Below are 57,671 nucleotides of genomic sequence, written 5' to 3'. Positions count from 1 at the left end.
CCGGCGCCTCGCTGATCAACATGGAATTCCTGCAGTTCCATCCGACCGGCATGGTCTGGCCGCCGAGTGTGAAGGGCATTCTGGTCACCGAGGGTGTGCGCGGTGACGGGGGCGTGCTCAAGAACACCGAGGGCAAGCGCTTCATGTTCGAGTACATCCCGGCGGTGTTCAAGGGGCAGTACGCCGAGACCGAGGACGAGGCCGATCAATGGTTGCGCGACAACGATTCCGCGCGCCGCACCCCGGACCTGCTGCCCCGGGACGAGGTGGCTCGCGCGATCAACGAAGAGGTCAAGGCCGGGCGCGGCACCCAGCACGGCGGGGTGTACCTCGACATCGCCTCCCGGCTGCCGGCCGCGGAGATCATGCGGCGGCTGCCGTCGATGCATCACCAGTTCAAGGAGCTGGCCGATGTCGACATCACGAAGGAGCCGATGGAGGTCGGGCCGACCTGCCACTACGTGATGGGCGGAATCGAGGTCGAACCCGATACCGGCGCGGCCACCGTGCCCGGATTGTTCGCCGCCGGTGAATGTTCGGGCGGTATGCACGGATCCAACCGCCTCGGCGGCAACTCGCTGTCGGACCTGCTGGTCTTCGGTCGACGCGCCGGCTTGGGCGCGGCCACCTACGTCGAACAGCTGGCACAGCGGCCGGCGGTCGCCGACGCCGATGTCGACGCGGCCGCGAAATCCGCACTGGCGCCCTTCGATCCGCCGGCCACGGGGACCGGAGAGAATCCGTACACCCTGCACACCGATCTGCAGCAGACGATGAACGACCTGGTCGGCATCATCCGCAAGGAGCACGAGCTGGAACAGGCCATCGTGCGCCTGGGTGAATTGCGTGAGCGCTACGACAGCGTGACCGTCGAGGGCCACCGGCAGTTCAATCCCGGCTGGCATCTCGCACTCGACCTGCGAAACATGTTGCTGGTCAGCGAATGTGTCGCGCAGGCCGCGCTGCTGCGCACCGAGAGCCGGGGTGGTCACACCCGCGACGACCATCCGCAGATGGATCCGCAGTGGCGCAATCGGCTGCTGGTGTGCCGGACCGATCCGGACGGTGTCGGCCAGACCGTGCCGCCGGTGGTGGTCACCTCGGAGGATCAGAAGCCGATGCGACCGGACCTGCTCGCCCTGTTCGAGTTGAGCGAGCTGGAGAAGTATTACACCCCGGCGGAGACCGCCGCTCATCCCGCGGCCGCCGAATCATCCGCGAAAGGGGATGAGTAGCAATGGGTTACGATGCCCACTTCCGCGTATGGCGCGGTGACGACGACAAGGGCGAACTGCAGGACTACACCGTCGAGGTGAACGAGGGCGAGGTCGTCCTCGACATCATCCATCGGTTGCAGGCCACCCAGGCCCCGGATCTGGCGGTGCGCTGGAACTGCAAGGCCGGCAAGTGTGGTTCCTGTTCGGCGGAGGTGAACGGCCGCCCGCGCTTGATGTGTATGACCCGAATGTCGACCTTCGCCGCCGACGAGGTGGTGACGGTGACCCCGATGCGCACCTTCCCGGTGATCCGCGACCTCGTCACCGACGTGTCGTTCAACTATCAGAAGGCCAGGGAGATCCCGTCTTTCACGCCGCCGGCCGATCTGAAGCCGGGCGACTACCGGATGCAGCAACGCGATGTGGAACGCTCGCAGGAGTTCCGCAAGTGCATCGAATGTTTCCTGTGCCAGAACACCTGTCACGTCGTGCGTGACCACGAGGACAACAAGAACGCCTTCGCCGGGCCGCGCTATCTGATGCGGGTGGCCGAGTTGGAGATGCATCCGCTGGATGTGGCGGACCGGCGCGAGATGGCGCAGGAGGAGTTCGGACTCGGCTACTGCAACATCACCAAGTGCTGCACGGAGGTGTGCCCGGAACACATCAAGATCACCGACAACGCCCTCATCCCGATGAAGGAAAGGGTTGTGGATCGCAAATACGATCCGATCGTCTGGCTGGGTAACAAATTGTTCCGGCGATAAATCTACGGCGGAATCGGAGAAGAATTTCTTCACCGATTCCGCCGTTTTCTCACTTTGTTCGAATAACGGTAACCACGTAGCCGGTCGGTTCGCCGACCGGCTAAAGCATTGTCACCACACCGATCGCGACTACCGCGACCAGCGCTCCTACCAGCAGTGACGAGAGCATGGCACCGGTCAGTACGTACACCCCGACAGCCGATACCACGAACAACATTCCGACGATAAGGTGTTCTACCCAGTCACCCGGAAGCAGTTTGCGGTACCGAGGTGAGGTATTTCTCAGCCCGCGATCCATGTAGTTCTGATTACCCGAACGGGCCCGGGGTAAACATAGATTCGTTGCGAAACGGGTGTGGTTTCGTGATCTGCCGGCAAATATTCGGGGCGCGCATCCCGGGCGGCGGCGCCGCGGCATGCCCGGAGTGTTCGCAGGTGGCGACGCTCGGACGGATGCGAAAAGTCCTTTTCTCCCAAGCTGATTCGGTGCTGGCGGTTCGCTGGGAATCGGACGGGATCGGCGATTCTGCCCCGCGCAGCGACGATCTGATGGATGCTGAGAGTGTGCTCGCAGCGGGGCCCCGGAGTCGGCTCGCCGGGCACAGTCGGGTATCGCATGCAGGAACGAGGAGTCATGGCTGTTCATGTCATCGGGTCGTCGTTGATGACCAGCGAACTTTCGTCCGCTTCGACCGGCCGCGCCGCGACCGGACCACAGGATCCACCAGCTCCACCGCGCCGCCGGTTCGCGGCGGGGGTGTCCGAATGCAACTGACGAATCTCCACATGCCGGTCGCCGGACTGCTGCGCTGCGGCGCCGATCCGGGCATCATGACCGTCGAACAAGCCCACGCCGCAATGCAACTGCACCTCGACTGCACCGTCGATACGTGCGTGGTCAGGCGGCGGGCGCGGGCGGTGCTGGTCGAACAGGGCCGCTGCGTCCTCGACGATCGGGCCATCCCGTGACCGCGTTCGCCGGGGGAGGCGCCCGGCATGCCGCCCACCGGCACGCACGGCACCGGGTCGACGGCGGCCACCGCGCGGCGGTCTATCTCCCGGACACCCGGCCGCTACCCGTGGGCGGTGGCGCCCACCGCCCACGCCATGCCCGCCGCAGCGGACCGGATCTGTACGACCGCATCGTTCTCGCGATTGCCGGTTGGCTGCTGGCGATCCGGATCGCATTCGTCGGGGAACACGTGATCGACGAGGTCTAGTGGCGCGCGCCGGACGCTCGGGGATGACGTCCGGCGGCTGCCCCGCGCACCGGGCGCCCGCCCTGAACAGACGGGGGTTGCGGGTCGCGCCGATCCACCTATTCTTCTTCGGTAACGGGCGGGGTCCGCGTGTCCAGGTTCCTGCACGACCGAGAGGAACCACATGGCCCGCAACCAGTACGCGGAGGAACGCTGGCCCGAGGTCCCCGAGGAGGAGTACTGGGCCGACGAGCCCGTCGCCGCGGACGATCGCTGGGAACCGCCGCCGCCGCGCCGGGCCGCCAATCCCCGGGTCGCCGAACCGCCCGACGAACGGTGGGAAACCACGCCGAACCGTCGGCGGCCGGCGCCCGACGCCGAGGAGGACCGCTGGGACGGCGCACCCAATCGCCGCCGCACCGGACGGCTGCGGGTGGAGGTGCCGCCGATCGTCAATCCGTACGCGATCGTCGCGCTGGTGGCCGCGCTGCTCGGTTTGTTCCCGGTGGCAATCGTATTCGGCCTGATCGCCTTCAGCCATCCACGCGGACGGGTGATGGCGATGTCGGCCCTGCTCCTGGGACTGGCCGAGGTGCTGATTCTCGCTGCGGCGCTGGTGCTTTCGGGTGTCACCCTGCCGCACACCACGCTGGGCGCGGTTCCGGCCGCCCTCAGCACCGAGACCGTCACCTCGAACACCGCCGCGACCCGGACCGCGGTACCGACGACGGTGGTGACACCGCCGCCGACCGCGCCGGCCACGACCACGACCGCTCCCGCCGGGCCCGTCTCGGCGGCCAAGGGCGAGGTGTGCACGCAGGCGCAGGCCGGATTGATCGGGTCCGCGTCCGACGGCGGCACGCTGCTGTGCCTGCACGGCACCAGCGGCTACCGCTGGACCGGGCCGTATTCGGTGTCGACGGCCGTGTACGAGGGCGGGGCGAAATGCGATCCCAATCTGGACAAGACGGCCCGCACCCCGGACGGGCACGCGCTGGTCTGCGAAGGACAGGGGCGCAGCAGCATCTGGTCGCTGTGGGTGGAATAGCGGCTGCCGCCGCGGTGGGCGGAATAGCGGCGCGTACCGTTCCTTCACAGCGAATGTTCCGAGAGGTACAGGAGGACCGCCAATGGCTGAACGCGTTGCCGTCGTCACCGGCGCGGCACGAGGCATCGGTGCCGCGATCGCGACCCGGCTGGCTCAGGACGGACTGCAGGTAGGCGTACTCGACCTGGACGCGGCGCACTGCGCCGACACCGTCCGGGCGATCACCGACGCCGGCGGCCGGGCCGTCGCGCTGGGCGCCGACGTCTCGAACGAGGATTCCGTCGCCGCCGCGGTGACAAAGCTGGCCGACGAGCTCGGACCGCCGACCGTCCTGGTCAACAACGCCGGCATCCTGCGCGACAACCTGCTGTTCAAGATGAGCGTCGACGACTGGGACGCGGTGATGAACGTGCACCTGCGCGGCGCGTTCCTCATGAGCCGCGCGGTGCAGAAGTACATGGTCGACGCCAAATGGGGTCGCATCGTGAACATGTCGAGCAGTTCGGCACAGGGCAACCGCGGCCAGGTCAACTACTCCGCGGCCAAGGCCGGTCTGCAGGGCTTCACCAAGACCCTCGCGCTGGAACTCGGCAAATTCGGCGTCACTGCCAATGCCATCGCCCCGGGCTTCATCGTCACGGATATGACCGCCGCGACCGCCGAGCGGGTGGGCGTACCGTTCGAGGACTTCCAGAAGGCCGCCGCCGCGCAGATCCCGGTGCAGCGTGTGGGCCGGCCGGAGGATATCGCGCATACCGCGTCCTTCCTGGTCAGCGAGGGCGCCGGCTTCGTCTCCGGCCAGGTCGTCTACGTCGCCGGCGGTCCGCTGGACTGAGCGAGCCCGTCGCCGCGGCGCTGCGGCGAAGCCGCTACCGGGTGACCGGTAGCGTCATCTGCTGTGAACCGACGAGCGGTTCGTCGTGCCGTGACGAGTTGGATGCTGCTGGCGCCGAGCCTGTTCGGGATCGGGGTCTTCCTGATCCTGCCGATCGTGCTGGTGGGCTGGCTCAGCCTGCACAGCTGGAATCTGCTCGGGCCCATGGAATTCGTGGGCCTGCGCAATTGGCGCTCGGTGCTGTCCGATGACGCATTCGGCCATTCCCTCCTGGTGACGGCGGCGCTCACCGTGCTCGTAGTGCCGCTGCAGACCGTCCTCGGATTCGCGGTGGCCGCGCTGCTGGTGCGCCGCCGTGCCGGTGGCGCGTTCCGGGTGCTGTTCGCGCTGCCCTGGATGTGCGCGCCGGTGGCGGTGGGCGTGATCTGGCGCTGGCTGTTCGCACCCACCGACGGGGCGCTCAACGCACTGCTGGGCCGGCGGATCGAATGGCTGGCCGATCCGGCGCTGGCCCTGCCTTCGGTTGCGGCGGTGAGCATCTGGTCGAACTTCGGCTATGTGGCCCTGTTCTTCGTCGCGGGGCTGCGGGCGATACCTCCGGAGATCCACGAGGCGGGGGCGCTGGACGGGGCCACCGGCTGGCGGCGGATTCGGTGGCTGACACTGCCGCTGCTGCGGCCCACCCTGTTCTTCGTCCTGGTGACCGGGACCATCACCGCGTTCCAGACCTTCGACACCGTGTATGCCCTGACCAAGGGCGGTCCGGGCGATCGCACGAATGTGGTGGCGATGCAGATCTTTTCGGAAGCGTTCAACGCCGCGCGGCCCGGGCGGGCCGCGGCCATGACGATCGTGGTCTTCGGGATCATGCTGGCGATCACCGTGGTCCAGCATCGCTACTTCCGTACCAGGACCGGCTATGAATTCTGATGTCCGACGGCGCCGTTCGGCGGGTGCGCGATCGGTCCTCGCCTACCTGCTGCTGCTCGCGGGCGCGGTGTGCACGGTGGCGCCGCTGGTGCTGGGAGCGTTCACGGCCGTGAAGACGCCGGGGCAGTTCGCGACGGAATCTCCTCTCGCACTGCCGGATCCGATGACCTGGGACAACTTCCGCGCGGCGTTCGACCAGGGGTTCGGCCGCGCGGTGCTGGTGACGGCGTTGATGACCGCGTTGATCACCGTCGGGCAGCTGATCACCTCGATCGCCGCCGCATATGCGTTCGGCTGCACCGAGTTCCGCGGTCGCGACCTGCTGTTCTGGATCTACCTGGCGACCATGATGGTGCCGCCGATCGTCACCTTGATTCCGCTGTATTCGATGTTCGCGCATCTGGGTTGGCTGAACACGTTCTGGGCGCTGGTGCTGCCGTTCGTCTTCGGCTCGCCGTACGCGATCTTCCTGCTGCGCCAGTATTTCCGGGGCATTCCGCGCGAGTTGATCGGCGCGGCGCGGCTGGACGGCGCGAACACCCTCGACGTGATCGTGCACGTCGTGGTGCCGATGAGCCGTCCCATCCTGGCGACGTTAGCGGTGATCACCGTGGTGACGCAGTGGAACAGCTTCCTGTGGCCGCTGGTCGCCGGCTCGGGCCGCTGGCAGGTGCTCACGGTGGCCACCGCCGATCTGCAGACCCGCTACAACGAGCAGTGGACGCTGGTCATGGCGGCGACGACGCTGGCGATCGTGCCGCTGCTGGTGCTCTTCGTGATCTTCCAGCGTCAGGTGCTGCGGTCCATCGCGTGGACGGGCCTGAAATGAGATCCGTGAAGACCTCGACGCTGAGCGTGCTGGCCGTCGCACTCGCCGTGGTGCTGCTGATGACCGCGGCGCTGTGGCTGGGCCACGACAGTACGGGCGGGTCGGGTCGCACAGTGATCCGGCTGCGGATCTGGGATGCGAGCTTCGTACCCGCCTATCGCGCCGCACTCGACGAATTCCAGCGCGCCGAACCGGATGTCGAGGTTCGGATCACGGTGGTGCCGTGGGCGTCCTATCAGCAGAAGTTGCGTCTCGACGTGGCGGGCGCAACGGTCGACGACCTGTTCTGGACGAATCTGTACACCGATTACGCCGATGCCGGCCGACTCGCCGATATCGGCGCGATGCTCGGCCCCGAGGCGGTGCGGCAGTGGGATCCGGGTGCGGTGGAGCAGTACACACGTAACGGAAAGCTCTGGGCGGTACCGCAATTCGTGGACGGCGGTACGGCGGTCTACTACAACCGCGATCTGCTGAGCGCGGCCGGAGTCGACCCCGCGGAATTGGCACGCGCGACCTGGAATCCCCACGGGCCGGATACCTTCGAGCCGCTTGTGCGCCGGATCGCCGCGGCGGCGCCCTGGGCTTACAACGCCGCCAACGATTTCCAGTCGCTCTCGCTGCCGTATCTGGGATCGGCGGGCGGGCAGTTCCAGAACGGGGATCGGTACGTCTTCGACAGTCCACAGGGTGTGGACGCCTTCGGATATCTCGTGGGGCTGGTGCGGGCGGGGCTCACCACTCCGGCGGCGGATACCCGCAGCGGCAGTGACTTCGCGAAAAACGCCTTCCTGCAAGGCAAGCTGGCGTTGTTCCAATCGGGAAGTTTCAATCTGGCGCAGATCGCGCAGCAGGCTCGCTTCGGCTGGGGGATCGCGATGATTCCGGCCGGGCCCGCAGGCCGGGTGAGTACCGACAACGCGATCGGCATCGCCGCCGATGCCCGCACCGCCCACCCCGATGCGGTGCGGCGGGTGCTGGCCTGGCTCGGCAGCCCCGCCGGCAACCGGTATCTGGCCGCCGGTGGGCAGACCATTCCGGCCGTTGTGGCCGATCAGCGATTGTATCGGGACTATTGGGCGGACCGGGGCATCGACGTGTCGCCGTTCTTCGATGTGCTGCGCGGGCCGCGCATCGCCTCGGGTGGCGGACCGGGTTTCGCGGCCGCACTGCAGGCGATCGACCCGATCTTCGACGAGATGTTCCTCGGCCGCATTCCGGTACCCGAGGCGTTGCGTCGCGCCCAGACCGCCGCACAGGCCACGGCGCAGCGCTGATCCGCTCAGATTCGGCTGTGGTCGACCAGCGGAGTCCGCGGGCCGAACGCCGGCTTGCGCGCCTGCCCCGATATCTCGAGCAGCCGGATCGCCCGATAACGGTGCGGGCGTAGCGGTTCCAGGTAGTCGACCATGCCCTCGTCGTCGAGCGGGCGGCCCAGCAGCGTCCAGCCGACGATCGCGGCCAGATGGAAATCACCGACCGACAGCGCATCGGCGTCACCCAGGGCTCGCTGCGCGATCTCCGCGGCCGTCCACACTCCGATCCCCGGCACGGTGCACAGCCGCTCGGCGGCCTGCTGCGGCGTCATCGTCGCGGCGGCCTCCAGCTTCTCGGCCATCCGGGCGGCGGTGACGATCGTGCGCGAACGCTGCGGATCGACGTTGGCGCGGTGATAGACCCAGGAGGGGATGTAGCGCCAGGTCTGCGCCGACGGCGGCACCCGCATCGGCGCGGGCGTGGGTCCGGGCGCCGGTTCGCCGTACTGCCACACCAGCTTTCGATACGAGCCGCGAGCGGTGACGGTGTGCACCCGCTGCTCGAGCACGGCCGGCACCAAGGCCTCGAAGACGAGTCCGGTGCGGAGCATGTGCAGGCCGGGATGACGCCGGTGTGCCTCGGCGATGCGGGGATGTTCGGGGGCGAAGTCGTCGAGCTCCTCGTCGACGCACAGCATGCGGGGCAGGTGCTCGAGGAATTCCGCCGCACCCGGACCCCAGGCCCGTGCCGCCACGACATTCGATTCGGACTGGACGAGGCGATAGGTCACCGGGCCGCTGGCCATGCGCGACGCTCGCCAGTGGGCGCCGTCGGGAGTGACGCGGTGGCACGGGTCGCCCTGACCCCGGCGCAGCGGGGCGAGAGTATGCGCGAGGGCTATCGGCCGCGATGTGGTGACGGTGCGGGCCGCTCCCTCGCTCTCGGCGCGAGCGGGGTCGTGGGTCGTGCGGGAGGGACTGTGCCGGGCGGCGATCACCCCGGATCGGGGAGAGTCGATCATCGGCCTGCTTCGTCCTCGCACCGACTCATTGTGCGCCGTGCCCGAGGCCGACCGGGCGGGACCCGCGGGGCCGGGGCCGAACCGGCCGCCGGGCAGCCGCATCTCGAGGAACCTCCCAGGTATTCGTATGGCGCGGGTCACGGATTCGGGCAAGATGTAACGATACGATTACGCGCGCCGATTTCGCTCGAGAATGGTTCAACAGCAATCATTCGGCAATGCCACAACGGAGGTGTCCATGCTTACCAACATTCTGAATTGGCTGCTCAACGCGTGGGGCGGAGTATCCGCCGGTAGCTCGGGCTACCAGATCCCTCCGGGCACCCTGCCGTTCGGTAGCTGATCCCGGCACCGCCCTCGCCCGCCGCCACTCGGCGCGGCGGGCGTGCGCGGTGAATCACTGGCGCGACCTCCCGTCATCTGAATCATCGATCAGTCAGATATTGCGCGAGGTGACGGCCCCGGCGCCCGGCCAGGTGATCGGCCTGGGTGCGGCACGAGAATCCGTCCGCCAGGAAGGGTGTCTCCGGATCGGCCGCCTGTAATGCCGGGAGTAATCCGCCCTCCGCTACCGCGACGGAAATCTCGTAATGCCCGGATTGCATTCCGAAGTTCCCGGCAAGTCCACAGCATCCACTAATTTCGGTGATCTCGGCCCCCATTCGCCGCAATAGCCGCCGATCGGCGTCGAAGCCCGTCACGGCATGCTGATGACAATGCGGCTGCAGCACCACCGACTCGCCCGATCGGTCCGGTGGCTGCCAATCCGGTTGCTCCGTCAGGAATTCGGCGAGAGTGCGCACGGCCCGGGCGGTACTCGCCGCGCGCGGATCGTCGGGTAGCAACTGCGGGAGATCCGCTCGCAGCGCCGCCGTGCACGAGGGCTCCAGGCCGATCACCGGGCCGCCCTGTCGAACGTGGTCGTCGAGTGCGTCCAGGGCGGCTCGCAATCGCTGTCGCGCCCCGTCGAGCTGGCCGGTGCTGATCCAGGTGAGGCCACAGCACACCCGGCGCTCCGGGATGCGGACCCGATATCCGGCCGATTCCACGATTTCCACTGCGGCCCAGCCGATTTCCGGGGCGAAGGCATCGGTGAAGCTGTCGATCCACAGCATCGCCACCGGGCCGTCCGGATGCCGGTCGCTCCCGCGGTCCGCCCACCGGCTACGGAACGAGCGCGGCGCCAGTCGCGGCGCGGGACGCCGCGGATCCATTCCGGCCGCGCGCATACCCGCCCGCCGTAACCATCGAATGCCGGTGAGCGCGTTCACGGTTCGGGGCATCCTGGTGCCCACCGCCAGCCACTGCGGCAACCGGCCGAGCACATAGTGGTCGATCGGGCGCGGCCGTCCCCGGTACGCGCGATACAGCGTTTCGGATTTGTAGGTCGCCATATCGACACCGGCCGGGCAGTCGGAGGAGCAGGCCCGGCACGACAGGCACAGGTCCAGCGACTGCGCGACCGCCTCGTCGCGCCAGTCGAGCGCGCCTCGGACCACCTCCTGCAACACGCGCGCCCGGCCCCTGGTGCTGTCCTTCTCATCCGCGGTGGCGAGGTAGGACGGGCACATGAAACCACCGGTCGCGCGGGTGTCGGCGCGACATTTTCCGACCCCGACGCAGCGGTGCACCGCCGTGCCGATATCGCCGTCGGCGGTGAACGCGAAACCGCCCGCGGCCGGAACCGGGCGCAGCCCGGGCAGACGCAGATCGGTGTCGACCGGTGCGGGGCGAACCAGAACGCCGGGGTTCAGGATCGCATCCGGATCGAAAAGCCCTTTGAATTCGGCGAATACGCGCAAGGCGTCCGGTGAGTACATGCGCGACAGCAGTTCCGAACGGGCGCGGCCGTCCCCGTGTTCACCGGAGGCCGATCCGCCGTAGCGCACCACCAGATCGGTGGCGTCGAACAGGAAGTCGCGGAACCGTTGTGGCGCACGGGCGATCGGAAGATCCAGCCGGACGTGGATGCACCCGTCACCGATGTGGCCGTACAGCAGGCCGTCCACCCGGTGATCACGCATCAGCCGATCGAAATCGCGAAGGTAGTCACCGAGCCGTTCGGGCGGGACCGCGGCGTCCTCCCAGCCCGGCCAGGCCGGTTCGCCGGCGGGTGTGCGCCCGGCGAGGCCGGCGCCGTCGGCGCGAATCCGCCACAGCCGGGCCGCCGTTCGATCGTCGGTGACGATCCGGGTGTCGAGTGCTGCGCAGGCGGTGGTGACCGCGGCCGCACTCTCGTAGGCGGATTCTCCGGTGTCCCCGGCGAATTCGACGAACAGCCAGGCACCGCCGGCGGGTAGTTCGGGTACCGGGCGTCCGTGCGCACGCACGACATCCACCAGGCGGGCGTCCAAGCCCTCGACCGCGATCGGCCGGCCCGCCATGACCGCTTTCACGTCGTCGGCGGCGGCGGGCATATCGGGATATCCGAGGACCGCGACCGCGGTCGCGCTCGGCAACGGGACCAGATCCACGGTCGCGTCGAGCACGAGGCCGCAGGTGCCCTCGGACCCGACGAATGCCTTGGCGACCGACGCACCGCGTTCGGGGGTCAGATACTGCAGTCCGTATCCCGAGGCCTGCCGGTCGAACCGGCCCAGCTCGGTGCGCAGCGTCGCCAGATTGCGACGCGTGAACTCGGCCAGCCCCGCCACCACCGACAGATCGGTACCCAGGCCGAGCTCGGTGCCGGTGCCGTCGAGAATGCGCAGCTCACGCACGGTATCGGAGGTGCGCCCCCAGGCCACCGCGCGGGGGCCGCAGGCGTTGTTACCGATCATGCCGCCGAGCGTGCAGCGGTTCTGCGTCGACGGGTCGGGGCCCAGTCGCAGGCCGTGCCGGCCGGTGGCCTCTTGCAGGCCGGACAGCACGACCCCCGGCTGCACCCGGGCGCAGCGGCGGTCGGCGTCGATCGACAGTACGGCGTTCATGTACCGGCTGAAGTCGAGGATCAGTCCGGGCCCGATCGCATTGCCCGCCACGGAGGTTCCGCCACCGCGCGCGGTGATCGGCCTGCCTTCCTCGCGGGCGAACCGCACGGCCGTGGCCACATCCTCGTCCCCGCGCGGGTAGATCACCGCCGCCGGGAGGACGCGGTAGTTCGAGGCGTCCGAGGAATACTCCGCGCGGCGTCGAGCGTCGTCGTCGACCTCGCCGTCGATCCGGTCTCGCAAGGCCCGCACCCAGGAGTCGGTCATATCGCCAGCGTAGAACGCGAAGTTCTCCGGAGCGGCTACGGGAGCAGGACGATTTTGCCGAGTCCGTGGCCGGTTTCGCTGTCGCGCTGGGCGGCGGCGGCCTCGGACAGCAGGTACGTACGTGCGGCGCCGGGCAGGCGGAATTCCCCCGCGGCGACGAGCTGCGCGACGCGGGCCACGATGTCGAGGGCGGGGCCGCCGGTGCGAGCGAAGAAGGTGACGCCCTTGTCGGCTGCGGCGCCGTCGGCGATGGTGATGATCCGATCGGTTCCGCCCCGCAATTCGATTGCGGCGTCCAGGAATCCGTGACCGGCGCAGTCGTAGACCGCGTCGACTCCGTGCGGGGCCAGCTCGCGCACGCGGTCGGCGACGCCGGGACCGTAGGTGGTCGGCACCGCACCCAGCGTGCGCACGACCTCCTGATTGGCGGCCGAGGCGGTGCCGACGACCGTGGCCCCGCGCGCCCGGGCCAACTGCACCACGAACGCGCCGACCGCGCCCGAGGCGCCGTTCACCACCACCGTCTCGCCCGACTTCACGGCCAGTTCGTCCAGTCCGGTACCGGCCGTATTGGCGGCGACCGGGATCGCCGCGGCCTCGGGGAAGGACAACTCCGCCGGTTTGGCGACGAGCTGGGTGCCCAGCGCGTACTCCGCGTAGCCGCCACCCTGTGCCCAGCCCAGCACTTCGTCACCCGGCCGGAACCGGGCGTCGGGGCCGGCGGCGTCGACCACGCCCGCGATCTCGAATCCGGCGCGGCGCGGGAATCCGGGCGGACCGGGCATCAGGCCGGCGCGCATCTTCCAATCGGCCGGATTGACGCCGGCGGCCCGGATCGCCACCCGCACCTGCTCTCCGGCGGGGTCCGGAATCGGCACCTCCACCTGCGTCAGCACCTCGGGTCCACCCACTCGCTCGTACTGGATCGCTCGCATGCTGTGGTTCGACGACATGATGTCGACCTTAGGAGGCGGACGGACCGCGGCCGAGCGCAGCGCCCGTCGCCCGGCGCGTTTCGCCCGTGGCGAACCGGGACTACTTGCTCTCAACCTTTGTTGAGGTCTTAATGTCGGTGGCCCGGAGTTGAATGAACCCGGCAGCGGAAGGAGATGCGGATGAGCATCGAATCGGTCGCGTGGAGTCAGCTGTACCGGCAGGCGCACGCACCCCAGCAGCGGCGTGGTCTGCGCCGGGAGACGGCCGCGCGCATTATGCGATTCGCGCGCCCGCATCGAGCTCAGCTCATCGGCTTCCTGGTCTTCAGCATCGCGTCGGCATTGCTCACGGTGGCCAACCCGGTGCTGGCCGGGCGAGTGGTCAACGACATCGTGGGCCATGCCGCGCCGCACTCGGTCCTCACCCTCGCGGCGGTGATCGCACTGGTGGCCGTGCTGGACGCGGGCCTGGGCATCGTGATCAGGTGGCTGTCCGCGCGGATCGGGGAGGGGTTGATTCTCGATCTGCGCACCGCGGTGTTCGACCACGTGCAGAAGATGCCCGTCGCCTTCTTCACCCGCACTCGCACAGGGGCGCTGGTCAGCCGGCTCAACAACGACGTGATCGGCGCCCAGCGCGCGTTCAGCACGACCCTGTCCGGCGTGGTCACCAATATCGTGACGCTGCTGTTGACCGTGGCGGTGATGGTGCGGCTGTCCTGGCAGATCACCCTGCTGGCACTGATCCTGTTGCCGCTGTTCATGTTTCCCGCCCGCAAGATGGGCACCCGGATCGCGAGCATCCAGCGCGAGGCCGCCCAGCTCAACGCCTCGATGAGCACCCAGATGACCGAGCGGTTCTCGGCTCCCGGCGCGACACTGGTGAAACTGTTCGGACGCCCGGATCAGGAGTCCGCGGAATTCGCGGTGCGCGCCGGGCGGGTACGCGATATCGGCGTGCGGACGGCGATGCTGCAGACGGTGTTCGTCACCGCGTTGACGCTGGTATCCGCGCTCGCCGTGGCATTGGTCTACGGCCTCGGCGGCTGGTACGCCCTGCGCGGACAGCTCGATGCCGGTGCGGTGGTCGCGCTCTCGCTGCTGCTGACCCGGCTCTACACCCCGCTGACGGCGCTGGCCAGCGCTCGGGTGGACATCATGTCGGCGCTGGTGAGCTTCGAGCGGGTCTTCGAAATTCTCGATCTGAAGCCGCTGATCCAGGATGCGCCGAATGCGGTGGCGGTTCCGGCGGGACCGGTGTCGGTCGAATTCGACCGCGTGCGTTTCGGTTATCCGTCGGCCGACAAGGTCTCGCTGGCGTCGCTGGAGGATGTCTCGACGCTCGACCATCGCGGCGGCAGCGAGGTGCTGCACGATATATCGCTGCATGCCGAGCCGGGGCGGATGATCGCCCTGGTCGGATCCTCGGGCGCGGGCAAATCGACCATCGCGCAACTGGTTTCGCGGCTCTACGACGTGGACGACGGCGCGGTGAAGCTCAACGGTGTCGACGTGCGGGAGCTGAGCACGCGCTCGATCCAGGACACGGTCGGACTCGTCACGCAGGACGGCCACCTGTTCCACGACAGCATTCGCGCCAATCTGTTGCTCGCCCGGCCCGAGGCGAGCGAGGCGGAGTTGTGGGATGCACTGGAGCGGGCACGGTTGCGCACGGTGATCGACGCGCTGCCCGACGGTTTGGACACCGTGGTCGGCGAACGCGGATACCGGTTGTCCGGCGGCGAACGCCAACGGTTGACCATCGCCCGGCTGCTGCTCAAACAGCCGCAGGTCGTCATCCTCGACGAGGCCACCGCCTCCCTGGATTCCACCTCCGAGGCCGCGGTGCAGGAGGCCCTGACCGAGGCGCTGGAAGGGCGGACCGCCCTGGTCATCGCGCACAGGCTGTCGACCATCCGGAATGCGGACGAGATCCTGGTGGTCGAGGACGGGCGGATCGTCGAGCGGGGCAGTCATGCGCAGCTGCTCGCCGAAGAGGGAAGATACGCAGAGCTCTACCGCACCCAGTTCGCCGACGGTACGGAAGTTGCTGCGGCATAAGGGATCAGCGCGGAGGTATGACATCGCACCTCCGCGCCGGTCCGGACCCTACAGATCTGCCGGGACGGCCGCCGCACTGTCGTCGGCCGCCGCGGATCTCCGGGAGGCGCCGGCAGTGGGCGGTCCCGCGATTTCCGCCGTATCGGAGCGATCCGCCGTACTCGAACGCGTCCTGCCCGCGGTCCGGCTCAGCCCGACCAGGCCCAGCGCGAGCACGCCCAGCCCCGCGCCGATCCAGGCCACCGCCGAGTAGTCCGCGCCGGCGCCGATGGCGAGTCCGCCCAGCCAGGGGCCGAGTGTGATGCCGACGTTGAACGCCATCACATTGCCCGCCGCGCCGAGTGTTCCGGCGGCCGGCGCGAGGGTGAAGACCCGGCTGTTCAACACCGGATTGGTTCCGAAACCGAAGGCGCCCAGCAGGAACGACGCCACAGCGACCGCCGGCCAGTAGTGCGCGGTGAGCGCCAGCACCGCGGAGGCCAGTACCAGGCCCGAGATGCCGACGGTGAGGCTGCGGAGTGGATGGGCGTCCGCGGTGCGTCCGCCGATCGCGACGCCGGCGAAGGAGCCGAGCCCGTAGATCCCCAGCACCACCGGTACCCAGTTGTCGCCGATCCCGGTCGTCTCGGTGAGCAGCGCGCCGAGGTAGCCGAGGGTGACCAGCAGCGCGGCGGTGGCCGTCACGGTGGTGCCGTACAGCAGTGCCACCGGACGGGTTGTCAAGGCGCGCAATTCCTTTCGAACCGGCGGTACCTGCTCGGCGCGTTGTTCGGGCACCGCGATCGCCACCGCGACCATCACCAGCGCACACCCGGCCGCCACGGTCCAGAACGCCGCCCGCCAGCCCAGATGCTGACCGATGAAGGTGCCCGCGGGTAATCCGAGAATGGTCGCGATGGTGAGCCCGCCCGCGACGACGCTCATCGCACGCCCACGAGCCGTCGGCGGCACCATCCCGACCGCCGTTGCCGAGGCCACCGACCAGAAACCCGCGTAGACGAAGGCGCCGACGACGCGCGTGCCGACAAGGACGCCGTAGTCGGAGGTCAGCGCCGCGACGACGTGGGTGGCGACGAAGACGGCGAGAAACGCGAGTAGCGCGGTTCGCCGCGACCAGCGCGCCGTGACGACGGCCAGAATCGGCGCGCCCACCAGCATGCCGACGGCGAAGGCCGAGATCAGCAGTCCGGCCTGCGGAACGGTCACGCCGAGATCGGCGGCCATTCCCGTGAGCAGGCCGGACAGCATCATCTCCGACGTGCCCTGCGCGAAGATCGCCAGGCCCACTATGTATACCGCCGAGGGCATTTCGTTTCCTTCCGATTTTGGATCATTCAGTTCAAAACGAAGGTGTGCGTGAACGCGAGTGACGGCCGGGCCGGTGGGTCGATCAGAGACAGCGCAGGGCGACTTCGGCGATACCGGCCAACGTGTCCCGGGAGGCGCCGCCGCGCGCCGCGACTCGCATACCGCCGATGGTGGCGACGACGAATTGGGCCAGATCGGACGGATCGGCTCGCCCATCGATCTCACCCGACGCCTGTCCGGCACGAATCACGCCGACCAGGGCGGACATCCGACGGTCGAGGTCGGCACGCAGCATCGCGGCGACCTCCGGGTCACGGGGGCCCATCTCCACCGTCGTATTCACGACCAGACATCCCAGCGGATCGTCGTCGGGCGCATCCACCACCCGCCACAGCAGCGCCTCGATCTTGTCGCGCACCGAACCGGGACCGTCGAGCAAGGCGAACGTGTCCGCGTTCTTGGTCTCCATGTACCGCCGCAGCGCCCGCTCGAACAGATCGTGCTTACTGGTGAAGGTGTTGTAGATACTCGAGCGGCCCAAACCGGTGGCCGCGCAGAGGTCCTGGGTGGACGTGCCCTCGTAACCGGCGCTCCAGAAGGCTCGCATGGCCGCTTCCACCGCGCCCGGCTCGTCGAACTGCTTGGGTCGTGCCATCTGCTCACGCTAACACATTTTGGATAGATCAGTACAAAACTGAGGCAAGCGAGCCGCGGACGTCCGATCCGGACGCCCGCCCGCTCGGTCAGAATTCGCCGGCCACCGCGAGGACGGTGCGCCCTGAGTGGTGACCGCTGCGAATGGCGTGCAGTACCGCTTCCGCCTCGGTGATCGGCGCGAGATGCTCCAGCGTCGACAGATGCCGGGGCTTCAGGTCCTTGCCGAGCCGGGCCCACAGCGCGCGCCGCTGCGCGATCGGGAAGTTCACCGAATCGATGCCGAGGAGACTGACCCCGCGCAGGATGAACGGCATGACGGTGGTGGGAAGTTCGGTCCCACCGGTCAGCCCGCTGACCGCCACCGACCCGCCGTAGCGGACGGTGCTGAGGATGTGGGCCAGCGATTTTCCGCCGACGCTGTCGACCGCGCCGGCCCACTGCGCCTTACCCAGCGGACGAGGCTTGGCATCCGGATCCTCGGGCAGACGGCCGATCACCGCGGCCGCGCCGAGGGTGGACAGCAACTCGCCGGCATCGGTCTTCCCGGTGGAGGCGGTGACCTCGTAGCCGAGGCCGGACAGGATGTCCACCGCGACACTGCCGACGCCGCCGGTCGCGCCGGTCACCAGCACCGGCCCGTCACCGGGATTCAGGCCGCGATCGAGCAGTGCCTGCACACTCATGGCCGCGGTGAATCCCGCGGTGCCGAGAGCCGCTGCCTCGCGCGGGCTCAGCCCCTCCAGCTTGACCACCCATTCGGCGGGCACGCGCGCGTATTCGGCGAAGCCGCCGTTGTGCGCCACGCCGATCTCGTACCCGTGCGCGATCACGAGATCACCCACCGTGAAGGCGGCGTCCTCGGAGGCGACCACCTCGCCGGTCAGGTCGATACCGGGAATGATCGGGTAATTGCGCACCACACCGCCGCGCGGGGTGATGGCCAGCCCGTCCTTGAAGTTCGCACTCGAATAGTGCACCTTGATCGTCACCGTGCCCGGCCCGAGGAAATCCTCGCCCACCTCCTCGCGGGCCAGGACCACGCCGTCGTCGGTCTCGTGCGCAACCATCGCCTGGAACTGCATGCGTCCGAGCATAGGGGGACCGATGCTCCACGGCTATGGCTGTCAACGGCCGAATGCCGCCACGCCCACCGGTCCCACCCCGATACACACGTCCAAACCCGGTGTGCGCGAGCCGATTCGCACGATCTCACCGCCGCCGACGAGATGGACGAAGACGGTGTGCACGCCTGCTTGCACCGGCGCCACCACGACGTCGCCGTGCTCGAGCGCCACGGTGATCCGGCCGTCACGGTTGGCGAAATAGTTGATCTGCGCGGTCCAGCCGTGGTCCAGCATCGGCCCGTCGAGCCACAGCGCCACCGGCTCGGCGCTGTCGACGCGATATCCGCAGCCGGGTTCGGGGCCCGCCAGAATCCGGCGGTTCCACCACACCGACGCGTCAACCAGCGTCCCGTCGTCGGTGAGCATCCGCAGCTGCGGCGTGGCGACACCGAACGCCCCGGGGCCGGCGATCGGCCCGAGCACCTGCGCGATGAGATTCTGCGGGTAGGTCATCGGCGTCAGCACCCCCCACGGCACCTCCTGCTCCAGCAGTGGGGCGCCGTGGCGATCCGCCAGTGCGGCACGGGCATTCGTGAGGTAGGTGCGCGTCGGCGAGATCTCCCACGACCGGGCGAACGATACGGTCGTGCACACGCTGCTGACCACGAACGCCGCGGTCAGCCCGATCGCCGCGACCCGCGATCCGACCACACGACTCTCCGAACGGGGGCGGCGGGGACGGCGGGGACGGGCGGCAAGCAGCAGCGCGATCGCCGCCGCCAACACCACGGCGACATCGGCCAGATAGCGCAGCGACTGCATGAGTTCGGCGGCGGTGTTCGGTCCGCCGCGGATCAGCACGATCGGAAGCTGAACGACCAGAACGTATCCCGCGACCAGGACCCACACCGCTAGCACGCGGCGGCGCAGTCGCAGCGTCACCAGAACCACCGCGGCGAGGATCAGCCAGGCGAGCACGACGGTCCACCCCGGGGGCGTAGCCCACGGTGTCGACGGCAGCCAGCGCGCCCACACCCACGGCCCGCCGAGCAGGGTCGGGACGATCCCCAGGGAGATGGCGCTGTGGAGCAGTCGCCGCGCCCCGGCCAGGCTGGTGTCCACCGCGATGTGATCGGCGACGGTGAGAAAGGCCGCGACCCAGCCCGCGAGGATCAGCGCCGAACCGGCCCACAGCGCCGCTCCGGCGCGCGTCACGTCGCGAACCGCCGCCCAGGCACTCGGGTCGGCATGATCACCCGTCGGCTCGGCCTCATCGGTATGCGCGGTACCGACGGTGCGGGCGCCGACGATATAGCGCTCCAGCACCGCGACGGCGAAGGCGACGAACGGCACCACCACTGCCTTCTCGAAGAACAACAGTCCCACGATCAGCACCAGCAGACCGGAGATCGCATAGCGCCCGCGTCCCGTGCGCACCAGCAGCACCGCATCCGCGATCACCCAGGCCAGCGCGAACTGCAGCGGCAGCGCGTTGAGCGAGGCTGCCCACCAGGCGAATGCCGGAAGGGTCAGCGGACAGAACAGATAGCCGATCAACGGAATCAGCACCGCCCAGCGCAGGGCACCGGCTCGCCGTGGAACGAGCACCAGCAGCATGCGCAGCACCGCGACCGAGGCCGCGAGCTGCAGCAGCACCATGGTCACCACCGGCCCGGCCCACTGCAGCGGCGCGATCCGGGTCACCACCCACGCGGTCGCGAAGGCCAGCGGCACGAAATGGCCGTCGTGGTCGTAGAGCAGCAGATCGGCGGACCAGAGCGGATAGCGATCGGCGCGGCCCACCAGAATGAGGTCATCCCAGTAGAAATAGCCGTGCCCGGCCACCCAGCCGCGCAACCCGAGCTGCGCGAGGACCAGCAGCACCGCCACCAGCAGAACGGGACGACGGATCACCGCGCGCAGACCGGTGGAAACGACGCGCGGCGCGGGCGCCGATCCAGCGTGGTCCGCGGCGGGCGAGCCGGCGGGGGCAAGCTCCCTCGGCCGGTATCGGGTGCCGGACGAGGCGACCTGCGCAACGGCGCCGAGAGGAGCACTCCCGCGATCGTTGCGGTCCGGGGGTCCGTCGCCGCGGTCTTCGTGCCCGTCGCCCGGCCGACGAGGCGACCGCGCCGGGACCCACCCGCGTGCGAAGCCGGGCGCGGAGAACATGGCACCCCACCCTAGTGGCCCACGACCGGGCTCGCTCGCGGCGACGGTCAGGCCCTCACTCGAAGACGGGGGCGCGCTTGCCGAGGAATGCCGCGATGCCCTCGGTGCCGTCGGGCGAATCGGCACAGGCCGAGATGAACGCCGCCTCGCGTGCGGTCTGCTCCTCGAGCGTGTGCGAGGAGCTCACCAGCAGGAGCTTCTTGACGCTGGCATTCGAATGCCGGGGCCCCGCCGCGAATTCGGCGACCACTTCGTCCACGGCGGAAGCGAGTTCGGCATCCGGCACCACGCGATGCACGAGATTCCAGTCCAGCGCCTCGGCCGCGGTCAGGGTGCGGTTGGTGAACATGAGCTCCTGCGTGCGGCGCAGGCCGATCAGGCGGGGCAGATAGTAGGAGGCACCGCCGTCCGGACTCAGTCCGGCCCGGGTGTAGGCCATGGTGAATGCCGCCGATTCGCCCGCGAGGACCAGATCACCGGCCATCGCCAGGCTGAAGCCGGCGCCCGCGGCCACACCGTTGACCGCCACGACGAGCAGGGCATCCATCCGGGCGAACGACGAGAGGGCCTCGTGCAGGTCGTCGGCCAGGCCCTTGACGTAGTGGCCGGCGCCGCCGCCCTGGGCAGCCATCGCCTTGAGGTCGCCACCGGCGGAGAAGAACCTGCCCGCACCGGTCAGCACGACGACCTTCAGCGCCGGATCGTCCACGCACTGTCCCGCGATATCGGCCAGTTCCCGGCCGAGGACGTGGTCGATACCGTTGGCGGCCTTCGGCCGGTTCAGGGTGATCCGGGCGACGGGGCCGGTCCGCTCGAAGGTGATCGTCTCGTACTCGCTCATGGCTGCCTTTCGGTCGAGTCTGCGGGCCCAGCATGACAAACGGCCGCACTGCGCGCGACGCCGCCACCACCGAGGCATATCCGACATCCCGGCACGGAAACGCGGGGCTCGGCTATTGCGGGACGAGTTCGAGTCGCACCCCGAGCAGCCGGACCGGCCGATCGAGTTCGAAACGGTCGATGATCTCGAGTGCGACCGTGGTGATCGCCTCCGCGTCGATCGTCGGTTCGGGCAACTTCTTCTGCTTGGTGCGCGTATAGAAGGTGTTGGTACGCACGGTGACTCCCACCCGCGTGCCGATCCGGCCGGCCGCGGCCATCTCCTCGGCGACCTCGCGGGCCAGCCTCGCCACCTGCGCACGAATCTCCTCGCGATCGGTCAGATCGTGCGGGAAGGTTTCGGATCTACTGCGGCCCACCGGGATTCGCGGCTCGGTCACCACATCGGTGTCACCGGCGCCGTGGCCGAGAACCCAGAGGTAGGGACCGGTGGTGGGGCCGAACTCGGCGGCCAGGACATTCCGGTCGGCGGCCGCGAGCTGGGCGACGGTGTCGATACCGAGGGCCGACATTCGCTGCGCGATGCGATTGCCGATACCCCACAGCGCGCTGGTCGGCCGGTGCGCCATGAGCTCGTTCCAGTTCTCGGCGGTGAGCCGGAAGATGCCCGCACCGAGGTCGGCGGTCGGAGGTTCCCCCGCTGCCTCGCTGTGCGAGCGCTCCTGTCCCACAGCTTCTTCCGCAGCTGGGATCACACCCTTCGAGGCCGTGCTGTTCGCGCCCGTGGCGTCCGTGCCTTTGCCGACGCTCTTCGCGAATCCGGTCGCCAGTTTCGCGCGCAATTTGTTGTCGCCGACACCTATCGAACAGGTGAGGTTCAATGTCGCTATCGCACTGCGGATTTCACGAGCGAGCTGTTCGGGATCGTCGGTGTCGGCGGCGAGGAAGGCCTCGTCCCAGCCCAGCACTTCGACCCGCACCGGAAAGCTCCGCAGCACCTCCATGACCTCGTCGGACGCCTCCTCGTAGGTGGTCATGTCCAAGGGCAGGAACACTCCGTCCGGGCATTTGCGGACGGCGGTACGCAGCGGCATGCCGGCCCGCACGCCGAAGGCCCGCGCCGGATACGACGCACACGTGACCACCTTGCGCGGTTCGTTCGGGTCGCCGTTGCCGCCGACGATCACCGGCTGCCCGCGCAGCTCGGGATGGCGGCGGAACTCCACCGCCGCCTGGAATTGGTCGAGGTCGACGTGCAACAGCCACCTGGCCACGAGTCCGTTCTTACCGCACGGCACCGACAGCCGGGGGAACTTCGCAGGTCGCGCCTTGCGCTCGCTGGAGAACAGAACTAAATTCTGTTTATGAAGATTCGGGATCGGTTGCTGCTCGCGGCCGAGCGGCAGTTCGCCGAGCACGGGGCGCTCGACGCGACGCTGAGCCGGATCAGGGCCGATGCCGATGCCAGCGTCGGCGCGCTCTACCACCACTTCCCGGACAAGGCCGATCTGTACCGGCAGGTGTGGGCCAACGCGCTGGCCGACTACCAGCGGCATTTCTGGACGAGCATCGCCGACAGCGCCGATGCCGAGCAGGGCGTGACCGCGGGCGTCGTCGAGCATCTGCGGTGGGTGACCGACAACCGATACCGCGCAACCATTCTCATCTCACCGAGGCCGCCCGGAGTACGCGACAGCGACCGCAACCGGCAATTCCTCACCTCGGTCGCGCGCTGGTGGCGCACCCATGCCCGCTACGGCGCGGTGCGCGAACTGGACTTCGACGTGCTGTACGCGCTGTGGCTGGGGCCGGCCCAGGAGTATTCGCGGCAATGGCTCGGGGGCGGTATCCGGACCGCGCCGATCGATGTCGCGGCCGAATTGGCAGCAGCGGCATGGAAGACGCTGCGCGGCGACGGATGACCACGGCTTCGACAGCAAAGGACGTGACCATGAAACCTGTGACACGGACAGACAGCGCCACCGAGAGTGCGGCGACGGGGAAACTGACGTTCGACCAGGCTCGCGCGGTGCTGGCCGCGCAACCGTTCGCGCAGCACGTGGGCACCGAGATCACCGAATTCGCCGACGGGACAGCCACATTGGTGGTCGAGGTGGCCCCCGAGCACGCGCAGCAGTTCGGTTTCGTCCACGGCGGCGTGCTCGCTTATCTGGCCGACAACGCGCTCACCTTCGCCGCCGGGTCCGCTCTCGGCCCGAATGTGCTGACCGGCGGTTTCGCCGTCACCTATCTGCGGCCCGCACGAGGTGGCCGGCTGCGGGCACGGGCCACGGTCACCGACGCCACCCGCCGCCAAGCGGTCACGCGGTGCGAGATCTATTGTGACAGCGAGGGTTCCAGCACACTGTGTGCGGTGGCGCAGGGCACTGTGCGCGTGGTGGAGCGCGCGTTGCCCGGCAACGGTTCGCATGCCGACGCGAGTGGTGCGTAAGCGCGGCGGCAGTCCACCCGGGCAGTAGCCATCGCTTGCGGGCCGCTGATGTCGGCCGTCGGCGGATGTTCGGATCGGCGCAACGACCGTAGGATTTCGGCATCACGACCAAGAGGATGTGCCGATGACCGAACCCCAGGACCACAGCCCGGACATCGCCCGGCACGACCCGGCGCCCGCGGTGCGTACCCGTATCACCGACCACGAACGCGCCCAGGTGGAGCGGCTGCTGCAACTGGCCCTGAACGACGGCTCCCTCGATCTCGCCGAGCTCGACCGGCGCCTGGCCACCGCCTATGCGGCGAACACCCGCGAGGAGCTCGCGGCGGTCACCGCCGATCTGCCGGTGGCCGCCGCGCGCGAACCCCTGGTGCTGAGCACGGTCAGTGGGTCGCTGCGCAAGGACGGTCGGTGGATCGTGCCCGCCGAGATCACCGTCTCCGCCGCGTCCGGTTCGGTGCGCCTGGACTTCACCGAGGCGATCTGCCCGCACGCCGTCGTGGACGTGCACGTCGGAATCGCCTCCGGCAGCCTGCGATTGACGGTGCCGCACGGCTGGCAGGTGGATCTGGACCGGGTGTCCTTCGTCAGCGGGAGCGCGAAGAACCGGGTGACCGAACCACCCCTGCCCGGCTGTCCGACCCTGCGCATCGACGGATCGATCACCTCCGGCTCGATCCGCGCCCGCTACCCCAAACCGCCTCGCCGCTCCTTCTGGGCCTGGTTGCTGCGCCGCCCGCGCCGGTGACCGGCACGGCCGGAGGCAGGCCGGAACACGGCGAGAGGCCGTTCACCCAGAAAGGTGAACGGCCTCTCGACTCGTGACGGCCGATCGTTGCGGATCAGGCGCTGGCCGCGAATGCCTCGTAGGCCGGTTCGGCGACCGGTTCGATGGCGTAGGCCAGGATGTCGGCCACGTCGGCGACGGGGCGGACATCCAGTGCGGCGAGCACCTCGGCCGGAACCTCGTCCAGGTCCGGCTCGTTGCGGGCCGGGATGAAGACCGTCTTCAAACCGGCACGCTGGGCGGCCAGCAGCTTCTGCTTCACGCCGCCGATCGGCAGGACCCGGCCGTTCAGCGTGACCTCACCGGTCATGCCGACGTCCGCACGGACCTGCCGGCCCAGGGCCAGCGACACCAGGGCGGTAACCATGGTGACGCCCGCCGACGGACCGTCCTTGGGCACCGCACCCGTCGGGAAGTGGATGTGGATATTGCGATCCAGCACCTTCGGCTCGATGCCGATCTCTTCCAGGTGCGAGCGCACATAGGTCAGTGCGATCTGCGCGGATTCCTTCATGACGTCACCCAGCTGGCCGGTCAGGGTCAGTGAGCGCTCGCCCTCGGCGGCGTTGGCCTCGATGTAGAGGACATCGCCACCGGCACCGGTGACGGCCAGGCCGGTCGCCACACCGGGGACCGGGGTGCGTTCCACCGAATCGGGGGTGAAGCGCGGACGGCCCAGGTAGTCCTTCAGATCGCCCAGACCGATCACCAGCGGCTCGGAACCTGCTGCCACACCAGACTTTTCACCGTAACCGAGCCCAGGCTCGTAGCCCAGGTCGATCACCGTGGCGTCCGAATCACCGTCCGCCGCGACCGTCTCCGCACCGAACTCATCCTGCGACAGCCGAGTCGCCGCCTTGCGCAATGCCTTCGCGAGCAGCCGCTCCAGCTGGCGCACACCGGCTTCCCGGGTGTAGTTGGCGGCGATCTCCCGCAGCGCCTCGTCGGTGAACGACACCTCCTCGGCGGTCAGCGCGTTCCGTTCCAGCTGCCGGGGCACCAGGAAGTCGCGGGCGATGGCGACCTTGTCGTCCTCGGTGTACCCGTCGACGGTGATCAGTTCCATGCGGTCCAGCAGCGGGCCGGGAATGGTCTCCATGACATTCGCGGTCGCGATGAACAGCACATCGGACAGATCCAGGTCCAGATCCAGGTAGTGGTCGCGGAAGGTGTGGTTCTGCGCCGGATCCAGCACCTCGAGCAGCGCGGCCGCCGGATCACCCCGGAAGTCCGAGCCGACCTTGTCGATCTCGTCCAGCAGGACAACGGGATTCATCGAACCCGCCTCCTTGATGGCACGCACGATCCGGCCCGGCAGGGCACCGACGTAGGTCCGCCGGTGACCGCGGATCTCGGCCTCGTCGCGCACACCGCCCAGGGCGACGCGCACGAACTTGCGGCCCAGAGCCCGCGCCACGCTCTCGCCGAGCGAGGTCTTACCGACACCGGGAGGGCCGGCCAGCACCATCACGGCGCCGGAGCCACGACCGCCGACGACCTCCAGACCACGCGCGGCCCGGCGGGCGCGCACGGCCAGGTATTCGACCATGCGGTCCTTGACCTCTTCCAGCCCGTGGTGATCGGCGTCCAGCACCGCGCGAGCAGCCGAAACATCGGTGCTGTCGGTGGTTTTCACCGACCACGGCAGATCCAGGACGGTATCCAGCCAGGTGCGGATCCAGCCCGATTCCGGACTCTGGTCGCTGCTGCGCTCGAGCCGGTCGACCTCGCGCAGCGCGGCCTCGCGCACGTTGTCGGGCAGCTCGGCGGTCTCCACCCGGGTGCGGTAGTCGTCCGCGCCGTCGGGCTCGCCTTCGCCCAGTTCCTTGCGGATCGCATTGAGCTGCTGGCGCAGCAGGAATTCCCGCTGCGACTTCTCGACGCCCTCGCGCACTTCCTCACTGATCTTCTCGGTGACCTCGACCTCGGCGATATGGTCCTTGGTCCACCCGATCAACCGGGTCAGGCGCTCGGCGACATCGGGAGTGTCGAGCAGTTCGCGCTTCTGCTCAGCGGTCAGATACGGCGCGTAGCCGGCGGTATCGGCCAGGGCCGACGGGTCGGTCAGCCGGTTGACCACATCGATGACCTGCCAGGCCTCGCGACGCTGCAGGACCGAGACGACCAGCTGCTTGTATTCGGCGGCCAGCTCCTTCGTGTGCGCATCGGGTGCGGGTGTGTCGACCGGTTCGGCCTCCACCCACAGTGCGGCGCCCGGACCGGTGACGCCGTGTCCGATCTTCGCCCGCTGCTCGGCCTTCAGTACCGCGGCCGCGGCGCCGCCGCGCATGCGGCCGACCTGTTCGATGGTCGCGATCACACCGTAGGCGGCATAGCCCTCGTCCAGACGCGGTGCGAGCAACACGGAATCCGACTTCGCGGCCCGCGCGGCGTCGATCGCGGCCTGTGCCGATTCGTCGAGCTCGATGGGGACGACCATGCCCGGCAACACGACCGGATCGGTCAGAAACAGCACCGGCAGACGCTGTGGAGTACTCACAGATTCAGCCCCTTCCAAAGCATGCCCCGGATCCTGTGTTTCTTCGCCTCCAGGGTTGAGCGCTACCTACTCAACTGCAGGGTGTGCCGAGTTGTTCCAACCCCCTGTTCACCGGCAGCGAACGAGGTATGACCGGCGGCTACGCGACTCGTAAGAGAGTGATGCGAGAACTGTCTCACTGTGTTAAACAGGTCACCTACGGCAAGGAGGCGGTTGTGGAGCGTCCGTATCGGCTCGTGATCTGGGGGCCCGGGGACATGGGTGGGCGAGCGCTGCGGACCGCGCTCGAATCGCCGCACTTCGAGGTGGTCGGGGTCAAGGTGTTCAGTCCGCACAAGCACGGCCGGGATATCGGCGAACTGGCCGGGCTGGCGCCGGTGGGGGTCGCGGCGACGACCTCGAAGGACGAAATCCTGGCCTTGGACGCCGATTGCGTCGTCCATACCCCGACCACACCCGCGCTGATCCAGGGCGCCGACGCGGACGTCGTCGATCTGCTGGAATCCGGCAAGAACGTCGTCTCCGCGGCGAGTTATCACAATCCGTCGATGCCGACCTGGCTCTCCGCCTCGCGGAGTCCGCTGTCGGTCCTGCGCACGGTGGCGGATATGAAGGTCACCGGTGAGGCGTTCGGCGCCCGGCTGCGACCGGCGTTGCAGGCATTGCGGGCCGGGATGCGCGCGGTGGATTCGGCGCCCGTGCGGCCGTTGCGCCCGGTCCTCGAACGGCTGGCCGGCCCGATCGTCGATCGTGCCCTGCCCCGGCGGGTGCTGGGCAGCCGGTTGCAGGCGGCGTGCGAGGCCGGCGGAGTGTCGTTGCACGGCACGGGATTACATCCGGGACTGATGGTCGAACAGCTGCTGTTGCGGCTGGCCGGACTACTGGACGAGATCACCGAGGTGCGATTCCTGGAGGTCGGTGACCTCTCGGCCGCACCCGACGGGATGTGGGGCGGTTTGGAAAGCCTCGGCTTCGGCATGCCGTTGAGTGCGGTGGACACCAACCATGCGATCGGGCTGATGCAGCACTTCTACTTCGACGCGGTGCTCGGCAATGTGGCGCACGCGCTGTTCGGCGCCGGTCCGGACGAGGTGCGCGTGGAACGCCATATCTCTGCGGTGCCCGCACGGGAGCGAGTGCGAGCGGGCGGAACCGTGATCGAACCCGGCAGCGTCGGCGCGATCCACATGACCTATCGCGGCTACCTCGGCGACCGCCTGTTCATGACGAATTCCGAATGCTGGCACGTCGGTGGCGGCAATGCGCATCTGGGACCGGACCATCCGCACAGCCGCTCCGGCGGCCATGTGATCACCCTCGACGGCAGCCCGGCCCGCGTCGAGATGCGCAACGAGATGGACGACGAGGCCTACAGTGCCGACTGGTCCGCGGTGACCGACATCTCGGTGCGCGCGATGCTGAGCACGGTCCCCGAATTATGTTCCGCACCACCGGGAGTGGTGATGCCCGACCTGGATCCGCGCTATCGGCTGGAGACCGTATGAGCACCCCGATCATCCCCGTCGCGGTGCTGGGCACCGGGCCGTTCTCCGACCTGCTCGCCGCCCGCGTCGACGCACGCTCCGATCTGCGATTGGCCGGGCGGATCACGGCGGCGCAGCCCGCACCGACGGAAACCGAGTGCGTGGTCTACGTGCCGACCGTGGACGAAACCGGTGGGAATCCGAGCACGAAGGTGCTGCGCTTGCTGGCGGACGGCCTGGATGTCGTCTCGGCCCTTCCGGTCGACGGGCTCGCCGAGATTCGGGACGCCGCCCGTCGTGGAGGTTCGACATTCCATGCGACAGGGGGTTTTCCGAGCCAGCTCGCCGCCCGGATCACCCGCTCACTGGCCGAGGTGACCCGCGATATCCGCCGCGTGGAACTCGAGGAGGAGCTCGCACTTCCCGGATGCGGCATTCATCCCTGGAACAGCCTGGAAGACACCGGCATCGGCACGTCCACCGCCGCGCGGGCGGAGGCGGCCGCCGCGGCCGTGAGCGGCTACTACGAAGCCGGACTGCGAGTGCTCGAGGAAGCGGTCTTCGGTGAGCGGTCCGAACCGGAGGCCACGCTGTCGATCGAAGTCGTCACCACGGACACCGGAATCGTCGACACGGTGATCATCGAACGCGAACTCGGCTCACGACTGAGTTACCGGTCGACCTGGACCGCCCGCGCGAAAGACACAGCGCCCCTGCGATATCGGCTGACCACGGCTACCGACACCGCGCGCGGCACGGCGACGGTCGAATTCCACGACAGCGCCGGAACCCATCCCGCGGACCATGTGACCGCGGTGGCGGTTCTCGACGCGATCCGCCCGATCCACGAGAGCGGACCCGGCATCGCCTACCGCGACCTGTCGATCACCTATCTGAAACCCGACCCGCGGCTGACGGTGCACTGATCGTGCAAACCTCGCCGATTTGTGCGGTTTTTTCTCGCATTTCCGTCGAGGTTTGCACGAAAAGTTCACCTCGTCCCCGCACCCGGACCGGACGCAACCGAAGCTCATTCGCGCGGGAGTCGGTGATTTAAACTCGACCGCGTGGCGATTCCCTCCCCGTCCGAACCGGCCCCGATCGGGGGCCGGCAGGCGCGGTGGCAGACGCACAACGACCGGCGGCGGAGTCGGATCGTCGGGGCGTTGATCGAGCTGCTGGAGGAGTCCGGCGGGAGTGCCGAGATCTCGATGCAGCAGATCGCCGCGCGGGCGGGGCTGGCCAAATCGGTGGTCTACCGGCAGTTTTCGGGGCGGGACGAACTCGATCGGCGGGCTCGGACCGCGATCAGTGAGCAGCTCATCGATACCGTCGACGCGGCGCTGGATATCTGGGACGGATCAATCCATCGAATCCTGCACCGCACGATCGCCGCGGTCGCGGACTGGCTCACCGAGCACCCACGGCTGTACGACTTCGCGCGCAGCGGGCCGGCGATGGGGGACCCCGACGATGTGGACGCGCTCAGCAGTATCAAGGCCACCATCGCGGCTCGGACCCGGCTGCTGGTGTCGAGCCTGGCGGGGGTGATCGGCGTGGTCGACGAGGCCACCGCCGACACGATGACCTTCGCCATCGTGTCGATGACCGAGGCGACCGTCAGCCGGTGGGCACGCGATCCCAGCCCGCTGCTGAGTCGCGAACAGCTGATATCCGAGGTCGCCGGCTACGCCTGGAGCGTGCTCGACGGCGCGGCGCGCGCCCACGGGTTGACCCTGGATCCCGAACTGCCACTGATCGAACTGATCAACGCGCTGGCCGAGGGAGCCGACGGCACCCCGTGAGCAGGCGCCGCCGCGTCCCGGCAGGTCAGGCCGCCAACCAGCCGACGAGGGAGCCGACCACGGGCAACCGGTCCGCCACCGCGGCCGCCGCGTTCCGCCGCTCGGGCTCACCGCGATACCGCGACGGTTCGCCGTCGACGTGCAACAGCGACCACAGCTTGCGGGTCACCGGATTCATCAACCCCAGCTCGTCGGCGAGTTTGCGCATATCGCCGAAATAGCCGGACAGGATCCGCCGCGCGTGCGGGGCATCCCAGAACGCCTCCCGGATGACCTCGCGCGGAATGTCGAATTCCTTCGCGAACGAGCGCGGGGGCGCCATGATCTCACCGGCCAGCCAGCGCATCGTGATCGGAAACGTCAAGGCGCACATGGCTTTACCGAACGGGCTCATCCGCTCGATATGCGCCTTCAGGAACTCGCCGGCGAAGGAGATGTGCCGGGCCTCCTCGGCGATGTGGATCTGCATGGTGCGCAGCACCGCGGGGGGCATCGCCTCGCCCTCCCGGATGATCGCCTTCTGATAGTGGTCGATCGGCTCCTCACCACCGAGAATGCCGATGAACAGGATGGCGTGCGCGTAGCCGCCGGCCACGCCGATGAAGGGCGACAGCACGCGGAACAGCGGGCGCATCCCCGGGACGTCCACGCCGATCCGGTTGATCAGCTCCTGGAACATCTGGATGTGATTGCACTCTTCGGTCATCTCGTGCAGGCAGTAGCGAAACTCCGGAGATCCGTTGGGGAGCTTCATGATGTACTGCATCATGCCGCGGATGAGAATGCTCTCGAATGCGGCGCCGACCTTGATCACGTTGGCCGTCCGCCACTTTCCGATCTCGATCCTGCGCTCCAGCGGCAACGACTTGTACCAGTCGGTTCCGCCGAGCGGGTCGAGCTCCGGCGAGAGCACCCATCTCTGATCGTCGGGATCGATCGCCAACTCCGGTGAATCCCAATCGATATCGAGATAGGGGTCGAAATTGCGATGGACCGATCCCTCGGACAGGATCGCCAGCATTTCCCGGTAGTCCGGGCCGAATATGTCGGTACGAACGGATTTCGACAGCGTCATCGATGTCTCCTGTGCTCTGCGGGACCCCCGCACCCGTTCGGCCCGCGAGCGGGCTTCGCAGTGTGGCTCATCGGGCCTCCTAGATCCCATCCGCCGAGGCGCGGCCCGGGCGGCGGTCGACACCCAGCAGGTGTGGTCCTTCGAGGATATATGGGACTCGCAGTCCCACACAATCCCCGAAGCCCGGAGAGTCGCCCGGCGCCCGCAGTCCTGCCGTACGCAACTCCGAACGAAGCCGCGATGACGGTGCGATACTCGACCGGGCCCGCGGGTCCGCCCGCCCGATCCAGAGGAGTAGCCCGACATGCTGGCCGTACGCCTTCACCTGGGACCACAGCGCCGACTGGAACTGGATGACGTGCCGACGCCGGAGCCGGGTCCCGATCACGTCCTGGTCAAGGTCGAAGCGGCGGGGGTCTGCCTGTCCGATGTCCATCTCATCGACGGGACGCTGACCCCGGTAATGCTCTCCGGTGACGTGGTGACGCTCGGTCACGAGGTCGCGGGCACCGTCCACGCACTCGGGCCGGATGTGACGGGCGCGAAGGTGGGAGATCGGGTGCTGCTGCAGGCCGGCGAACGACGCGGCGGCGCGGTCTTCACCCGCGGAGTCGACTACGACGGCGGGTGGGCGGAATACACCCTGGCCCGGGTCGACACCCTCGTACCCATTCCCGACGATCTGCCCTTCGAGCAGGCCTGCTTCATCCCCGACGCGGTCTCCACGCCGTGGGCCGCGATCACGGCGACCGCCCAGGTACGGCCCGCCGAACCGGTCGGCGTCTGGGGTGTGGGCGGCCTCGGCGCCCACGGGGTGCAATTGCTGCGCATGGTCGGTGCGGCGCCGATCGTGGCGGTGGATCCGCTGCCGGCGGCGCGGGAACGGGCGCTGAGTTTCGGTGCGGATCTGGCCGTCGATCCGGCCGATCCCGAACTGCGAGCACAGATCTTCGCCGCGACCGGGGGCGCCGGCTTGGCGGCCGCCTTCGATTTCGCCGGAGTGGCGGCGGTGCGCGAACAGGCCGTCACCTGCCTGGGACCGGGTGGGCGACTGGTTCTGGTCGGCCTGACCGACAAGCCGATCACGATCACCGGGGGCATCGGTTTCAGCTTCTTCCAACAGCAATTGCGTGGACACTACGGCTCGCAGCCCGAACACGTCACCGAACTGGTGACGCTGCGGCGGCTGCACCGTCTCGATCTCGCCCGCTCGGTCAGCGCGGTGCTGCCGCTCTCGCAAGCCCCGGACGCGGTGCGGGCGCTGGAAACCAAACAGGGCAATCCGATTCGACTCGTCCTGCGCCCCTGAACGGGGTGCGTTTGCCCCGCCGACCAGGGCAAGTGCCGCCCCGCCGCATTGACACGCTCTGGTCCCGGTGAGAATGTGGGGTCCCAGTCAACTCGCAAGTCCGCACGGCGCAAGGGGGATCCACGATGGCGGTAGTCGCCGGCGGTGTGTTCATCGATTGGGAACAGCTGACCGGACAGTCCAAATTCGTCGTGGATCTGATCACCTTCCCGATCTTCAGCGCGGTGGCCGGCTGGCTCACCAACTGGACCGGCGTGCTGATGTTGTTCTGGCCGTTGCAATTTCGCGGCGTCCGGATTCCGGGATTGCAGGTGCTGTATCCCTATTTCCCACGCCGGGTGCAGGTGCTGCCGACGTTTTCCGGCGACGGTAGACAACTCGGCTTCCAGGGCTTCATCCCCGCTCGCGCGGAGAAGATGGCCAGCATCTGCGTGGATATGGCGATCATGCGGATCGGCAGCCCGCGCGATTTCATCCACGAACTCGATCTGGAAGGTATCGCCGACTACATCGCCGACCGCGCGCACGAACAATTGCAGCAGATCGTCGACGATGTGATGTACCGCGAGAATCCGGAACTGTGGCGAGCCGTACCGCGCCCGGCGAAACAGATTCTCTATCAGCGCATCGACCGCGAACTGCCGAAACTGTGCCGGCGCGGATTCGAGCAACTCGGTGACAATGTCGACCACCTCATCGACATCAAGAGTTTCGTCATCCGCTATCTGCAGGCCAATCCGGAGATCCTCGAGGATCTGACCACCACGATCGCCGCGCCGGAGCTGCGGTTCATGGTGCGGATCGGCCTGCTCGGCGCTCCGTTCGGCGTCCTGCTGGCGCTGTACATGCATGTCCACTCCGACATTCCGGTGATCGGCTGGCTCCCGGGATGGCTGGTGGTACTGGCCGCGGCTGCCACCATCGGCGTGCTCGTGAACATGATCGCCATCAAGATGGTGTTCGAGCCGGGTGATCCGCAGCCGCGCTACAAATACCTCTGGCGGCAGGCGCTGCTGGCCAAGCGGCAACCGCAGGCCGCCGACGACCTCGCCCAGATTCTGGCCTATCAGGTGCTGACCCTGCCGAATCTGGCGGCGGAACTGCTGGACGGACCCAACGGGGACAAGACCCGTCAGCTCGTGGAGCATCTGATCGCCGACGAGATCCGCACCCAGCTGGGACCCACGCGCTCGGTGGTGCGCGCCGCCTTCGGCGCGCGGCAGTTCGACAACCTGCAGGTCGGCGCCGCCGGGGCCGCGGTGAGCCTGGCGCCGAGCCTGGTGCAGGACGAGGCCTTCGCCTTGGACCAGGCCAAGAAGATCGACGAATTCGCCGCGCGGAAACTCAAGCAGCTCACGCCCGGTGAGTTCATGGAGATGTTCTACGCCTCGGTCGAACAGGACGCCTGGCTGCTGTATCTGCACGGCGCGGCACTGGGCCTGCTCGTGGGCGGCGTGCACCTGCTGATCTTCGGCTGGTGACAAACAAGCACGCATGCTTGCATTTTTTTCGGGGCGTTGCCATGCTTTCGGTCATGGCTGACCTAGAGGCGCTGCTCGACGACTTCGAGGCCGAATGCGCGGACCTGGACCGGCTGGTCGCGCCGCTGGATCCGGTCGGCTGGGCGCGGGAGACCCCGGCCCCGGGATGGACCATCGCCCACCAGATCGCCCATCTGACCTGGACCGACGAGGTGTCGGCGATCGCGGCGACCGATGCCGAGGCCTTCGCCGAGTTGCTGCGCGCGGCGACCACGAAGATCGCGACCTTCGTCGACGACGCGGCCGCCGAGGTGGCGACCACACCGGCGCCCGAACTGCTCGAGCGGTGGCGCCGGGGCCGGGCCGGTCTGGCGAAGGCGCTGCGCGCGGTGCCCGCCGGCACGAAGTTACCCTGGTTCGGACCGCCGATGAGCCCGATGTCGATGGTGAGCGCGCGGTTGATGGAGACCTGGGCCCATGGTCAGGACGTCGCCGATGCGCTGGGCGCGGCGCGGACGCCGACGGCGCGCCTGCGCAATATCGCGCATATCGGCGTGCGGACCCGCGATTTCGCCTATACCGTGCACGGCCGCCAGGCCCCCGCGGAACAGTTCCGCGTCGAGCTCACGGCACCGGACGGGGCGGTCTGGAGCTGGGGTCCCGAGGATGCCGCGCAGCGAGTGAGTGGTTCGGCGTTGGACTTCTGCCTGCTGGTGACGCAGCGCCGGCATCGTGACGATCTGCCGTTGGTGGCGACGGGAACCGACGCCGAGGAGTGGCTGACGATCGCACAGGCCTTCGCCGGGCCCCCGGGATCGGGGCGCGAGGCCGGCCAATTCGCCTGAAAGTTTCCGGTTCGAGCGGGCGAGCGCCGACTCAGGGTGCGACGTGCTTGTGGCCGACCGGACGCCGTTGGCCGGAGGACTTCGAGATCGCAGCTCGAAGTTGACGCTCGCCAGCTTGCTGGGGTTACCCGGCGTCGCTCCGGCGCAAACCTTCGCGCCGATCGGCGGCGGGCGGCGTACCGGCACGGACCGAATGGGGTGAACAGCGGTTTTCACGCCGCTACGCCCGCTGTTGTGATCTTGACCGCAGGCCTCGGAATCCCCTGCGCCAGGCAGTAATCTGGACGTGCGTACGACTTTCAACGGTGCGGGTCGGCCACGAGGGGAACCAGGGGAGAGGGAAGGACGCACCGCTATGGCTCAGTCCGCGCAGTCCCGGTCCACCGGCCAAATTCTGCAACACACCGCTGTCGTGCTCGCCGGAATGGCGAGTATCGGCCTGACCGTCGCCGCCGGAACCTATGTCGTCAACCAGATCGGCGGCGCGGGCCTACCGGCCGTCATCGGCTCCGGCGAGCGAGGCGACACGCTCGTCCCGGCGCCCGACACCCGCCGGTCCGACACGTCGTCGAACACCGGTCCGGCCACCACAGGTTCGTGGGCGGCGGCTGCGGCGTCACGCCGCCTGCCTGCCTTCGCGGCCGACGCCGCGGCGACGCCGGCACGTCTCGTGCCCGAACCGGCGGATCGCTCACCGAACACCGAAACATCCTCGGCGACAACCGGTCCCGGCGGCGTCGGGGGCCGCCTGAACCTCGTCGGCGAAACCTACGTCGGGGCGAATCTGTCCAGGACACAACAGCATTCGTTCGCCGTCACCGTCGACACGAATGTGCCGTCGGTACTGGGCGCGAACGGCTCCCCGGACCAACGGCCGGGCACCGCACCGAATGCGGTGACCGAGTTCCGTACCGACGTCGACGTGCACAGTGGTGAGTTCAGCGTCGCGATGAGCGATCCGCTGCTGGGCCGCCACGACGTTCAGGTCCAGCGGCACGCGCGGCCGGCTCCGGTGCCGTCGCGCCATCCACAGCCGATTCCCGCGGACCCGGCCGGCACCGATTCGGCGGAACCGACGGTGGGCCCGGCGACCACGGCGGCAGCCGGTTCGCCCACCGCGGCAGCCGGGTTGACCACAGCGCCACCGGATTCCACGCTGGCATAGCGTTTCGACAGCCTCCCGGCCGGGTACCGTCAAGGTGCCTGGCCGGTTGTCGTCTGTGCCCGCTCCCGTCGAGCACACTCGAAACGTACTGGTCGTTTGCCGCATTTGTCCTCGTCAGCGGTTATCCGCCACTCGACGTGCGGAGCGCACGTTATTCCCCGGTAACCGTTTAATAAAAAGGAATTCTGTAGTATTTTTGTGGCAAGCGTGGAACAGGGAGGGCCTATGGGCCACATCAGGTACGCGAGCGACGTCGGGGCTCCGGTGGAGGTCGCATTCACGTACACCGACAACCATCTGTTCGTCCCGGATTGGATGTTCGGCATCGCAGCGTTCGAACCGGTCGGCGAGGCCGGCCACGGACCGGGTGCGGTCTACGCGGCGACGTTCCGGCTCGGGCTGTGGCATCCCACGGTCGACTGTGAGATCACCGAATACCGCCGCAACGCGGTCATCGGGTACACCCTGCGCAGGCGCCGGCCGGGGAAGGTGGCGCCTGCGCAGGACTCCGCCGCGTCGTCGCAGGAGCTCGAACCCGCACCCGCGCTCGCCACACTGACGCTGCGATTCGATCCGCTCGGCTACGGCCGGTCGGTGCTGACCTCGGAGGCGGACTACCCGCCGGCGCGCGGCTGGCTGGCCCGTCCTGCCGCGAAGGCTATCGATGCGCTGGCCCAGGCGGCGGTGCGGCGCAGCGAAACGCAATTGCGCAGGGAAATCGAAGAATTCCACGGCACGGATCTTGTCGGCCGGATTGCGTAGGGTACCGGTCATGATCATCGTGAGCACCGACGGATCCTGCCTGCGCAATCCCGGCGGCGCCATCGGCTGGGCGTGGGTCAATCATCAGGGCAGTTCGGCCAGCGCCGGCGCGGCCTCCGGCACCAACCAGGTGGCCGAGCTACGCGCGGTTCTGGAGGCGATTCGGGCGCATCCCGGTCCCGAACCGCTGTTCATCGAGAGCGATTCGCTGTACGCGATCAAATGTGCGTCGGAATGGCTACCGAGCTGGCGGCTCAACGGCTGGCGCACCGCCACCGGCAGCGCGGTGAAGAATGTGGAGCTCGTCCAGTGGATCGATCACGCGATCGCCACTCGCCCGGGGCCGGTGCGGTTCCGCTGGGTGCGCGGGCACGTGGGCAACTACTACAACGAACAGGCCGACAAACTCGCCGGTGAGGCCGCCCGCGCCGCCGCGGGCCGGGCCGATGCGACGCCGAACGGTATCGACGATCTCCCGCCGTTGCCGACCGCGGTTCGGCCCCCCGCCGCAGTCGCCGAGACCATGTCCGACACCGCCGCGACGACGCCGCTGACGGTCGTCGTCACCGACAAGCCGGCGTCCCGGCCGAAACGCGGCCGCGCGACAGCCGAAACCGCGGACGCCCTCACCCTTTTCTGACCGGGCACGCGTCAGACCAACCGAATGGCTTCCGGCGGTGGTGGGTCGGCCCACCGCCGGAGGCGCCCGGTTGCTGCCGCCTCGGCCGCCGGACCCTGCCGTTTCCACCGCCCGAATTGGCCCTCGAACGCGTTCCGGCCCCGCGACGGAATTGTCGCGGGGCCGGAAAGTGTTGTGCTGTAACCGGATTCAGTTACCCGGCTGCGGAGCTGGTGCGGGCTGCGCACCGCCGTTGGCCTGCGGGCTGGTCCCCGGGGCCGCCTGCGCACCCGGCGCCGGACCGGACGGACCCATTCCCTTGGTGACCGGCGAGTCGAACTTCGCGACCAGCCACTTACCGTCGTGCTTCTCCATCTGGGCCACGCCCGGGATGGTCAGCTTGTCCGGCTGCGGAACGGCCTGGTTGGTCTGCTCCTGGGTGATCACCAGCACCACGTTGGCCTGGCTGTCGTTGCCGGATTCCCACGCGCAGTGGATCTCGTCCAGCTTCGACTTGGCCTGCACGCTGACCATGGCCTGCTTCAGCGTGTCCGAGGCGCCGCTGAAGAACTTGCCCCACTCACCCGTCGAAAGATCGTTGACGCTCTTGAAGTAGGCGTCGAGATCCTTCGAGTCGTAGCTGGCCACGGCCTTGCCGAAATCGCACGCCGCCTTGGTCGAGTCATCGCGTGCGGAGAGCTGATCCTCGCGATTGTCGGCCTTCAGATAGAAGACCACCACCGCGGTGACCGCGGCCACCAGCAGCACACCGGCAGCGAAAGCCGCAACGATCGGAACCCACGGAGTGCTCTTCCCGGAGGAAGGGGCGCTCGCCGGCGCCGGGGCCGCCGACGCGACGGCCGGCGCATCGGCCGAGGTCGGGCCCGCGGTCCTGAGCTTCACCGTTTCGTCCGCGTCGGCGGCCTTCGCGGTATCGGCACCCTTGGCGGCAGCAACCGACGAGTCCGACTCGAACTTGACCGTTGCGTCCGCGGCGGTGCTGTCTTGCGCCGCGTCGACCTTCTCGGTCGACTCGGCATCGTTGTTCGCCTTGTCCTTGGCGGTGTCGTCATCGGACATGAATCGATCTGTCACCTTCCCGGCATGTGGAAACCACGCCGTATGTTTCGGGCCACTCTACTTACCGCACCGGCTTCGGGGTCCGAGCGTTCGGATCGGCACCCGACGGCATCTGCGCTCCGTTGTTCGGAACGTCGGGCCGCGGCGCGTTCGCCGAACCACGAATCTGCTGGTCCGGAGGTGCGTTGGTGCAATAGTTGTACTTCGGGAACGTCCCGTCGGTCGCGACATACGGTGCGACCGGCGCGTGCGAGTACTGGCAGAACGGGCGCGGCCAGATATCGAGGATCGTATAGAACTCTCCGTCGTGGGCCGGCACCCCCATCGCCGAACTGCCGACGACCAGCGACGGGAACAGCGCCCGCAGCGCCGGCAGCCGCAGCTGCGCCGCCTTGGTGACGGCCACGAAGTTGGTCGCGAGGCTGGTGATCGGATCGGTGGTCTCGTCCAGCGTGGCGCCCAGCGACTTCATCTGCGCCGGGGCCTGGTCCAGCACCTTGCGCAGTTCGTCGTTGGCGTTGTTGAACTGGGTGAACAACGTCGACGAGTTCTGCGTCAGGGTGCTCAGATCGGGCTGCGCGTTCGACGTGGTGGACGCGATGGTGCGCAGGTTGGTGAGCAGGTTGGTGGTCTGCGGCAGCAGATTGTCCAGACCGGCCGTCACCAGGCTCAGCGCATCGACCATGTCCCGCAGCTGATCCGGTCCGCCGCTGAGCGCGGTGTCGAATTCGGTGAGGATGGTGCTGAACCGGTCCGGGTCGATCTGGTCGAAGAACCCGCTGGCGTTCTCCAGCACCGCCGACACAGGCGTCGGGGTCTGCACCTTCTGCGGGTCGAACGGGATCACCGAACCGTCGGTGAGGTACGGACCCTTGTCGCTTTCGGGCTGGAAGTCGATGTACTGCTCACCGGCGGCCGAGAGGGCGTGCACGACGACCTGCGTGGCCTTCGGAATCTTGTACCGGGTATCGATCTGGGCCTCGGCCGCGATCGAGGCGCCGCGATTCGCCAGCTTGATCGAATTCACCTTGCCGATGCGGAATCCGCGCAGCGTGACGTCGTTGCCCGGCTGCAGACCGCCGGAGCGGTCGAGTGCGACCGTGACCGTATAGGTGCTGCGCAGCGGATTGATCCGCATGACGCTCACCGCCAGATACGTCGCGCCCACGACGAAGGCGATCACCAGTCCGATCGTGGACAGCAGCAGTTTGTGTCGCAGCAGCCAGCTCATCGGTGGCCCCCTGTCACTCGGCCGTAGACGATCTGCAGCACCTGGATCAGACTGCCCGCCATGTCCTGCAGATCGCGCAGATCCCAGAACTTGCTGTGCGGCGGGTCGGTGAGCAGGCCGATATCGAGCTGGGTCAGGGTCGCGGCGACGGCGAGGGTGTTGCCCTTGAACGAGGCGTCGACCTTCGGCCGGATCTCGTGCAGTGCGTCCAGCGCCGGACCGAGGTCGTTGCCGGCTCGCGACAGCGCGTCCATCAGCTTGTGCACGTTCTCGAGCAGGCTCGCCAGCTGATCGTGGCTGGTATCGGCGTAATCGCCGAGCGCCGCGCTGGTGGTGGAGATCTTGCCGAGCAGATCACCGATCTGCTTGTTGTTCTCCGCGATGGCGCCGATCATCTGCGGCAGCGAATCCGCCACCTGACCCAGCTGGTCGTGATTGGCCTCGATGGTGTTGGTCAGCGAGTCGAAGCCGTTGAGCGTGCTGTCGATGCGCTCGCTGTTGGCATGCAACGTGGTGACCACACTCGTCATCTGCTTGATCAGGCTCGCGAGCTGATCGGGCCGGCCGCCGACGATCGAATCCAGTTCCGAGGTCAGCTTGGTCAGCGCGGCCACGCCGCCGCCGTTGAACAGCATCGAGACCGAGAGCAGCAATTCCTCGACGGTGGCGCCGGCCGAGGTGTGGTCGATGCCGATGGTGTCGCCGTCCTTCAGCATCGGCGTGGTCTCGTCGGACTTCGGCTTCGACAGCGCCACGAACACATCGCCCAGCGGAGTGGCCTGGCGCAGTTCGGCGGTGGAATCGCGCGGCAGCGTGATGTCCTTGCGGACGTTCATGTCGACGATGGCCTGATAGTTCTTGGTCGAGATGTGGGTGACCACACCGACATCGGAACCACCGATCTTGACCTTGGCCTGATCGGGCAGGTTGAGCGCGTTGGCGAAAATCGCGTGCAGGGTATAGGTCTCACCGGACTGCCCCGGTTTGGGCAGCGGCAGACTCTCCACGGTCAGACCGCAGCCGGAGGCCGCCACGGCCGCCGAGACGCCGAGTGCGAGCCAGGTGCGCCGCAGGCGCGTCGATACCGTCATTTCGTCAGTCCCAACAGTGCAGCGGACAACCCGAGGTCGGGTCCGAAATCCTCGATCTTGCCGGTCCGGCAGCCGTCGGCCCTCATCTGAATGCGTTCACAGAACAGGCTGACGATCTCGCCGGACAGTGCGGTGCCGAGCACCGCGTGCAGGCGGACGAAGCCGCGGTTGCGGTCCATCGAACGGTCCAGGTTCTGCAGCAGCAGCGGCGCCACGTCGACGGTCTCGACCACGCCGGCCGCGTTCTGCCGCAGCTGGTCGGTGACCTTGGTGAGCCCGGTGAGGCTCTCCGACAACTGGCTCTGGTACTGGCTGAACACGCCGCTGGTGTTGGCCAGGAAGTCGTTGAGCTGATCCAGCGTGGCCTGCAGACCGGGCGCCTGCTCGGCCAGCAACGACGACATCTGGGTGACCTTGTTGCTGAACTCGCGCACCGACTGGTCGTTGTCGGCCAGCATCGAGGTCAGTTCGTTGAGCTTGATGATGATGGTCGAGATGGCGTCCTTGTTGTCGACGCCGACCTTCAACGCCCCCGACAGCGCGTTGAGCGTGTCGCGTATCCGCTCACCCTGGCCGTTGACCATGTCGTAGAGCAGCGTGCCCGACAGTGGTCCCTGGCTCTGGCCGGGCGCCGGCTTCAGCGCGGCGGTGAACTGGTCGATGGTTTTGATCATCGTGTCCAGTTCGACCGGGGTGCGGGTCTGCTGCACCGTGAGGTGCGTGTTGTCCGGCAGCTTGGGGCCGCCGGTGTAGCGCGGGGTCAGCTCGATGTGCCGATTGGTCACGATCGAGGGCGACACGATCGCCGCCGTCACATTCTTCGGGATGTCCACATCGTGGTTCACCGTCATGTGCACCTCGACGAACTCACCCTTGGGGATGATCTTGTCGACCTTGCCGACCTCGAGCCCCAGGACGGTGATCGGATTGCCCTCGAACACGCCGGCGATATTGCGGAAATCAGCGGTGATGTGGGTCGACCCGCCCACCGCGTTCTGCACCGAACCGCAGCTGCCGGCCACCAGTACGGCCGCGCCGATCGCGACCGTCTTGGTGGCGCGGGCCAGCCATTTGTTCAGGATCATCCCTGGCACCCCTCGATCACTCGCGCGAAGCACAACCAGTTGTCCGGGAACAGCCACGGCACACCGACCTCACCGTAGGGGCCGTTGCCGAACACATTGTTGAACTGCCGCAGCGACGCGGGCATGATCGTCAACAGTTTGTCCAGGTTGTCCTTGTTCTTCTGCAGCCCCTGGGCCATGGTGTTCAGCTGTTCGATGGTCGGGCCGAGCTGGTTGTTGTTCTCCGCGCCGATCTGCTGCAGTTGCTTGGTCAGGGTCGCGGTGTTGTTCAACAGTTGCTTGAGCAGCTCCTGGCGTTCCATCACCCGGCTGGCGATGGCCTCGCCCTGGGTGATCACCAGCAGCAGGCTGTTGCGGTTGTCGCCGAGGATCTTGGTGACCTTGTCCAGATCCTTGAGCAGACCGTCGACCTGGTCGCGCCGATCGTTGATGGTCTTGGCGAGCGCGCCGACGCTGTCGAGCGCCTGCGCGGTCAGCTGCGGCGAACCGTCGATCTGGTCGCCGAGCACCTTCAGCGATTCGGCCAGCTTCTCGGTGTCGAGCGCCTCGAACTTCGGGGTGCCGATCTGCACCACGTCGGCCAGGTCGTAGGGAACCTTGGTGTTGGACTTGTGAATCCGGTTGCCCGGCAAGCCCTTACCGTTGCCCGGGTCGAGATCGACGTAGCGCGCACCCAGCAGCGTGGCCATCTTGATGGAGGCGCGGGCGTCGGGGCCGAGCTTCACGTCGTTGTTCACGTGCAGGGTGATCAGCACGTGGTCACCCTCGAGTTTCGCCCCGGCCACCGTGCCGACCGGCACACCGGCGACGTTCACCTTGTCACCGGTCTGGACTCCGGCCGTCTGCACGAATTCCGCCTGCACGTCCTTGGTGCCGACGCCCAGTTTCTTGTAACTGCTGGACACCACGAGCAGCACCACGATGAGGACGGCGCCGATGACGCCGAGCCAGAAGAAGCGGTTGCTCTGGAAACGATTCCTGATTCGCGTACCGAAGGTCGTCATGGGCGGCACACCGCCGAGTGGTTGGGTCCGCCGATCTGGCTGACCAGACCTCGCGGCAACAGCACCCCGTACAGCGAGACGTCCAGCGTGCACAGATACGCGTTGGCGTAGGCGCCGTCGGAGCTGAACTTGCCGACGTTGGCGAGAATGCCCGGCAGGTCGATCGCGGCCTGGTCCAGCTTGGAGCCGTTGTTGATCAGCATGGTCAGCGCCGCGGTGCTCGAGTTCTGCGCGGCCGCGATCTTCGGCTGCACCTGATCGACCATATTCACCAGAGAGGAAGTGGCATTCGCGATCTGGACGGTCGAAGCCTGCAGGGATTGTCCCTGCTCGTAGAGCCCGCCGATCAGCGCGCGAGTCTGGGTCACCAGTGTCTCCAATTCATCACCTCGTTTCGCCAGTCCCGACATCACGCCCGACAGTTTGGTGATCACGTCGGCCAGGATGACGTCGCGTCGCTGGAAGTCACCGGCCAGTGCGGCGGCCTGGGTGATGAACGAGCTCAGCGAAACACCGTCGCCCTGCAGCGCCTGGATGAAGGTGTTGGTCAGGTCGTTGACCTGCTGAGGTTGCAAGGTTTCGAACAGCGGCTGAAAACCGTTGAGCAGACCCGAGATATCGAACGACGGCTCGGTGCGCTCGACCGGGATGGTCGCGTTGTTGCGCAACGCCGAATTGTCGCCCTTGTTGCCCGGCGCCAGCGCCACATAGCGCTGGCCGATCAGATTCTGGTACCGGACAAGGGCTTTGGTGTTGCCGTACACGGTCTGATCGCTCTGCACGATGAACGACACCTTGGCCTGGTGCTGTCCTTCGACCTCGATGTCGGTGACCTTGCCGACGCGCACGCCGGCCATCCGGACGTCGTCGCCCTCCCGTAGGCCCAGCACATCGGTGAAGATCGCCGAATAGCTGTGGGTGGATCCGTTCACGGTGCGCGCCAGCGTATTCCAGATGACCACGGTTACCAGGACCGAGACGAGGGCGAAGATACCGAACCCGATCAGCGGTTTGCGAATTCCTCTCATCAGCTGGCACCGCTTTCGGAAACTTGCAAGGTTCCACCCCTCAGGATCGAGCTCAGCAGCAGATATTCGGCAGTCGTCGGATCCCGGCCGAGCAGCGCGCTCATCGCGTCACGTCCGGTGTAGTAGGCGATCGGCCCCGCAGTGGGCTTCTGCCCGTCCGACGCCGGAGCAGCGGCCGGAGCCGGCTGCGGCGCGGGGGCCGCGGGCGCACCCGGCAGGCCCGGCAGCTGCGGGAACAGACCCTCCAACGGAGTTCCGGCGAACGGGTTGCCCGGCTTGGGCGCCTGCTGCGGAGCTGCCGTCTGCGCGGTGTCACCGGTCGTGACGCCCGGGATGGCGGGCAGGCCCGGCATCGGCGGCAGCTTCGGCAGTCCCTGCGACGCGTCCAGCGTGCGCGGCTTCAGCGCCGGTGTCGGCGGGCCGATATCGGAGACCACCGGGGCGGTGCCACAGCTCGGCCCCGCCATGTCGCCGTAGCGCGGGCAGTCGGACCGGTCGTACGGCTTGTACGGCGTGAAGGTCAGGCCCGCGTTCCAGATCATCTGCTGCTGCGGACCCCAGTGGAAGGTGGTGCTCAGCTTGCGGACCGACGCGTTCAGGTTCGCGATGGCCTGCGGGATCGCGTCGGGGTCCTGGGTGAGCGCCCCGAACATGTCGCCGGTGCCCGAGGTCAGCTGCTTACCGACGTCGGGGTTGCGGGCGAACAGGTTGTTGACCTTGTCGATGGTCGCCGAGGTGCCGGTGATGAGGCCGGCCAGCTCGCTGCGCTTGTCGGCGATGGTCTGCGCGGTCTTCACCGATTCCGACAGCGTCGTCATCAGATCCGGCGCGGACTGGTTGAGCGCGTGGAACGAGGCGGAGAAATCGTTCAGCGTGCCTTCCGGATCCGGCACCGCGGCACGGACCTGGGTGAACCAGTTGTTCAGCCGCTCGACGGTGGAACCGGGTACCCGGCCGCTGCCGTCCAGTGCATAGGACAGGGTGCTCAGTACCCGGCCCAGCTGCATGGGGTCGATCTTGTTCAGGATCGTGCGGACCGTGGTGAGCGTGTCCTGCAGCGCGATGGTGCCCTGGCTGTGGTCCTCGGCGATCTGCGAACCGGCCTTCAGCGAGGCGTTGTCGGGACCGTTGTAGACCAGTTCGACCGAGGTGACGGCGAACAGGTTGCTGGGGACCACGCGAGCGGTGACATTGGCCGGGATATCGGAGATGTAGTCCGGCTTCATATTGATGTGCACCTGCTGCAGCTCGCCCTTGGCGGCCACCGACACATCCTTCACCGCGCCGACCAGCACGCCGCGGAACTTGACGTCGGCCTGCGCGGGCAGGCCGTCACCGGTGGTGGTCAGATTGGCGGTGACCTCCACCTTCGGGTTGAGAATGTAGCCCTTGTAGCGGGCCATCAGCAGCGTCAGCGCGGCGGCGATGACGACGATTCCGCAGACGCCCGCGATGAGCAGCTGCCGCATCGTCGGTCCGCGGCCACTCGGATCGATGATCATATTCAGGCCCCTGTATCCATGCGGGACACCCGCACCCGGTCGGCCCGGCGAACGGGCTTCGCATTGTGATTCACCGGTCCTCCTATCCCGAGATCCTGATGCCCGGGTTCACGCCCCAGATGGCCAGCGTCATGAACAGGTCGGCGAAGACGACCGCGATGATGCAGAGCTTGATCGCACGGCCCGCGGCCACACCGACGCCCTCGGGACCACCCGAGGCGAAGAAGCCGTAGTAGCACTGGATGAAGGTCGTGATCGCCACGAAGAGAATGGCTTTCAGCAACGACCACAGCACGTCGTGCGGTACCAGGAATTGATAGAAGTAGTGCTGGAAGGTGCCCGAGGCCGTGCCGCCGATGAACCCGACCGTGATGGAACACGACAGGTAGGCGACCGGCAGCGCCAGGCAGTACAGCGGCACGATCGCGATCATCGCCGCGATCATCCGGGTGCTGACCAGATAGGGCAGCGGCCGGATCGCCTGCGACTCCAGCGCGTCGATCTCCTCGGCGATGCGCATCGAACCCAGCTGGGCGGTGAAGCGGCAGCCCGCCTGTGCGGCGAATGCGAGGGTGGCGAGCATGGGCCCGAGTTCACGCGTGGTCGCGAAGGCGGAAATCGCACCGGTCAGCGGGCTCAAGCCGAGCAGATTCAGCGAGGTGTAGCCCTGGATGGCGACGGTCATACCGCCGAAGGCACTGAGGATCAGAACCACGCCGATGGTGCCACCACCGACGATCAGGCTGCCGTTACCCCAGGTGACGTCCGAGAGCAGCCGCCAGACTTCCTTCGGATAGTGCTTGAGCGCCAACGGCATCGAGCCGATCGAGCGCAGGAAGAAGAAGACCTGGTGACCGACCCGCGCGAGCCAGTCCCGCGGGGCGCCGGCGGAGCTGCGGATCCGCTGCAGAGGCCGCAGTAGCGGCGGAACATAAGTTGACGACACCGGCTCAAACCATCTGTGGGGGGAACAGGGCGTTGTAGATCTGCGTGATGATCAGATTCGTGCCGAACAGCATCAGCGCGGACAGCACCACGGCGGTGTTGACCGAGTTCGCGACACCGCCCGGGCCGCCGCGAGTGTTCAAGCCCGAATCACACGCGATGATCGCGGCCAGCAGGCCGAAGATCAGCGATTTGATCAACGCCACCAGCAAATCGCTGGTCACCGCGAACGACGCGAATGTGCCGATATAGGAGCCGGGGGTGCCGTTCTGGGCGAAGATGTTGAAGATGTAGCCGGTCAGGAAGCCGACGAAGATCACGAAGCCACACAGCAGCACCGACACCAGCATGGCGGCGCCGAGCCGGGGGGCCACCAGCCGGCGCATCGGGTCGACACCCATGACCTTCATGGCGTCGATCTCCTCGCGGATGGTGCGAGAGCCGAGGTCGGCGCAGATGGCCGAGCCGACGGCGCCGGCGATCATCAGCGAGGTGACCAGCGGCGCACCCTGCTGAATGATGCCCAGCCCGTTGGCCGCGCCGATGAAGGAGGTGGCGCCGACCTGCTGCGCGACCGAACCGACCTGAATGGAGACGATGACGCCGATCGGAATTGCGACCAGCAAGGTGGGGGCCGCTGCGACGCTGGCCATGAATGCGCACTGCCGCACGAATTCACCGAACGGGAAGCGACGACGGAAGATGGCGACGAACAGTTCCGCGACCGCCGAGAAGCCCATCGTGATCTGTCGGCCGAAGGTCTCGAGAGACCGCTTGGGATGATCCTGCCAGTACGCCTTCGTCCAGTCCGCCGCGGCACTCATTCTCGATGGTGAACTAATTGCCCCCGACCCGTCCGGACCGTTGGTGACTTGCACTGGCTACCCCTCTCGACGCCGGTTACCCGCCCCGACGACTGTTTCGCTTGAGGCACCTTACTACGGAGTTAGGAAAAACACACCACAAAGTGTGGCTGTGGTCATAGACCCAGATCACGTTGGTTCCGGGCCTGTGATCGGGCGCACCCGACTGGTATCGATCACAAAGAACACGACCATTTCCTAGAACACGTTCTAGTTTACTGATCGAATGTCCAACTCGAGATCCGATACCTGTTTTATCGGATTAAAATTCTCGTTATTAAGATTTGCCCCGAATACTGACGAAAGCCTATAGCGAGTACCCGCGAAACAGCGGTCGTCGTGTGCAGGTGTCGCATCTCGTCGGCCTCGTACGTGTCGTCGCGCGGCCACGGCATCGATCCAGCAAACTGCATGCGCATACCGGGCGCGTTCGGGCCCGACAACTGCAAGGATGTAGTACGACAAGGCTGATATCGTGCGGACTTCCGACGTCTGGAGGGAAATGTTCAACAAACTCGTCAGGGCGGCTCATGCCGCCTTCGCCGTAGCTCTGGGCGCGGCGCTGCTCGGGACGGGCGCGGGGGTCGCGCAAGCCGGTCCCGGATCGCCGGTGATCGGCGGCGGCTCCGGCATCATCATCGACAACCAGTTCGAGTGCACCGTCACGACCATCGGGCACGACGCCGGTGGCCGCCTGGTCGGCCTGACCGCCGGTCACTGCGGCGAGGCGGGTTCCGAGGTGTGGTCCGAACAGGACCGCGGCGCGGGCGTGATCGGACATTTCGTCTATTCCAACCACGACCTGGACTATGCGGTCATCCAGTTCGATCCGGGTCACGTCACTCCGGTCAATCGCATCGGCAATGTGACGATCACCGGGATCGGGGCACCGGCCCAGTTCCCCAGCATCATCTGCAAGGAAGGCCGGACCACCGGTAACACGTGTGGCCTGGCCTTCGGCGACGTCTTCCAGACCGACGAGACGTGGGCCGAGATGTGTGTCGTCGAGGGCGACTCCGGCGCCCCCGTCGTCATCGGCACCACCCTGGTCGGCATGGTGAACGCCTATCTGGCGGTGGCCTGCTTCGGGCCCGAGGTCGGCACCAACATGTCGGCGATCGTCAACGACATGAATGCGCACGGTGGCGCCGGGGCGGGCTTCGCGCCGATCTGATCGGCGGCACGACGACCCTTGTAACGGGCGGCGATTCGGGTATCACACCGGAGTCGCCGCCCGTTTTCCGTGCCCGGGGCGGGGCCGGCCGCGCGGCGCGGATCGGGTCGGCCGCCGCAGGGTGCGGTTATGGTGAGGGCTGCCGGCCCGAAAGGAGCACTCCGTGAAGGTGATGAGCGCGATTACAGGTGGGGCCGTCGCGGCCGGGGCCGCGGTGTGCTGGGCCACCGGCACCGCCTCGGCAACCGCCGTGCACTGCGATGCCGACCGCAACCGCGATATGACGATCGTCGCCGGTCCCACGGCATGCCGGGCGATGGGCGACGATTCCGGGCACGCTCGGTCGGCGGGAATCGATGGCGTCGGCTATGCCAAGGCAACCGCGGGTGCGATCGCCCTCGGCGTGGGCGCCGGCGGCGGAATCGGGGCCAGTGAGGGCGCTGCCGGACTGCCGGTCGCTGTCGGTATGGGTCCCGACGCCTTCGCCTTCACCTCCCTCGCCGCGGAGGATGTACCCGGCCGGATCGGACTCTCCTTCGCGATGAACGGCTCACAGGCGCAGGTGGTCTCGGGTGAGCGCAGCACGGTCTGTCTCGGCTCGGCGGCGCTGGCATGGGATTCCCGAACGGGCGCGCTCTGTCTCGCGACGCCGATCGGAATGTGGCAGGTCCCGGCCGCACATTGAGCACGATTCCCGGGCTGTCCTACGCTGGCGGGTAGGGGTAACGACGCCGCGGCATGCGGCGGCAGGAGGTCGGCACACGGTGGATCCGGCACGATCGGAGCAGGCAGCCGAGGTAGAAGCGGCGCGGGTGGCACAGGCCGCCGAGACCGACGACGCACCGCAGATGGTCATCGACCCGCGATTCGTGCCGGTCGTGCACCATTTCTTCCGGCTGTTCCCGCGACCCAACCGGGGCGGGGGCGCCTTCGCGATCTTTCTGCACGGGCAGCCCGTCGTCGATGTGTGGGCCGGATGGTCGGCGCCGGATCAGCGCTGGCAGTCCGACACGGTGGCGTTGAGCTTCTCCACCGGCAAGGGTGTGGTAACCACGGTGCTGCATCGGATCGCCGAACGCGGACTGGTCGATTACGACGCCCCGGTGGCCGAATACTGGCCGGAGTTCGCCGCGAACGGCAAACAGGACATCACCGTGCGCGAGGTGCTCACCCATCGCGCGGGACTGCACAAGGTGCGCGGCCTGGCCGCCGACGCCGACGGCATTCTCGACTACGACGCGATGATCGCGGCGCTGGCGGCCGCCGAACCGGATCCGCGCCGGTTGCAAGGGTCGGGATATCACGCGGTCACCTTCGGCTGGCTGGTCGCCGAAATCGTGCAGCGCGCGACCGGCGAGCCGTTCACCGAGGTGTTGCGGCACGAGATCGCCGAACCACTGCAGACCGAGGAGTTCTGGTACCGGGTACCCGAATCCGAGCGGCACCGCATCGCCCGCACCTTCCCCCGGTTGCGGATCCCCGGTCTGCGCTGGGATACCGCCTCGAAGGTCATCGCCCGCAGCCGCACGGTCGGTGCGATCGCCGAGGCCGGGATGCCGGCCGGCTTCGATGTGCTGGTCGGCGATCCGCGCGTCCACGACGCGGTGATGCCCGGCTTCAACGGGGTGTTCTCCGCTCGCGCCCTGGCCCGGATGTACGGCGCCCTCGCGAATGAAGGGCGGGTGCTGCTGCCGGACGGGACCTGGAGCGAACCGCTGCTGCGCCCGGAAACCATCGAGTACGTCAACCATGTGCAACGCAGCGAACATCGCGACTACGTGATCGGCGTACCCGTACCGTTCACGCTGGGATACCACCGGCCGCCGATCGCTTCCCGGCGTCCGCTGCGCCGGGCGTTCGGCCACTACGGCGTGGGTGGTTCCGGTGCGTTCGCCGATCCGGAATCGGGCATGTCGGTCGCCTTCGTCACCAATCGGCTGGGCAATTCGCTGAATACGATCGGAGACGGGCGCCTGGCCCGATTGGCCGCGGAGGCCCGCGCGGCACTCGGCTGACGGCGCGCGGGACGGCGTACCGCTTCGAACCCGGGACCGGGCTGTCTCGTGTGCTGGGTATGCGCGCAGCAACAGCAGGCCGGGACCGCACACCGCAGATTTCCGGCGAACGGGCCGCGCCCCGGCAGCCGCGGTGGGTCGCGGCGCACGCGCTGGCGGCCGGAATCGATTTCGATCGGTACTTCCGGCTGCGTCGCGCGCGCGACGGCGACCCGTTTCTGGTCCGCTTCCCGGGATTCGGCGCGGTATTGTTCACAGGAACACCCGGTGGCACAAAGGAATTACTCCGGTCGCCGATCGGAATTCTGCATCCGCCGCAACCGAATCCCATTGAACCGCTTATCGGTTCGGCCTCATTGATACTCGCTCGTGATCAGCGCCATCGCAACGACCGCACTTTGCTGGCGCCCGCATTTCATCGCGCCCGAATTGCGCAGTACGGCACGGTAATTCGGGACAGCACTCGCGACGAGCTCGCCGGCACCGGCACCGGTCCGGCGTGGCTGCCGGGGACGGTGATCGATGCGCGGTTGGCGGCGCGAGCGCTGACGCTGCGGGTGATCCTCACGCTGATCTTCGGCGCCGACGACCCGCTCCGGCGTGACACCTACACCGCGGCGGTCGGAGAATTCCTCACCGCCTTCACCGGACCGCTGATGCTCGTTCCCGCCTTGCGGCGCAGCGCATTCGGCATGTCGCCGTGGGACAGATTCGCCCGGGCGCGCACCCGGCTGGACGAGTTGCTCGACGCCGACATCGGCGCGCGGCGGGCTACCGGTACGCCCGATGACGGCGCGCTGGGCGTGCTGTCGAGCGCCCGCTACGAGGACGGCAGCGGGGTGAGCGACGCCGATCTGCGCGAACAACTGCGCACCCTGTTGGTGGCCGGTCACGAAACCACTGCCACGAGTCTGGTGTGGGCGCTGTTCCGGCTGCACCGCGACCGCGGCGTGCTGGCCCGGCTGCGCGCCGAACTGAGTGCCGTTGGGCCCGACGCAGATCCCGAGGATCTGGCCGGTCTGCCGTATCTGAATGCCGTATGTCAGGAGACGCTGCGATTGCATCCGCCGGTGCCGATCGTGCTGCGGCGGTTGACCGGACCGCACACGGTGTGCGGAGTGGAATTGGCCGAAGGGGACACGATGGGGGTCGTGATTCCGCTCGTGCACTCGGATCCCGGTACGTGGGACGAGCCCGAGCGGTTCCGGCCGGAGCGGTTCCTGGATCGCCGGTACGGGCCGTTCGAATACCTGCCCTACGGCGGCGGGCATCGCCGCTGTCTCGGCGCCACCCTGGCCGACTACGAGCTGCGGATCGCGCTCGCCACCATCGTTTCCCGAGTCGAGTTGTCGCTGCTCCCGCGCTATCGTCATGGCCGAATTCCGCGCTCGGTGCCGCGCAACATCGCGACCGGTCCACACCGCGGAATCCGCTTCACTGTGGAGGGAATCCGCCACCCGTGAAGTGATTTGTCTCACAATGAGGTTTGCTGGGTATCGATCCGACTGTCGTCCGCCCGCCCCGACCTCGAATCCGACTCGCCGATGCGAACGGGACTTTCACCCTGTCACCACTACGCCGGCGACCCCTGGTGACGCATCACACACGCGCGATGCGGACTTCATAACTGCCGGAACACAATTGGCCGATGTCGGCGAGAGATGTAGTAATGGATGCCGGGCCGGGGCCTGATAGACCATTCGCGCACCCGCGCGCGAATATTCCTGTGCGCCGTGGCGCGCGATCTAGGTGGGAGAGGACGAAACGGCTGTGCGCACCACAACCTGTCGGAAGCCCGTTCGGGACGAGACCAGCCTGCCCAAGCGGACCGGCCTGCTAGCCCTCGCGGCGACCTCCCTGGCGGTGACCGCCGCCGGTGCCATCGCGATGGCCCCCGCCTCGGCAGCGCCGCTGTGGCCCGGCGGACCCGACGTTCCCGGCGCTCCCGCTGTCGTGCAGGCGCCGCAGCCCGAGCCCGGTGCCGCGCCGGTGAAGAACCCGCCGCCGCTGCCGCAGGCGAATTTCGCCGCGCCGAGCATCAGCCCCGGCGACGGCGACGTGGTCGGCGTCGCGCAGCCCATCATCATCAACTTCAAGGATCCGGTCGGCGACCACGCCGCGGCTGAGAAGGCCATCCGGATCACCTCCAGCAATGCCACGCACGGCCACTTCTACTGGCGCGGTGACAAGCAGGTGCGGTGGCGGCCGGAGGAGTTCTGGCCCGCCAACTCCGACATCACCGTCGAGGCCGGCGGCACCAAGGTCGCCTACAAGGTGGGCGATGCGGTCGTCGCCACGGCCGACGACGCGACCCACATGATCACCGTCACCCGCAACGGCGAGGTCATCAAGACCATGCCGACCTCGATGGGCAAGAAGGACCACGAAACCCCCAACGGCACCTACTACGTCGGGGAGAAGAACCGGAAGATGATCATGGACTCCTCGACCTACGGGGTTCCGATCACCGATCCGCAGGGCTACAAGCTCGAGGTCGAGTACGCGACCCGGCTGTCCAACAGCGGCATCTTCGTGCACGCCGCCCCGTGGTCGCTCGCCCAGCAGGGTGTGTCCGACTCCAGCCACGGCTGCCTGAACGTCAGCACCGAGGACGCCCAGTGGTTCTTCGAGAACGCGCAGAAGGGTGACCCCGTGGTGGTGACGAACTCGACCGGAAACTTCAGCGCAGGCGACGGTATGGGCGACTGGAGCTGAGGTACCCCCGCCTCTCCCGGTCTTTTGCGTGTCGTGAGTGCCGCGAAATTCTGTCGTCGGGGTGGCGGACAGTAGTCGGGTCGGATTGTGGGCGTGCCCGGTGAGTTACCCATGTTCCCGCGAAACCAGTTGTCGCGGTGACAGTTCGTGGTGGCTCGCCGGGCTTCGCTGTTCGCGGTAATGGGTAGGCCGCCGGCTTTCACCGAACCACCGGCTGTAGCGGGGGCGTGGTTCTAGGATTCGGCCATGGCCGGGGTGTCCGAGAGCGAGGTACGTTCGGGCTTCGGGCGAGTGTTCAGGAGTTCGGCACAGAGCGTTTTCCGGGTATTGGCTCACGGCGGAAATACTGCGAACGTGCGTCGACGGCCCGAACGGGTATTACCCTCGAACCGCGCGCGCGGGCTGCGGCACCGACCGTGGGGCGACTACGGGCTGTTCCTGGTGCTGGTGGTGCCGAATCTGGTGCTGCTCGGGCTGTTCGTCTACCGCCCGCTGGTCGACAACATCCGGCTGTCGTTCACCGACTGGAATCTCGCCGAACCGTTCGCGCACTTCATCGGAGTCCGCAACTACCGCGAGTGGTGGACGCGGGCGGACACCTGGCAGATCGTCGGCAATACCGTGATCTTCACCGCCTTCGCGGTCGGCGGCAGTATGGTGCTGGGCCTCGCGCTGGCGCTGCTGCTGGATCGGAAACTGTTCGGCCGCAATGTGGTTCGCTCGGTGATCTTCGCGCCGTTCGTAATCTCCGGCGCGGCGGTCGGGGTGGCGTTCCAGTTCATCTTCGATCCCGGCTTCGGCCTGGTGCAGGATCTGCTGCATCGCGTCGGCTTCACGAATGTGCCGGATTTCTATCAAGATCCGCACTGGGCGCTGTTCATGGTGACGGTGACCTACATCTGGAAGAACTTGGGCTACACCTTCGTCATCTATCTCGCCGCATTGCAGGGTGTGCGGCGAGAACTGCTGGAGGCGGCCGCGATCGACGGGGCCGGACGCTGGACCACCTTCACCCGGGTATTGCTGCCGCAGCTGCGGCCGACGACGTATTTTCTGTCGATCACGGTCATGCTGAATTCGCTGCAGGTCTTCGACATCATCAACGTGATGACGCGCGGCGGACCACTGGGCACCGGTACGACCACCATGGTCTATCAGGTCTACCAGGAGAGCTTCCGCAATTTCCGCGCCGGATACGGTGCCACGGTCGCGACGATCATGTTCGTCGTGCTGCTGGTCATCACGCTGATCCAGGTTCGAGTGATGGATCGAGACGAATGACGAGCACTCGGAAACGCCTGGCGGCGACGATTTTCGGCTACGCGGCGATGGTGTGCGTGCTGATCGTCGTCGGGGTGCCGCTGTTCTGGATTCTGATCACCTCGTTCAAGGCGCGGCCCGATATCTACACCCAGCCGGCGGTGTGGTGGCCGCGCAGTTGGCATCCGGAGAACTATCGCGAGGCCACGACCACGCTGCCGTTCTGGACCTTCCTGCGCAATTCACTGATCGTCACCGCCGTGGTCTCCGCGGTCAAATTCGCGCTGGGCGTCTTCAGCGCCTACGGACTCGTCTTCCTGCGCTTTCCGGGTAAGACGCTGATCTTCCTCGCCGTCATCGCCGCGCTGATGGTGCCCAACCAGATCACCGTGATCTCCAACTACGCCTTGATTGCCCAGGTGGGGTGGCGCAACACGCTGCTGGGCATCATCGTCCCGCTGTGCGGCGTGGCATTCGGCACCTTCCTGATGCGCAATCATTTTCTCTCCCTGCCGGTTTCGGTGATCGAGGCGGCACGCATCGACGGCGCGAACTGGTGGCAGCTGCTGGTCCGGGTGGTGCTGCCGATGTCCGGCCCGACGATGGTGGCGTTCGCGGTTGTCACGCTCGTCAACGAGTGGAACGAATACCTGTGGCCGTTCCTGATGGCCGACGATGCGGGCGTCGCGACCCTGCCCGTCGGATTGACGCTGCTACAGAACACCGAAAACCCGAGCGTCACCAACTGGGGGCCCGTGATGGCCGGAACCCTGCTGACCATGCTGCCGATTCTGGTGGTGTTCGTGCTGCTGCAGCGGCACATGATCAAGGGCCTCACCACCGGTGCCGTCAAAGGCTGATTCGCTCGAGGAGAGTGCCGTGACCCTACCGCGCACACTGACCCGCCGCGGATTTCTCACCGCCGCCTCGGCGGCCACCGGTGTGGCCCTGTCGGCGTGTGCGGGGATGGGCGGCAGCACCGGAGCCGGCGGCGACCCGAACACGATCATCTTCTGGTCGAACCATCCGGGCACCTCGAAGAATCAGGAAACCGAGTTGATCAACCGGTTCCACGCACAGCACCCCGAGCTGACGGTGAAGCTGGTGGACGCCGGGCGCAACTACGAAGAGGTCGCGCAGAAGTTCAATGCCGCGCTGACCGGCGGCGCGCTGCCGGATGTCGTGGTGCTCTCGGACGTCTGGTGGTTCAACTACGCACTGAACAAGGCCATCGAACCGCTCGACGAACACATCGCCGCCGCCGCGGTGCCGGTGGCGGACTACGTCGACAGCTTCGTGGACGACTACCGGTTCGACGACAAACTCTGGGCGCTGCCGTATGCGCGTTCGACGCAGATCTTCTGCTACAACCGCGGCCTGTGGGCCCGCGCCGGACTGCCCGACCGTGGCCCGCAGAGCTGGCAGGAATTCGACGAATGGGGCCCCGAACTGCAACGCGCCATCGGCGCGGGGAAGTGGGCGCACGGCTGGGGTGATGCCAAGAACTACCTGGCCTGGACGTTTCAGGGGCCGAACTGGACCTTCGGTGGCGCCTACTCGGATCGGTGGACACTGAAGTTCTCCGATCCCCGCACGGCCGAGGCCGGAAACTTCCTGCGCGACATGATCAATCGCAAACGCTACGCCGCCATCCGCCCCCAGCTGGCCGTGGATTTCGGCACCGGAGTGGTGGGGTCGGCCATCACCTCCACCGGCGACATCAAGGGGATCGTCGCGAATGCGGCGGGCAAGCTCGACTTCGCCACCGCGTTCCTGCCGCATCCGAACGGGCCGGGATGTACCACCGGCGGTGCGGGGCTGGCGATTCCGTCGCGCATCTCCGACCAGCGCAAGGCCAATGCCGTGCGTTTCGTCGAGTTCATCACGAATCCGGTGAACACCGCCTACTTTTCGCAGGCCACCGGCTACATCCCGGTGCGCAAGTCGGCGGTCCGCGATCCGTCGGAACAGCAATTCCTCGCCGCCAACCGCAATTTCGCGACCGCCGTCGACCAGCTGCCGCTGACCCGTTCACAGGACTACGCCCGGGTATTCCTGCCCGGTGCCGATCAGATCATCGGCACCGGGCTGGAACAGATCGGACTGCAGAACCGGGATGTGAAGTCGGCCTTCGCCGATATCACCGATCGCCTGCAGACCATCTACGACCGGCAGATCGAACCGAAGCTGCCGCGCTAGCTACCAGATCCGCACGCGCTCGGTGGGTTCCAGATACAACGCGTCACCCGGTTCGACACCGAACGCCTCGTGGAAACCGTCCAGATTGCGGACCACACCGTTGCACCGGAACTCCGGCGGAGAATGCGGGTCGACCGCCAGCCGGCGCAGCGCCTCCTCGTCGCGCGCCTTGGTCCGCCACACCTGGGCCCAGCCGAAGAACACCCGCTGCAGGCCCGTCAGACCGTCGATCACCGGCGGCTCGGCGCCGTCGAGTGCGATCTTGTACGCCTCCAGCGCGATCGAGAGCCCACCCAGGTCTCCGATGTTTTCGCCGATGGTGAATTCACCGTTGACGGTGTGGCCAGGCAGGGCCTTCGGTTCGAACTGGTTGTATTGATCGATCAACGCCTTCGTGCGCTTACCGAATTCGGACCGATCGGTTTCGGTCCACCAATCGACCATATTGCCGTCGCCGTCGTATTTACTGCCCTGATCGTCGAAGCCGTGGCCGATCTCGTGCCCGATCACGGCACCGATGCCGCCGTAGTTGGCGGCGTCGTCGGCGTTCATGTCGAAGAACGGCGGTTGCAGAATCGCCGCGGGGAACACGATCTCGTTCATGCCCGGGTTGTAGTAGGCGTTCACCGTCTGCGGCGTCATGAACCACTCGCCACGATCGACCGGACCGCCGAGCTTGTTCAGATCGCGGTCGTGGTCGGCGGCATAGCCGCTGCGGTAGTTCCCCACCGGATCGGCGGGGTCGACACGGACCGCGGAATAGTCGCGCCAGGTGTCGGGGTAGCCGATCTTGGGGGTGAAGCGCTCCAGTTTGGCCAATGCGGCCGCGCGGGTCTGGGGGCTCATCCACTCCAGTTC

The 57,671-nt window shown here is 67.5% G+C and carries 51 protein-coding genes (2 of these 51 cut by a window edge); 30 read left to right on the top strand and 21 right to left on the bottom strand.

What is annotated here, in order from left to right:
• The 9 genes from NE2_RS12150 to NE2_RS12105 all read left to right on the top strand — a co-directional run.
• Nucleotides 1-1,235, top strand: the 3' portion of a protein-coding gene (locus NE2_RS12150; protein WP_063026018.1) for a fumarate reductase/succinate dehydrogenase flavoprotein subunit. Its footprint begins 706 nt before the window's first position; only the last 1,235 of its 1,941 coding nucleotides appear in the window; its start codon lies off the left edge, out of view; it ends in the stop codon at nucleotides 1,233-1,235.
• A gap of 2 nt (nucleotides 1,236-1,237) precedes the next feature.
• Nucleotides 1,238-1,984, top strand: a complete 747-nt coding sequence (locus tag NE2_RS12145; protein ID WP_063026017.1) for a succinate dehydrogenase/fumarate reductase iron-sulfur subunit — start codon at nucleotides 1,238-1,240, stop codon at nucleotides 1,982-1,984.
• Nucleotides 1,985-2,749: 765 nt separating this feature from the next.
• A complete protein-coding gene (locus tag NE2_RS12135) occupies nucleotides 2,750-2,953 on the top strand; it encodes a hypothetical protein (protein WP_036507264.1) in 204 nt (67 codons plus the stop codon).
• Nucleotides 2,950-3,204 carry a hypothetical protein gene (locus NE2_RS12130; protein WP_063014362.1) on the top strand — a complete coding sequence of 85 codons (255 nt, stop codon included), beginning with the start codon at nucleotides 2,950-2,952 and terminating at the stop codon, nucleotides 3,202-3,204. The genes NE2_RS12135 and NE2_RS12130 overlap by 4 nt, the downstream gene beginning before the upstream one ends.
• A 163-nt stretch (nucleotides 3,205-3,367) precedes the next feature.
• Nucleotides 3,368-4,231, top strand: a complete 864-nt coding sequence (locus NE2_RS35645; RefSeq protein WP_063026016.1) for a DUF4190 domain-containing protein — start codon at nucleotides 3,368-3,370, stop codon at nucleotides 4,229-4,231.
• Between the two features lie 82 nt (nucleotides 4,232-4,313).
• Entirely contained in the window at nucleotides 4,314-5,066 is a 753-nt protein-coding gene (gene fabG, locus NE2_RS12120; protein WP_063026015.1) for a 3-oxoacyl-ACP reductase FabG, read from the top strand.
• 102 nt (nucleotides 5,067-5,168) lie between these two features.
• Nucleotides 5,169-5,996: a carbohydrate ABC transporter permease gene (locus NE2_RS12115; RefSeq protein WP_063026014.1), complete on the top strand. Its 828-nt coding sequence runs from the start codon at nucleotides 5,169-5,171 to the stop codon at nucleotides 5,994-5,996.
• Nucleotides 5,986-6,825, top strand: coding sequence for a carbohydrate ABC transporter permease (locus NE2_RS12110; protein ID WP_063026013.1), 840 nt, complete (start codon nucleotides 5,986-5,988; stop codon nucleotides 6,823-6,825). The genes NE2_RS12115 and NE2_RS12110 overlap by 11 nt, the downstream gene beginning before the upstream one ends.
• Nucleotides 6,822-8,102 carry an ABC transporter substrate-binding protein gene (locus NE2_RS12105; RefSeq protein WP_063026012.1) on the top strand — a complete coding sequence of 427 codons (1,281 nt, stop codon included), beginning with the start codon at nucleotides 6,822-6,824 and terminating at the stop codon, nucleotides 8,100-8,102. The genes NE2_RS12110 and NE2_RS12105 overlap by 4 nt, the downstream gene beginning before the upstream one ends.
• A 5-nt stretch (nucleotides 8,103-8,107) precedes the next feature.
• Here NE2_RS12105 and NE2_RS12100 read toward each other — a convergent pair whose 3' ends face one another.
• The 3 genes from NE2_RS12100 to NE2_RS12090 form a co-directional block, all read right to left on the bottom strand.
• On the bottom strand, nucleotides 8,108-9,103 hold the full coding sequence (locus NE2_RS12100) for a DNA-3-methyladenine glycosylase family protein (protein WP_228817685.1): 996 nt from the start codon (nucleotides 9,101-9,103) through the stop codon (nucleotides 8,108-8,110).
• 425 nt (nucleotides 9,104-9,528) lie between these two features.
• Nucleotides 9,529-12,300: an FAD-binding and (Fe-S)-binding domain-containing protein gene (locus tag NE2_RS12095; RefSeq protein ID WP_063026011.1), complete on the bottom strand. Its 2,772-nt coding sequence runs from the start codon at nucleotides 12,298-12,300 to the stop codon at nucleotides 9,529-9,531.
• 35 nt (nucleotides 12,301-12,335) lie between these two features.
• Nucleotides 12,336-13,253, bottom strand: a complete 918-nt coding sequence (locus NE2_RS12090; RefSeq protein WP_228831296.1) for an NADP-dependent oxidoreductase — start codon at nucleotides 13,251-13,253, stop codon at nucleotides 12,336-12,338.
• A gap of 162 nt (nucleotides 13,254-13,415) precedes the next feature.
• Between NE2_RS12090 and NE2_RS12085 the strand changes: the two genes are divergently transcribed.
• On the top strand, nucleotides 13,416-15,296 hold the full coding sequence (locus tag NE2_RS12085; RefSeq protein ID WP_063026059.1) for an ABC transporter ATP-binding protein: 1,881 nt from the start codon (nucleotides 13,416-13,418) through the stop codon (nucleotides 15,294-15,296).
• A 48-nt stretch (nucleotides 15,297-15,344) separates the two neighbouring features.
• Here NE2_RS12085 and NE2_RS12080 read toward each other — a convergent pair whose 3' ends face one another.
• From NE2_RS12080 to NE2_RS12055, 6 genes are all read right to left on the bottom strand, one after another.
• Nucleotides 15,345-16,604 carry a Cmx/CmrA family chloramphenicol efflux MFS transporter gene (locus NE2_RS12080; RefSeq protein WP_084493979.1) on the bottom strand — a complete coding sequence of 420 codons (1,260 nt, stop codon included), beginning with the start codon at nucleotides 16,602-16,604 and terminating at the stop codon, nucleotides 15,345-15,347.
• Nucleotides 16,605-16,686: 82 nt separating this feature from the next.
• Entirely contained in the window at nucleotides 16,687-17,259 is a 573-nt protein-coding gene (locus tag NE2_RS12075; RefSeq protein WP_063026010.1) for a TetR/AcrR family transcriptional regulator, read from the bottom strand.
• Between the two features lie 88 nt (nucleotides 17,260-17,347).
• Nucleotides 17,348-18,343, bottom strand: coding sequence for an oxidoreductase (locus NE2_RS12070; protein ID WP_063026058.1), 996 nt, complete (start codon nucleotides 18,341-18,343; stop codon nucleotides 17,348-17,350).
• A gap of 42 nt (nucleotides 18,344-18,385) precedes the next feature.
• The gene (locus NE2_RS12065) at nucleotides 18,386-20,239 is read right to left on the bottom strand and encodes a hypothetical protein (RefSeq protein ID WP_233429754.1); all 1,854 of its coding nucleotides are present in this window, start codon (nucleotides 20,237-20,239) and stop codon (nucleotides 18,386-18,388) included.
• A 313-nt stretch (nucleotides 20,240-20,552) separates the two neighbouring features.
• Complete coding sequence (locus NE2_RS12060; RefSeq protein ID WP_030514104.1) at nucleotides 20,553-21,338, bottom strand: enoyl-CoA hydratase/isomerase family protein; 786 nt, start codon at nucleotides 21,336-21,338, stop codon at nucleotides 20,553-20,555.
• A 112-nt stretch (nucleotides 21,339-21,450) separates the two neighbouring features.
• A complete protein-coding gene (locus tag NE2_RS12055; protein WP_063026056.1) occupies nucleotides 21,451-22,611 on the bottom strand; it encodes a DNA polymerase IV in 1,161 nt (386 codons plus the stop codon).
• Between the two features lie 90 nt (nucleotides 22,612-22,701).
• Here NE2_RS12055 and NE2_RS12050 point away from each other — a divergent pair, with 90 nt between their 5' ends.
• The 3 genes from NE2_RS12050 (at nucleotide 22,702) to NE2_RS12040 (ending at nucleotide 24,537) form a co-directional block, all read left to right on the top strand.
• Nucleotides 22,702-23,259, top strand: coding sequence for a TetR/AcrR family transcriptional regulator (locus tag NE2_RS12050; RefSeq protein WP_063026009.1), 558 nt, complete (start codon nucleotides 22,702-22,704; stop codon nucleotides 23,257-23,259).
• A 38-nt stretch (nucleotides 23,260-23,297) separates the two neighbouring features.
• On the top strand, nucleotides 23,298-23,789 hold the full coding sequence (locus tag NE2_RS12045; RefSeq protein WP_233429753.1) for a PaaI family thioesterase: 492 nt from the start codon (nucleotides 23,298-23,300) through the stop codon (nucleotides 23,787-23,789).
• Between the two features lie 124 nt (nucleotides 23,790-23,913).
• The gene (locus NE2_RS12040) at nucleotides 23,914-24,537 is read left to right on the top strand and encodes a DUF1707 SHOCT-like domain-containing protein (protein WP_063026007.1); all 624 of its coding nucleotides are present in this window, start codon (nucleotides 23,914-23,916) and stop codon (nucleotides 24,535-24,537) included.
• Nucleotides 24,538-24,631: 94 nt separating this feature from the next.
• Here the strand turns inward: NE2_RS12040 and lon are convergent, their stop codons facing one another.
• A complete protein-coding gene (gene lon, locus NE2_RS12035) occupies nucleotides 24,632-27,076 on the bottom strand; it encodes an endopeptidase La (RefSeq protein WP_106958492.1) in 2,445 nt (814 codons plus the stop codon).
• Between the two features lie 161 nt (nucleotides 27,077-27,237).
• Here lon and NE2_RS12030 point away from each other — a divergent pair, with 161 nt between their 5' ends.
• From NE2_RS12030 to NE2_RS12020, 3 genes are all read left to right on the top strand, one after another.
• Entirely contained in the window at nucleotides 27,238-28,581 is a 1,344-nt protein-coding gene (locus tag NE2_RS12030) for a hypothetical protein (RefSeq protein ID WP_167356728.1), read from the top strand.
• The gene (locus NE2_RS12025) at nucleotides 28,578-29,486 is read left to right on the top strand and encodes a hypothetical protein (protein ID WP_063026005.1); all 909 of its coding nucleotides are present in this window, start codon (nucleotides 28,578-28,580) and stop codon (nucleotides 29,484-29,486) included. Before NE2_RS12030 ends, NE2_RS12025 begins: the two co-directional genes overlap by 4 nt.
• A gap of 141 nt (nucleotides 29,487-29,627) precedes the next feature.
• The gene (locus NE2_RS12020; protein WP_063026004.1) at nucleotides 29,628-30,365 is read left to right on the top strand and encodes a TetR/AcrR family transcriptional regulator; all 738 of its coding nucleotides are present in this window, start codon (nucleotides 29,628-29,630) and stop codon (nucleotides 30,363-30,365) included.
• 25 nt (nucleotides 30,366-30,390) lie between these two features.
• Here NE2_RS12020 and NE2_RS12015 read toward each other — a convergent pair whose 3' ends face one another.
• Nucleotides 30,391-31,440, bottom strand: coding sequence for an AurF N-oxygenase family protein (locus tag NE2_RS12015; RefSeq protein ID WP_063026003.1), 1,050 nt, complete (start codon nucleotides 31,438-31,440; stop codon nucleotides 30,391-30,393).
• Nucleotides 31,441-31,744: 304 nt separating this feature from the next.
• Between NE2_RS12015 and NE2_RS12010 the strand changes: the two genes are divergently transcribed.
• The 6 genes from NE2_RS12010 to NE2_RS11985 all read left to right on the top strand — a co-directional run bounded on the left by NE2_RS12010 (nucleotide 31,745) and on the right by NE2_RS11985 (nucleotide 37,642).
• Entirely contained in the window at nucleotides 31,745-32,749 is a 1,005-nt protein-coding gene (locus NE2_RS12010) for a zinc-binding dehydrogenase (RefSeq protein ID WP_063026002.1), read from the top strand.
• Nucleotides 32,750-32,874: 125 nt separating this feature from the next.
• Nucleotides 32,875-34,230: a DUF445 domain-containing protein gene (locus NE2_RS12005; RefSeq protein ID WP_063026001.1), complete on the top strand. Its 1,356-nt coding sequence runs from the start codon at nucleotides 32,875-32,877 to the stop codon at nucleotides 34,228-34,230.
• Nucleotides 34,231-34,283: 53 nt separating this feature from the next.
• Nucleotides 34,284-35,075, top strand: coding sequence for a TIGR03084 family metal-binding protein (locus NE2_RS12000; protein WP_063026000.1), 792 nt, complete (start codon nucleotides 34,284-34,286; stop codon nucleotides 35,073-35,075).
• A 355-nt stretch (nucleotides 35,076-35,430) separates the two neighbouring features.
• Nucleotides 35,431-36,240, top strand: coding sequence for a hypothetical protein (locus tag NE2_RS11995; RefSeq protein ID WP_063025999.1), 810 nt, complete (start codon nucleotides 35,431-35,433; stop codon nucleotides 36,238-36,240).
• A 225-nt stretch (nucleotides 36,241-36,465) separates the two neighbouring features.
• Complete coding sequence (locus NE2_RS11990) at nucleotides 36,466-37,002, top strand: SRPBCC family protein (protein WP_063025998.1); 537 nt, start codon at nucleotides 36,466-36,468, stop codon at nucleotides 37,000-37,002.
• 10 nt (nucleotides 37,003-37,012) lie between these two features.
• Entirely contained in the window at nucleotides 37,013-37,642 is a 630-nt protein-coding gene (locus NE2_RS11985; protein WP_063025997.1) for a ribonuclease H family protein, read from the top strand.
• Between the two features lie 189 nt (nucleotides 37,643-37,831).
• Here the strand turns inward: NE2_RS11985 and NE2_RS11980 are convergent, their stop codons facing one another.
• From NE2_RS11980 to NE2_RS11940, 9 genes are all read right to left on the bottom strand, one after another.
• Nucleotides 37,832-38,701: a hypothetical protein gene (locus NE2_RS11980; RefSeq protein WP_063025996.1), complete on the bottom strand. Its 870-nt coding sequence runs from the start codon at nucleotides 38,699-38,701 to the stop codon at nucleotides 37,832-37,834.
• Nucleotides 38,702-38,762: 61 nt separating this feature from the next.
• Entirely contained in the window at nucleotides 38,763-39,932 is a 1,170-nt protein-coding gene (locus NE2_RS11975) for an MlaD family protein (protein ID WP_063025995.1), read from the bottom strand.
• Nucleotides 39,929-41,023, bottom strand: coding sequence for an MCE family protein (locus NE2_RS11970; RefSeq protein ID WP_063025994.1), 1,095 nt, complete (start codon nucleotides 41,021-41,023; stop codon nucleotides 39,929-39,931). The genes NE2_RS11975 and NE2_RS11970 overlap by 4 nt, the downstream gene beginning before the upstream one ends.
• Nucleotides 41,020-42,108 (bottom strand): MCE family protein, encoded by a 1,089-nt coding sequence (locus NE2_RS11965; RefSeq protein WP_063017374.1) that lies wholly within the window; start codon nucleotides 42,106-42,108, stop codon nucleotides 41,020-41,022. Before NE2_RS11965 ends, NE2_RS11970 begins: the two co-directional genes overlap by 4 nt.
• Complete coding sequence (locus NE2_RS11960) at nucleotides 42,105-43,112, bottom strand: MCE family protein (protein ID WP_063025993.1); 1,008 nt, start codon at nucleotides 43,110-43,112, stop codon at nucleotides 42,105-42,107. Before NE2_RS11960 ends, NE2_RS11965 begins: the two co-directional genes overlap by 4 nt.
• Nucleotides 43,109-44,140 (bottom strand): MCE family protein, encoded by a 1,032-nt coding sequence (locus NE2_RS11955; RefSeq protein WP_063025992.1) that lies wholly within the window; start codon nucleotides 44,138-44,140, stop codon nucleotides 43,109-43,111. The genes NE2_RS11960 and NE2_RS11955 overlap by 4 nt, the downstream gene beginning before the upstream one ends.
• Nucleotides 44,140-45,642: an MlaD family protein gene (locus NE2_RS11950; RefSeq protein ID WP_063025991.1), complete on the bottom strand. Its 1,503-nt coding sequence runs from the start codon at nucleotides 45,640-45,642 to the stop codon at nucleotides 44,140-44,142. Before NE2_RS11950 ends, NE2_RS11955 begins: the two co-directional genes overlap by 1 nt.
• Nucleotides 45,643-45,724: 82 nt before the next feature.
• Complete coding sequence (locus NE2_RS11945) at nucleotides 45,725-46,588, bottom strand: ABC transporter permease (RefSeq protein WP_030514081.1); 864 nt, start codon at nucleotides 46,586-46,588, stop codon at nucleotides 45,725-45,727.
• A 4-nt stretch (nucleotides 46,589-46,592) separates the two neighbouring features.
• Nucleotides 46,593-47,411: an MlaE family ABC transporter permease gene (locus NE2_RS11940; RefSeq protein ID WP_030514080.1), complete on the bottom strand. Its 819-nt coding sequence runs from the start codon at nucleotides 47,409-47,411 to the stop codon at nucleotides 46,593-46,595.
• 541 nt (nucleotides 47,412-47,952) lie between these two features.
• On the opposite strand from NE2_RS11940, the gene NE2_RS11935 reads away from it, so the two are divergent.
• From NE2_RS11935 to NE2_RS11900, 8 genes are all read left to right on the top strand, one after another.
• Entirely contained in the window at nucleotides 47,953-48,624 is a 672-nt protein-coding gene (locus NE2_RS11935; RefSeq protein ID WP_030514079.1) for a chymotrypsin family serine protease, read from the top strand.
• 172 nt (nucleotides 48,625-48,796) lie between these two features.
• A complete protein-coding gene (locus NE2_RS11930) occupies nucleotides 48,797-49,309 on the top strand; it encodes a DUF6764 family protein (RefSeq protein WP_228796284.1) in 513 nt (170 codons plus the stop codon).
• A 163-nt stretch (nucleotides 49,310-49,472) separates the two neighbouring features.
• The gene (locus NE2_RS11925) at nucleotides 49,473-50,639 is read left to right on the top strand and encodes a serine hydrolase domain-containing protein (RefSeq protein WP_063026054.1); all 1,167 of its coding nucleotides are present in this window, start codon (nucleotides 49,473-49,475) and stop codon (nucleotides 50,637-50,639) included.
• A 59-nt stretch (nucleotides 50,640-50,698) separates the two neighbouring features.
• Nucleotides 50,699-52,102, top strand: coding sequence for a cytochrome P450 (locus tag NE2_RS11920; protein WP_084493987.1), 1,404 nt, complete (start codon nucleotides 50,699-50,701; stop codon nucleotides 52,100-52,102).
• Between the two features lie 352 nt (nucleotides 52,103-52,454).
• Nucleotides 52,455-53,354 (top strand): L,D-transpeptidase, encoded by a 900-nt coding sequence (locus NE2_RS11915; protein ID WP_063026052.1) that lies wholly within the window; start codon nucleotides 52,455-52,457, stop codon nucleotides 53,352-53,354.
• A gap of 354 nt (nucleotides 53,355-53,708) precedes the next feature.
• Nucleotides 53,709-54,635, top strand: a complete 927-nt coding sequence (locus tag NE2_RS11910) for a carbohydrate ABC transporter permease (protein WP_063025989.1) — start codon at nucleotides 53,709-53,711, stop codon at nucleotides 54,633-54,635.
• Complete coding sequence (locus tag NE2_RS11905) at nucleotides 54,632-55,474, top strand: carbohydrate ABC transporter permease (RefSeq protein WP_063025988.1); 843 nt, start codon at nucleotides 54,632-54,634, stop codon at nucleotides 55,472-55,474. Before NE2_RS11910 ends, NE2_RS11905 begins: the two co-directional genes overlap by 4 nt.
• A gap of 19 nt (nucleotides 55,475-55,493) precedes the next feature.
• Nucleotides 55,494-56,813, top strand: a complete 1,320-nt coding sequence (locus NE2_RS11900) for an ABC transporter substrate-binding protein (protein WP_233429752.1) — start codon at nucleotides 55,494-55,496, stop codon at nucleotides 56,811-56,813.
• Here the strand turns inward: NE2_RS11900 and NE2_RS11895 are convergent, their stop codons facing one another.
• Nucleotides 56,814-57,671 carry the end of a M13 family metallopeptidase gene (locus tag NE2_RS11895; RefSeq protein WP_084493976.1) on the bottom strand. Its footprint extends 1,173 nt past the window's final position, so 858 of the gene's 2,031 nt are visible here — the last part of the coding sequence; its start codon lies off the right edge, out of view; it ends in the stop codon at nucleotides 56,814-56,816.

The organism is Nocardia elegans NBRC 108235 (assembly GCF_001612845.1).
Lineage (GTDB): Bacteria > Actinomycetota > Actinomycetes > Mycobacteriales > Mycobacteriaceae > Nocardia > Nocardia nova.
Note: the sequence above shows the minus strand (reverse complement) of the source record. Positions and strands in the feature narration are given on the sequence as shown.

What these genes read in the sequence shown, in the direction of transcription:
- NE2_RS12145 (WP_063026017.1), top strand. Translation starts at nt 1,238, where the DNA reads ATGGGTTACGATGCCCACTTCCGCGTATGGCGCGGTGACGACGACAAG.
- NE2_RS12135 (WP_036507264.1), top strand. Translation starts at nt 2,750, where the DNA reads ATGCAACTGACGAATCTCCACATGCCGGTCGCCGGACTGCTGCGCTGC.
- NE2_RS35645 (WP_063026016.1), top strand. Translation starts at nt 3,368, where the DNA reads ATGGCCCGCAACCAGTACGCGGAGGAACGCTGGCCCGAGGTCCCCGAG.
- fabG (WP_063026015.1), top strand. Translation starts at nt 4,314, where the DNA reads ATGGCTGAACGCGTTGCCGTCGTCACCGGCGCGGCACGAGGCATCGGT.
- NE2_RS12115 (WP_063026014.1), top strand. Translation starts at nt 5,169, where the DNA reads ATGCTGCTGGCGCCGAGCCTGTTCGGGATCGGGGTCTTCCTGATCCTG.
- NE2_RS12110 (WP_063026013.1), top strand. Translation starts at nt 5,986, where the DNA reads ATGAATTCTGATGTCCGACGGCGCCGTTCGGCGGGTGCGCGATCGGTC.
- NE2_RS12105 (WP_063026012.1), top strand. Translation starts at nt 6,822, where the DNA reads ATGAGATCCGTGAAGACCTCGACGCTGAGCGTGCTGGCCGTCGCACTC.
- NE2_RS12100 (WP_228817685.1), bottom strand. Translation starts at nt 9,103, where the DNA reads ATGATCGACTCTCCCCGATCCGGGGTGATCGCCGCCCGGCACAGTCCC.
- NE2_RS12095 (WP_063026011.1), bottom strand. Translation starts at nt 12,300, where the DNA reads ATGACCGACTCCTGGGTGCGGGCCTTGCGAGACCGGATCGACGGCGAG.
- NE2_RS12090 (WP_228831296.1), bottom strand. Translation starts at nt 13,253, where the DNA reads ATGTCGTCGAACCACAGCATGCGAGCGATCCAGTACGAGCGAGTGGGT.
- NE2_RS12085 (WP_063026059.1), top strand. Translation starts at nt 13,416, where the DNA reads ATGAGCATCGAATCGGTCGCGTGGAGTCAGCTGTACCGGCAGGCGCAC.
- NE2_RS12080 (WP_084493979.1), bottom strand. Translation starts at nt 16,604, where the DNA reads ATGCCCTCGGCGGTATACATAGTGGGCCTGGCGATCTTCGCGCAGGGC.
- NE2_RS12075 (WP_063026010.1), bottom strand. Translation starts at nt 17,259, where the DNA reads ATGGCACGACCCAAGCAGTTCGACGAGCCGGGCGCGGTGGAAGCGGCC.
- NE2_RS12070 (WP_063026058.1), bottom strand. Translation starts at nt 18,343, where the DNA reads ATGCAGTTCCAGGCGATGGTTGCGCACGAGACCGACGACGGCGTGGTC.
- NE2_RS12060 (WP_030514104.1), bottom strand. Translation starts at nt 21,338, where the DNA reads ATGAGCGAGTACGAGACGATCACCTTCGAGCGGACCGGCCCCGTCGCC.
- NE2_RS12050 (WP_063026009.1), top strand. Translation starts at nt 22,702, where the DNA reads ATGAAGATTCGGGATCGGTTGCTGCTCGCGGCCGAGCGGCAGTTCGCC.
- NE2_RS12040 (WP_063026007.1), top strand. Translation starts at nt 23,914, where the DNA reads ATGACCGAACCCCAGGACCACAGCCCGGACATCGCCCGGCACGACCCG.
- NE2_RS12030 (WP_167356728.1), top strand. Translation starts at nt 27,238, where the DNA reads ATGCGAGAACTGTCTCACTGTGTTAAACAGGTCACCTACGGCAAGGAG.
- NE2_RS12025 (WP_063026005.1), top strand. Translation starts at nt 28,578, where the DNA reads ATGAGCACCCCGATCATCCCCGTCGCGGTGCTGGGCACCGGGCCGTTC.
- NE2_RS12015 (WP_063026003.1), bottom strand. Translation starts at nt 31,440, where the DNA reads ATGACGCTGTCGAAATCCGTTCGTACCGACATATTCGGCCCGGACTAC.
- NE2_RS12010 (WP_063026002.1), top strand. Translation starts at nt 31,745, where the DNA reads ATGCTGGCCGTACGCCTTCACCTGGGACCACAGCGCCGACTGGAACTG.
- NE2_RS12005 (WP_063026001.1), top strand. Translation starts at nt 32,875, where the DNA reads ATGGCGGTAGTCGCCGGCGGTGTGTTCATCGATTGGGAACAGCTGACC.
- NE2_RS12000 (WP_063026000.1), top strand. Translation starts at nt 34,284, where the DNA reads ATGGCTGACCTAGAGGCGCTGCTCGACGACTTCGAGGCCGAATGCGCG.
- NE2_RS11995 (WP_063025999.1), top strand. Translation starts at nt 35,431, where the DNA reads ATGGCTCAGTCCGCGCAGTCCCGGTCCACCGGCCAAATTCTGCAACAC.
- NE2_RS11990 (WP_063025998.1), top strand. Translation starts at nt 36,466, where the DNA reads ATGGGCCACATCAGGTACGCGAGCGACGTCGGGGCTCCGGTGGAGGTC.
- NE2_RS11985 (WP_063025997.1), top strand. Translation starts at nt 37,013, where the DNA reads ATGATCATCGTGAGCACCGACGGATCCTGCCTGCGCAATCCCGGCGGC.
- NE2_RS11980 (WP_063025996.1), bottom strand. Translation starts at nt 38,701, where the DNA reads ATGTCCGATGACGACACCGCCAAGGACAAGGCGAACAACGATGCCGAG.
- NE2_RS11975 (WP_063025995.1), bottom strand. Translation starts at nt 39,932, where the DNA reads ATGAGCTGGCTGCTGCGACACAAACTGCTGCTGTCCACGATCGGACTG.
- NE2_RS11970 (WP_063025994.1), bottom strand. Translation starts at nt 41,023, where the DNA reads ATGACGGTATCGACGCGCCTGCGGCGCACCTGGCTCGCACTCGGCGTC.
- NE2_RS11965 (WP_063017374.1), bottom strand. Translation starts at nt 42,108, where the DNA reads ATGATCCTGAACAAATGGCTGGCCCGCGCCACCAAGACGGTCGCGATC.
- NE2_RS11960 (WP_063025993.1), bottom strand. Translation starts at nt 43,112, where the DNA reads ATGACGACCTTCGGTACGCGAATCAGGAATCGTTTCCAGAGCAACCGC.
- NE2_RS11955 (WP_063025992.1), bottom strand. Translation starts at nt 44,140, where the DNA reads ATGAGAGGAATTCGCAAACCGCTGATCGGGTTCGGTATCTTCGCCCTC.
- NE2_RS11950 (WP_063025991.1), bottom strand. Translation starts at nt 45,642, where the DNA reads ATGATCATCGATCCGAGTGGCCGCGGACCGACGATGCGGCAGCTGCTC.
- NE2_RS11940 (WP_030514080.1), bottom strand. Translation starts at nt 47,411, where the DNA reads ATGAGTGCCGCGGCGGACTGGACGAAGGCGTACTGGCAGGATCATCCC.
- NE2_RS11935 (WP_030514079.1), top strand. Translation starts at nt 47,953, where the DNA reads ATGTTCAACAAACTCGTCAGGGCGGCTCATGCCGCCTTCGCCGTAGCT.
- NE2_RS11930 (WP_228796284.1), top strand. Translation starts at nt 48,797, where the DNA reads ATGAGCGCGATTACAGGTGGGGCCGTCGCGGCCGGGGCCGCGGTGTGC.
- NE2_RS11925 (WP_063026054.1), top strand. Translation starts at nt 49,473, where the DNA reads ATGGTCATCGACCCGCGATTCGTGCCGGTCGTGCACCATTTCTTCCGG.
- NE2_RS11920 (WP_084493987.1), top strand. Translation starts at nt 50,699, where the DNA reads ATGCGCGCAGCAACAGCAGGCCGGGACCGCACACCGCAGATTTCCGGC.
- NE2_RS11905 (WP_063025988.1), top strand. Translation starts at nt 54,632, where the DNA reads ATGACGAGCACTCGGAAACGCCTGGCGGCGACGATTTTCGGCTACGCG.